Raw genomic sequence first — 56,988 nt, 5'->3', positions numbered from 1 at the left:
GGAGGACGTGGTGGACCCAGGCAGCCACTGCCAACGACGCCCACTGCGGTGTCAGGCCGCTGTCCAGGCACCGTGTGATGGTCTCGCCCAGGCGGGGGCCGATCTTCAAGGAACCGTCGGAGCCGACCTTGGCCGTCGTGTGGCCCAGCGACTCGTTCGCGAACCGGCGGAGCACCTCCTCGCCGTAGGCCTCTCCGTCGACGCCCTGCGGGAGCTCCAGTGTGGGCAGGACCTCCAGCCGATACATCTCGCGGCAGGCACGAGCGAAGGCCTCTTCCTGAACGGCATCGTTGATCGTCGGCGCCCCGACGCACAGCCCCAGGGAGGCCAGCAGGGTATGGCCGGCATTGAGCATCCGCAGCTTGATGTCCTCCCACTGCCTCACCTGATCACTGAACGTGGCTCCGGCGAGCTCCCACTGCGGCCTCCCACCGGGGAAGTCGTCCTCGATGACCCATTGGGTGAAATGCTCACCGGGCACGGCACCTTCATCGGTGAAGCCGAGGGCCCGAGCCGCCTGCTCCACGGTCTCGGCCGTCGGCTGAGGCACCATCCGGTCCACCATCGTGTTGGGGAAGCTCACCGAATCCTGGACCCAGGCCAAGAGCTCCTCAGTCCCGTCCTCGGGCAGGGCCCGGATGAACGAACGCACGGCCTCACGCGTCAGCTCCCCATTCCCAGGGAGATTGTCGCAGGACAGCACAGCCAGTGGCCCGGCATCGCGCCGGTGGCGCAGCTGCAGCCCCCGGACGATCTGCCCGACGGCGGTCCCAGGGGCGCGACCAGCCAGGTCAGCCTGGATCTCCGGGTCGGCGCGGTCGATCCCGTGCCCCGCGGCGTCGAGGCGATAGCCCTTCTCCGTGATCGTCAGGCTCACGATCCGCGTCTGCGGATCGGCGATCAGAGCGACCACCGCATCGGACTCGTCCGGGCCGGAGAGCACCTCGTCGACGCAGGTCACCAGCTGGACTCCGGCGGCGCCGGGGCCGACGTCGACCACGCTGTAGAGCCCGTCCTGCGGGTTCAGCTGCTCGGCGACGGTGTTGGACCGCTGGGTGACTCCGACGATCCGCCACTGCTGACTCGGGTCCTGCGAGCGCAGCTCGGCCAGTTCGGTGTACAGGGCAGTGTGGGCACGGGCGAACGCCCCGAACCCGAGATGGACGATCCGCAGGCTCTGCTGCTCCTGGACGCCTGCGGCATCAGGTGTGAAGGGCAGGAGACCTTCCTCCCGGGCGGCGGAACGACTGAGCCGCGGCATCATGGGGCTCCTTCCTCAGTGATCGGCGCAGTGCGGAGGTGCTCCCGGGTCTGAGCGGCCGTGGGGACGAATCCGGTCCCGCCTCGGCCACCCACCACCAGGGACGCGACGGCGGCACCCCAGCGAACCGCGTCGGGGAGGGCGTCCCCCAGCACAGCACGTGCCGTGGTGGACCCGAGGAACGCATCACCGGCTCCTGTCTGATCGATGACGTGAGGAGCCGGAACAGAGGAGATCCACCGCGTTTCTCCGTCATGGAGCAGGTGGATTCCGTCGGCACCACAGGTGACCGCGACGTTGCTCGCACCCATCGAGGTCAGGGCGCGTGCCGCGTCGTCGGGGGACTCGGCGTCGAGCAGATCCGAGGTCTCACCTGGAGAGGAGGGGGTGACCAGCCAGCTGAGCGGGGCGAGCTCCCGGAGCCGTCGCCGCGCATCCTCCAAGCTGCTCAGCCGGGGACGGTGGTTCGGGTCGTAGACGAATCGCCGGGCGGCGGCAGCCGCGACGTCGACGGCCTGCGCCGCCGTGTCGGAGATCGCTGCTGTGATGCCGCTGGCGATCACCGCCCCCGCGTTCCGAAGGACCTCCAGGTCGAGGTCTTCGGGCGAGAGCGTCGACCCGACGCTGTGCGAGCGGGCGTAGGAGAACTCTCGATTCCCTTCAGGATCGCTGTGGACGAAGTATGCCCCCTGCTGTCCCGGCCGCTGGCACAGCAGGTCTGTGGAGACGCCGAGCTCTTCGATCCTGCGCCGCACGGCCTGCCCGAGCTCATCCTCACTCAGGACTGAGATGAGCCCGACCTCAGCACCGGCCGCCGCCGCAGCGGCCGCCACGTTCAGGGCGTCGCCGGAGACGCCCAGGCGGGCCTCCACGCCGTCGTCGAAGGCAGCCTCCGTGGCCACCTCCACCAGGACCTCGCCGAGGACGACGACGTCATAATGCCTCCGGCCGCCGGGCGCAGCTGCTGTCATGTCGCTCACCAGTCGTGCACCGTCCCGTCCAGTCGACGATTGATCGGCAGATACTTCGGGTCGTAGGGATGCCGCGCGGCGGCCTCCTCGTCGAAGGTGACCCCGATGCCCGGCACGTCCCCGGGGTGCGCGTGCCCCTCGGAGATCGAGTAGGAGACCGAGAAGACCTCATCCGCCGGGGGCCGATGCCCCATATATTCCTGGACACCGAAGTTCGGGATGCTCATGTCGACGTGCAATGCGGCTGCGAACGAGGCCGGGGAGAGGTCTCCGGCTCCGTGGGAGCCGGATCTGACCCCGTAGAGGTCGGCCAGGGCGAAGATCCTGCGCAGGTGGGTGATGCCTCCGGCGTGTGAGACGGAGGCCCGGATGTAGTCGATGAGGCGCTCGGTGATCAGCTGCTGGCAGTCCCAGATGGAGTTGAAGACCTCTCCCACGGCCAGCGGCGTCGTCGTGTGCTGCCGGATGGTGCGGAAGGCGCTCTGGTCCTCTGCCGGTGTAGGGTCCTCGATCCAGAGCATCCGGTGGGGCTCCAGCGCCTTGCCCAGACGAGCCGCCTCGATGGGACTCAGCCGGTGGTGGACATCGTGGAGCAGGTGGGTCCCGTAGCCGAACTCCTCACGGATGGAGGCCACCATCTGCGGCGCGAAGTCCAGATAGGGAGCCGTGTCCCAACGATCCTCCTGAGGGCGGCTTCCGCTCGCCGGCTCATAGACCTCTCCGCCCGGAGCAGGGATGCCGTAGGTCTTCTCCAGCCCGGGGATCGCCGACTGGACGCGGATGGCTTTGAAGCCCTGGTCCAGATGGGCTTGGAAGTCTTCGTGGAGGTCGGCCAGAGTCTCCCCGCTGGCGTGGGTGTAGAGCATGACGCCGTCCCGTGCCGCACCCCCGAGCAGCTGGTAGACGGGCATGTCGGCGGCCTTGCCCTTAATGTCCCACAGGGCCACGTCGACGGCGGCGACGGCGGTCATCGTCACCGGGCCACGCCGCCAATAGGCCCCTCGGTACAGGTACTGCCAGGTGTCCTCGATGCGGCGCGCGTCCCGCCCGATCAGCAGCGGGCACACGTGGTCCCTCAGGTAGGAGGCGACCGCGAGCTCCCGGCCGTTGAGCGTGGCGTCACCGATGCCGGTCAGCCCGTCCTCGGTCTCCACGATCAGCGTGACGTAGTTCCGACCGGGGGAACTGACCGCCACCCTGGCGTCGATGATTCTCATGCTTCAACTCCTCATAGGGGCAGGGGATCGTCGGCGAGAGGCCGCCGATGCCTTGTATGTCAGCACTTGTATACCAGGCGTGTCAAGGCGATCCCTCCCGGGGAGGAAGGCAGGAATCAGTCCTGGGGAGACTCCCAGACGTACGCGGGACGCCGCACCGGACGGGCTGTGCTGTCCCCGACGAAGAGCTCCGGAGACTTCGCGCGGATCGTCTCAATGTCGTCGAACACCACGCGCAGATGAGCAGCCAGTCGTCGCCCCGCCTCCTCGAACCGGCCGGCCACCACTGCATCGAATATCGACCGGTGCTCCTCGACGAAGGAGTCGACCCGTGGCATCTCCTGGATCCCCAGCATGCGGGCCCGATCCAGGTGCCCCTTGGCGCTCGCCACGGTGGACCAGGAGCCTTCATGGCCGGCCAGAGCCATGAGTCCGCGGTGAAACTCCTCATCCAGCACGAAGAAGCGCCGCACATCTCCTCCGACGTCCGACTGGTCCGCAAGGTTCTGCCGCAGGCGCTCCAGCACGCTGTCGTCGAAAGGCTCGACGAGAGTCCGGAGGGAGGCCAACTCCACGGCCTCTCTCAGGAACTGGGCCTCCGCCACTCGGCGCGGATCGACCCGAGAGACGAAGGTCCCGACCTTCGGGAAGACCTCGACGAGGCTCTCCTTGGTCAGCAGGAGGAGCGCCTCGCGGATCGGGGTGCGGGAGACCCCCAGCGCACGGGCCAGCTCATTCTCGGAGATCGCCGTCCCTGGAAGCAGCTCCAGATCGATGATCCTGCCGCGGATCTGGTCGTACACGTGATGTCGCTCAGACCGACTCATACCCTGCTTCACCATTGCCACAGTCTACGACTCACCAGCACTCGCCCATGTCCTCCCAGCCGACTTGACATCCCGATGACTCACGTCACATCATTCTTCCATACTAGTGCTTGAATACAAGTTCGAAGATGAGTCTCGCAGCCATGCAGAGCGGCACGAGACGACCCCACCCGCATCAAAGCACAGAGGAGCCACGTGAAAGCAGCAGTCGTACACGGCACCCAGGACCTGCGCATCGACGAGCGTCCCTCTCCCACTCCGGGCCCCGGAGACGTGCTGATCGCTGTGGAGTGGGGCGGGATCTGCGGATCTGACCTGTCCTACTTCTCTCGGGGCGCCTCAGGTACAGCCGTCCTGCGGCACCCCCTGGTGCTGGGCCATGAAGTCGCCGGGCGCGTGGTGGCTCGAGGGCAGGACGTGCCGCCCTCGCTGGATGGCCAGTGCGTGGCCGTGATGCCGGCGTCCCTGCCGCACGGGGTCGAGCTCGATGACGTGTGGGCGCACCGCAGCAACCTGCACCCCGAACTCCGCTACCTGGGCTCGGCGGCCCATGATCCCCACACCGACGGAGGCTTCCGTCAGCTGCTGAGCGTGCCCGCCGATCAGGCGCTGCCGCTCCCGCACTCGGTCGACACCCGGCGAGGCGCTCTGGCAGAGCCGCTGGCCGTGGCCCTGCACGCAATCAATCGGGCGCGCGAGGCCTCCGGAGCCCTCTTTGAATCGGCCGACGTGGTCGTCAACGGCTGTGGCCCGATCGGCCTGCTCCTCATCGCGGCGTTGACCAGACAAGGAGCTGGGCGCGTCGTCGCCGCGGACATCTCCTCCTCGAGTCTCGCCCTGGCATCACAGATGGGTGCCGACGAGCTCATCGACCTCTCCCAGGGGCTCTCGGCGCCAGAGGCTCCGGTCGTCTTCGAGGCCTCCGGCGCACCTGCGGCGCTCGAAGGCGCCCTCGCAGGCACCTCACGAGGAGGAACCCTGGTCCAGGTGGGCAACCTCCCCAAGAACCCCGCCCCCGCAGTGCTCGGCGATCTGATCTCCCGGGAGATCACCTGGATCGGTTCCTTCCGCTTCCGCGACGAGATGCCAGACGCGATCGAGCTGTTGGGTGACGGCCTCGATGTGGACCCGCTCATGACCCATGAATTCGACCTCTCGGAGGCGCATCGGGCTTTCGAAACCGCGCTGGATCCCGCAGTGGCCTCCAGCAAAGTCATGCTTCGGATCCAGTGACAGCCCCGGCCCGTCAGACATAGAGGAGCCACCATGAAGAAGTCAGCATCCGCGATGGCTGTGCTGGCGATCGTCGTACCCCTCGCAGCCTGCGGCGGAGGGGACGACGAGACCACCACCATCACCCTCGCCAATGTGTGGGACATCGACCACCCGATGTCCCAGGCGGTGGACGAGGTGTTCGCCGCCCAGGTGGAGGAACGCTCGGGAGGCGCACTCCAGGTCGACACCTTCCACGGGGGAACGCTGGGCAGCGAGGATGAGCTGTGGGACAGCGTCCGGAACGGCTCCATCGACGCGGCCATCATCGGCTCCGGGATGAACCAGGAGTATCCCACCATGCTGATCTCCGACTGGCCCTTCCTCTACCGGGATCTCGAGCACGCCCAGACCGTCTGGACGACGTCGGACGTGGCGACAGACCTCGCGGAGGACTTTCACGACCAGTTCTCCTCCACTCAGGTCCTGGCCTGGGGGCCGAACAGCGCCAGGACGTTCTCCTCGAACCGGCCGCTGGAGTCCGTCGAGGACTTCGCCGGTCAACGGATCCGCATGCCCGGGAACCCGATCCACCTCGAGATCGCTGAGCTCTTCGGGGCCAACCCTCAGGTCATCCCGTTGGGGGACCTCTTTACGGCCTTGGAGACCGGTGTGGTCGACGGGCAGGACAACGGAATGGTCACTCTCATCGGCGAGGCACTCTACGAGGTCCAGGACTACGTCTACGAGACGAACCACATCACCGCGGTGCTGCCCTTCGTCACGAACGACCATTTCCTGGAGGAGCTCTCGCCCGATCACCGGGAGATCGTGAGGGAGGGCGCCGCCGACACGGCCGCGGCCGCGTGGCAGAACTATCTCGACGGCATCGAGGACGAGGTCGAGTTCCTGGAGGAGAACGGCGTCACCGTCACCCAACCCACCGAGGAGGAACGGGAGCAGATGATCGACAGACTCGCACCTCTCTACGAGGACCTCTACGACGAGCACGAGTGGGCCGAGGACCTGGTCCACGAGATCGAGGCGGTGGAGTGAGCCCATGACCTTCAGAGCCGCCACAGAACGCGCGATGAGCACCCTCTTCCGCGCGATCGAGATCATGATGGTGATCTTCCTGATCTCTATGGTCCTCTTCGTCTTCCTGAACATGGCACTGCGGTATCTCTTCGATTCCGGACTGGTCTGGTCAGAAGAGATCGCCCGGCTGTGCTTCATCTATCTGGTCTATCTCGGCGCCGTGGGGGCGTTCAGAGAGAACCGGCATCTGGGCATGCACACCCTGTTGGAACGCGTGCCCCTCCCCGCACAGAAGACCCTGTACACCATCGTGCAGCTGATCATCATCTGGGTCATGGTGCTCCTGGTCAGCGGCAGCTGGGACCTGGTGGTGCAGAGCATGGGCGATCGCTGGGTCGCGACCCAGTATCCCCGGCCGCTGATCTACGCCATCGGGCTCATCACAGGTCTTGCCATCTCCCTGATGGCGCTGATGAACATCCTCAGACTGTTCGCCTTCAAGCTGACCGTCGCTGAGCTTCTGGCCATCCCCGATGACGACACCGACCTGCTCCGGCAGGCGGCGAACTAGGACAAGGAGTTCCATGCCTGCTCTGGCACAGATGTTCGGGTACCTCTTCGGTGCCATCGCCATCGGAGTCCCCATCGCCTTCGCCCTGCTCTTCTGCGCGATGGTCACCGGCATGCAGCTGGGCAGCGCCGCAGACTCGCAAGTCATGGCGGCCCAGCTCATGCGAGGCACCGACTCCATCGCCATGATGGCTCTGCCGTTCTTCATCCTGACCGGCGAGCTCATGAATCGCGGCGGACTCACCCACCGCATCATCGACCTCTGCAAGGCCACGGTGGGCCGGGTCCGCGGCGGGCTCGGCTACGTCACGATCATCGCCTGTCTCCTGTTCGGAAGCCTGGTGGGTTCAGCCGTCGCCAGCACCGCGGCGCTCGGTGCCATCCTCATCCCCATGATGGCCAAGGCTGGATACGACCGGGCGAGGTCGACAGCCCTGACGGCGAGTGCGAACCTCGTCACCCCCGTCATGCCGCCCTCGGTCCCGCTCATCGTCTATGGCGCCACTGCGGGGGTGTCGATCCAATCGCTGTTCCTCGGCGGTCTCGCCCCCGCGCTGTACCTGACGCTGACCATGTGCGCAGTGTGGTTCGTCATCTCCCGCACGAAGGAGAACGTGCAGGAGGCGCCGACGGAGCCGCCCACCTTCACCGAACTGTCCAAACTCGCCTTGGGGGCGTTCTGGGCGCTCCTGCTCCCGGTGATCATCCTCGTGGGGCTCCGCGGAGGCGTGTTCACCGCCACCGAGGCCGGCGTGGTCGCCGTCGTCTACGCGACGATCGTGGGTGGAGTGATCTACCGCGAGCTCTCCATCAGGACCCTGTTCGAAGCCCTGCGCTCCACAGCCAAGATGTCCGCGGTCGTGATGTTTCTCGCCGCCGCCGCGCAGGTGCTCGCCTACTACATGACGATCTCCGGCCTGCCCGACATCATCACAGACACCTTCAGCGGGCTGGCCGACAACCCGACGCTGCTGGTCATCAGCCTGATGCTGTTCGTCATCCTCATCGGCACCGTGCTGGACGTCATTCCGACGATCCTCATCGTCACCCCGATCGTGGTGCCGCTGCTGGAGGCCGCCGACGTCGATCTGGTCTACTTCGGCATCATCTTCACCCTCGCCAACGTCATCGGGCTCATCACCCCGCCGGTGGGACCCTCACTCAATGTGGCCTGCGCGGTGGGGAAGGTGAAGATCGACCAGGTGATCAGACCGGTGCTGCCCTATCTGCTGGCGCAGACCTCGCTGGTGCTCCTCATGGGGCTCTTCCCCGAGATGATCATGGTCCCGCTGGAGTGGCTGAGCCCGTAGTGAGACCGCCGCCGGCGCCGCCATCGCCGATCTCATCACGCCTCAGGACTACCCGCCCCTCCCCAAGGCCTGACCAGCAGGCTAGCGGTCTGGCACGAGAAAGGGGTCGAGGAGCCCCGGGGCCGCCTGCACTGCGAACTCCAGGCTCTGCCGCCGTTCGATGTCCGGGGTGTCGTAGCCGCCCTGTCCCGCCGCGGTCATCGTGGAGACCGTGCGCAGATTCAGCCGCCGCTGAAGCAGTGATTCCCGGATCACTATGGTGCTCACCGATGAGCGCTGGAGGACGGTGGTCGCTCGGCTCAGCAGTCCTGAGCGAGTGATGACATAGCGGTCTGTGATCGTGTGCCCCAGTGCTCGGTAGGCGATGACCGCCGCCAGCAGGCTCGCCGGACCGAAGGCCGCCGTCGCCCAGATCACCTCGTAGGGGAGCACGTCGCTGACCGCGAGCCAGATCAGCAGCGCACCGAGGCCGACGGTGAGCCCGCCAGCCCACCACAGTCGACGTCGCAGCGCTCTCCAGGGATGGGGCCTCAGGTGCGCGTGGAAGGGGTTCTCCGGGTCGCCGAGCACCTGTCCAGCGACTTCTCTGGTGCGGGAGATCGGACCGCGGGGCAGAATCGCCGCGGGTTCTGACATCGACCACACATCGAGCCCGGTGGTGAGCACACTGGTGTCGCTCACGCCCATCCAGCGCCACAGCACCGGTTCCGAGATCTGGGCGCCGCGAATCCGATTCTCATCACGGTTGACCTCCCGAGTGGTGAACAGGCCTTTTCGGGTCCGCAGCATGGTGCCGTCTCTGCTGCGGATCCGAGCCAGTTCGAAGTTCCAGTTCTCGGCGAAGTAGTTGATGCCGAGACCAACGGCCCCGAGCGCTCCGACGACGACCACGGCGATGAGTGCTGTGCCGACCCAGCCGATCGACTCCCAGTCGAGCAGCCCGACGACGAAGCCGTAGAGGTCCACACCGACAGTGCTCAGCAGCCAGAGGGCACCCCAGCCCAGCCCCAGAGCCAGGACGTAGGCCCAGATGGTGAACATGTTGTAGATGCACCAGCTCGGTTCGAACCGAGCGAAGATTCTCAGCGGCTCATCTGCTTCGGGAGCAGCTCCCGGGCTCTCATGACCGACCCCGTCCCGCGGCGTCGTCCGGCGGTGCTGTGAGGAGAGTTCCGAGTCCACTGACGTTTCAAGGACTTCTGTGGGTCTTTCACCCTCGCTCAGCAGACTGTGCTGAAGCCTTCGCGCATCCTCAGCGCTGAGGGCGTCCAAAGACAGCGCGGACTCCCCCGCTGAGGCTTGCTGGCCGGCCCCGATGTTGACCACCCGCATCCTCGCCAGCCGGTGACGCAGCTTCGCTTCGACATCCACGCTGCGGATGCGGTCTCGTTGGATCGAGCGATGCCGCCGCAGGAAGACTCCGGTCTTGAGCTCGACGTAGGTCGGCGTCACCCGAAAGCGTGTGAAGACCCACCGCAGCCCATCGGAGACGGCACCCAGGACCCCGAACGCCGCCAGAGCTATCAGCGGCCAGATCTGCCCGGCGGAGGCATCGATCCCGAAGCCCCAGATCGCCACCATCGGCGGCACGATCGACACGATGCTGATGACCAGGTCGACCCAGATGATGCGGACACTGAGCCGATGCCAGGTCGTCGCTGGAGCATCGCGGGAGGCCTGGACTTCGGCTGGGTGAGGCGGCGACAGGCTCATGTGCCGTCCCCGGGGATCTGCTGAGTGGCCTCGGTCAGCTCTTCCGCCAGACGGGCCGCTGTCCTCTGATCAAGGCCGCCGATGTCTATGGCCCCGTAGGACGAGGCTGTGGTGACTCGCAGCGTGGACAGTCCCAACAGCTGCTCGAGCGGTCCGCGCAGGGCGTCCACGGTCTGCACGCGGGCCAGCGGCGCGGCTCGCCATTCCCTCACCAACCAGCCGCTTCGAGCATAGACCGCATCCTGGGTGGTCTCCCAACGGTGGACCCGGTACCGCCAGAATGGCTCCACTGCCACTCCGACGATGAGCAGGAGAGCTGCGGCCAGGACCACCAGGATCAGCCAGGGACGGGCGGCATCCCACCACACGTAGGCCACGATGGCGGCGGCGAGGATCGGCACGGCCAGCACCAGAGACTGCAGCATCCACCACCCGATGGCGCGCTTCTCCACCTGATTCTCCGGCGGGCGCAGGGACAACGCGCTGGGGCCGGCCGCTGATCCCTCCACAGAGGGTGGGTCGTCGATCGTCGAAGTCCGGGGAGCCCCGTCACGGGCGTAGCTGTTCACTCCTTCACCCTAGGACGCGCCTCTGCTCGGGCGCCCCTGCCGATGGTCATGACTTCGGTGCGCCCGCCCGAGGGAGTGTCTCTATGAGGCTTCTCTATCTGCCGACTGCCTCCTCGCGTCGAGGCAGAGGCGATGTCGACCTGTGGGGCCGGAAGACGTGGGGATGGGGCTGACTCCGCTCCGCTGAATGAAGGCCGGCACACCCCCGCCGTCGCCGGTCTCCGGGAGGATCGGAGACTCTTGGCAGGCACAGACGGATCGCGCCATGCCGCCGCCTGCGTTCATCTGGCCGACGAATCGCACCTCGTGCATCACCCAGGACGTCGATCCCCATTGGGCCGGTATCGCGGGCGGACAGAGGGCCATCGACTCGCTACTGACCGAACCACGTCTCGACGCTGTTCAGGTCGAGGCGAATCAAGAGATGCCCTTCTACCACTAGCGGCGCCCAGAATGGCAGTCAGCAGCTCTATACAGTAGGAGCGGAGACGTTGTGATCGGCGAGTCCGAGGTTCACCAAATCCGACGGCAGGAGGAGCCTGAATGAAGCAGTTCACACTGAACCCTCACGGCCTGAACTTAGTGGTGGAGGTCGACCAGGGAGCACTGTTCTGGTACCGAGTACGGCTCATCATAGACAACGATGTCGCCGACGAACGCAACCTCTTCTGGGGAACCACACGGCTCCGGGCGAACCACGCTCAACCTGTGACTGTAGATGTGACGGCAGGTTTTTTCGGAGCCAGGAGAGTCGTTCTCCGCGACGGCACCCAGTCAGTCGCCTTCACCAAGGACCGGTGAGACGACCGCCCCACGTCTATGAAGTCGGTGCGGCCTGATCAGAAACGACCCGGCACAACCGACATCGAGGGCCAGGTGCGCGAGATGCGCATCACGCGCGGGCCCTGAATCAGATCACGCGCCACGTCCTCTCGCGCGAGAGACGGCCACGGATGCGAAAGCAGCGGCAGCTCCGAGAGCCGCTCCCGCCACGAAGGATCGTCCGTCGATGCGGCCGATCTCATCGCTTGCGTAGTCCTTCATCCAGATCCAGTCCAGCATCATCGGATGAGCCACGTACCACTCGGGCCGTTCCTGGACGACATCGCGCAGATAGGCGACCGAGACCTTCCAAGCGAAGGCGATGTCGTGATCGCCAGGAGGAAGGAGACTCAAGGCTTGCTCGTCCGGATCGAAGTGGATGGTGAACGCCTCGACGACCTCGGATGGGTCGTCACCATAGACGACCGTGCGGAAGTTGGACCCGCCCCATAGGAGCCGGTTCAACCGTTTCGCCTGCCGATACGAGAACGAGTGCCAGTTCTCGTTCATCGCTCGATTGCACAGCGCGATGTAGTCCTCGACCAGACTCTCGAGATGTTCGCCCTGACCAACGTGTCGTTCAGACATCCTCGCCTCCTGTGAATGCACCGGCACGCCCCAGTCATGAGCGGCCGATAGCGGTCGGCATCTCATGGCACTCGCCTCACCGGAGGCCTTCTCAGGCCTCGTGGGGGATCGATTGTTCTGGGTCCCCTGTCGGGAGGCAGAAGCCCTGTGCTCGGCCGTTCCGCAGGTCCGACACCCAGCCCTCGATCGCTTGAGATGTCTCGCGGCGGAGACGGGCGATGTGGAAGGCATCGACGGAGTCCGTGAAGGGACCGCCGGATGGGATATCAACATGTCCCATGCCGAGACGCTAACAGACTGTCTCGCGTCGAGGCAGTGTCCCCTTCGCTCCACACTCCGTGGGGCCGCCCATGCTGTCGACTTCACGATGTCGGTCGATGACGGCCGTTCGCGGCCGCGTCTGGTGGCCACCCGCGACACGCCCTCGTCTCACCGGCTGATCGGGATCCAGCGGCGCAGATCCGAGCACTCGAGGAAGCGGGCTGTCACCGAGTGTTCACGGACTATGCCTCAGGCACTGGGGGATCTTCCGACTGATGCTGGTCAGGCTGGCCAGTGCCCTCCCTGGTGGACGGCGTGCTGGGGTGGTCATTGGCGGCTGTTCGGTGGGGCAGACCGGGCTTCCCCTCTCAGTAGTACACCGCCAGCGGTCCGTTCGGCCCCTCGATCACCTGCACGTCGGTGTTGAAGACCCGGCTGAGGACCTCGTCGCGCATGATCTCGGCTGGGGCGCCGTGCTCCACGACCTGACCGTTCTTCATGGCCAGGATCCGGTCCGAATAGTGCGCGGCGAAATTGATGTCATGCAGCACGATCACCACGGTGCGGCCCAGCTCGTCGGCGGCACGCCGGAGCTGCTTCATCATCGCCACCGCGTGCTGCATGTCCAGGTTGTTCAGCGGTTCGTCCAGCAGCACGTACTCAGTGTTCTGCGCCAGCACCATCGCCACATAGGCACGCTGCCGCTGCCCGCCGGAGAGCTGGTCCAGGTAGCGGTCCTCCAGGTCGGTCAGGTCCAGGAAGTCGATCGCCTCGGAGATGTACTTCTCGTCCCCCAGGGTGAGCCGCCCCTTCGAATAGGGGAAGCGCCCGAAGCTGACCAGCTGACGCACGGTGAGCCGGGTGACGAAGTGATTCTCCTGGCGCAGGATCGAGATGATCTTCGCGATGGCCTTGGAGGGCGTGTTCACGACGTCGTGCCCGGCCACTTCGATGCTGCCCGCATCCAGGCTCAGCAGGCGGCCGATCATGGTGAGGATCGTGGACTTCCCCGCCCCGTTCGGGCCCACCAGTGCGGTGACGCCGCCGGAGTCGATGTCGACGCTGACCGGTCCGATCGACACGGTCGAGGAGTAGTCCTTGCTGACGTCGGTCAGGGTGATCACAGGCGGCCCTTTCGCAGGAGGAAGAACAGGAACACGAGCCCGCCGACGAGCTCCACGATGACGGTCACCGCTCCCCCGGCGTCCCAGACGTGGCGCAGCACGAAGTAGCTGGCTGAGAGGACGGCGTAGCCGAAGAGGAATCCCATGGGGAACAGCAGCCGGTGGGAGTAGGTGTCGCCGAACTGATAGGCCAGCGCCGCGGTGAGGAAGCCCAGGAACATCATGGGTCCCACCAGCGCGGTGGCCATGGAGACCAGGATCGAGACCAGCAGCAGGATCTTGATGACCTCCCGCTTGTGGTCCAGCCCGAGGTTGGTGGCGTTGTCCCGCCCCAGGGCGATGACGTTGAGCTTCGGTGCCCAGAGCCAGAGCACGACGGCGACGGCCAGCGCGATCGGGATGGCATAGGGCAGGTACTCGGCCCGGGCGTTGGAGATGTTGCCGAAGAGCCGGGCGGTGAGCACGTCGAACTCGGAGGGGGTGAGCATGCGTTGCATGAAGGCGGACAGCGAGCCCAGCGTGCCGCCGAGCACCACACCGACCAGCAGCATGATGTGGATGTTGGAGAACCTGCCGGACAGCAGCCAGGTGTACAGCACAGTAGCCAGCAGCATCATGACCGCCATCTGGAGGAAGAACTGCGGGACGCCCACCAGCATGGTCACTCCGGCGATGCCGAAGAGGTAGACGAATCCGGTCTGGATGGCGGTGTAGAGGGACCCGAAACCCATGATGCCCGGGGTGATGATGCGGTTGTTGACCGCGGTCTGGAAGGCGATGGTGGACATCGCGTGGCACAGGGCGACGACGGCGATGGTCAGCAGGGAGTCCCGCCGCATGCCGGCGATGAGCCACCAGCCGTCGCTGCCGAAGGGGACCGGGTTGTTGTAGAAGAGGATCCCCGCGGTGGAGCCGAGGGAGATCAGGCCCAGCAGGATCATGACCAGCACATAGATGCGCCGGTGCCGCCGGTCGATGATGGCCCCGGAGCGGCGCGTCTGCGCCGAGGGCTCAGCAGGTTTGAACATCAGGTGACCAGTCCTCCCTTGCGGCGCTGACGCAGCAGCAGCCCGATGAACACCACGCCGCCGACCAGGCCCAGCACCATGGACACGGGGATCTCGAAGGGGGCGATGATCAGCCGGCCGACCAGGTCGCAGACCGTGACGGTGGAGATCCCGACCAGGCAGACCCAGGGCAGGTTGCTGCGCAGGTCGTCACCGCGGAACAGCGCCACGATGTTGGGCACCACCAGCCCCAGGAACGGCAGCGTGCCCACCACAGTGGCGGTCACCCCGGTGGCGACCGCGACCATCGCGGTGCCCATGAAGAGCACCAGGGCATAGTTGAGCCCGACGTTGGTGGCCATGTCCTTCCCGAGGCCGGCTGCGGTGAACTGGTCGGCGACGAGGAAGACGAGCACGGTCACGCCCAGCACGATCCACATCAGCTCGTAGCGACCCTGGATCACCCCGGTGAAGGAGCCCTGGAACCAGATGGCCAGGGTCTGGAGGCTGTCGGTCATCAGCGCCAGATACGTGGAGAAGGAGCTGACCACCGCCCCGAGCATGATGCCGATGATCGGCACGATCAGGCTGGACTTCAGCGAGACCCGGCGCAGGAACAGGAAGAACACCATGGTGCCGAGGAAGGCCATGCCCACGGCGGCGCTCATCCGTACGAACAGCGAGGCGGTGGGCGCCAGCCACATGACCAGGATGAGGCCGAGACCGGCCCATTCGGTGGTGCCGGTGGTGGTGGGCTCCACGAAGCGGTTCTGGGTGAGCAGCTGCATGATCACTCCGCACATGGCCATCGAGGCCCCTGCGAGCACGAGCGCGACGGTGCGCGGGATGCGGGTGATGCCGAACATCCAGAAGTTTCCGTCGGCGAACACGTCGAACTGTCCGACCAGCAGGGACAGGACGAGCAGCCCGAGCGTGACGACGACGGCGAGCGAAAACGCCGGGGTCCAGAGCGGGCGACGACGGGAGCGCTCGGCGTCGACGAGGATGTCACGGCTGGTGTGGGCGATGTCCTGCCGCAGCGTGGTGGTCATGGTGGCTTCCAGATCGATGGGGGTGCAGGGGCCGATGCACGGACCGGGGGCGGTGGCGCGGCCGAGCCCCGCCGGCCTGTGGGCCTGCGGGGCTCGGCCGGCTCAGCGGCCGGTTCCCTCCGGAGGGAGGGTCACTCGGCGCTCTCCAGGGCGTCGGCGAAGTCCTCGAGGAACTCGGTGTAGGCCTGGATGTCCTCGGTGAGGTACATGTTCTGCGGCATGTAGACGATCTGATCCTCCTGGACCGCGGTGACCTCCTGCAGCGCCGGGGAGTCAGCGATGAGCTCCTGGGCGGGGGTGTACTCGGGGTCTTCAGGGGCCATGCCGTCACGGTCGAGGACGATGATCCAGTCCGGGTTCGACTGGGCGATGGCCTCCACGGAGATGTCGTCGCCCTCGTGGTCGCTGGACTGGTCGTCGACCTCCAGGGCGGGGACGAGGTCGAACCGCTGGAAGATCGGCGCCACTCCGCGGCCCTCGTTCGGCCCCGCGTAGTTGATGTCTCCGCCGGAGGTGAGCAGTCCCATCACGGTCGACTCGCCGTCGTAGGCGGTCTCGACTCGCTCGATGGCGGCGTCGAGCTCCTCGACCAGCCCGGCCGCGGCGTCCTCGGACTGGAAGACCTGTCCGAGCTTCTCGGTCTGCTCGGTGAGCCCCTCGAAGTAGGTGGACGCGTCGGTGGTGGCCTCGTCGAACTCGAGGATCACGCCGTCCTCGGGCAGCAGGGCTGCGATGTCATCGTAGTACTGGGAGTACCGCTGACCGTTGATGACCAGGTCCGGCTCCGCCGCGACGATGAGCTCCAAGTTGGGCTCACGGTGATTGCCGGTGTCCAGGATGCCCTCGTCCTCGGCGTAGTCCGTGATGCCGGTGCCCATCAGGGAGCGAGCGGCCACCGTGAGCTCCACGCCGAAGTGCTCCAGGGTGCGGAAGGTGTGGTTGTCGAAAGCGCCGACGGAGTCGATGGTCTCGACGTCGATCTCATGGGTCCCGTGGTCGTCCTCGATGGTGATGACGCTCGACTCGGAGGCGACCTCGTCCTCTGCACCGTCCCCCTCGGTGGAACCGGCGTCGGCGTCGGAGCAGGCGGTCAGGGCCAGGGTGGCCACGGCGAGCGCAGAGAGGCCGACGGCGGCACGGTTCCGACGGGGCGCCTGCGCGCGACGACGGCGGCGGCGCGGCACAGTGGTGTCGGTGGCGTCGATGACATCTCCGCCAGCCGGGGCCGGGAGCGTCTCAGGGCTGGTGTTCTCAGCAGCGGTCATGGAACCTTCCTCAAGGTCATGGGCCGGCACCCGGTGCGGGGGCGTCCGGTGGGTGAGTGTGCGATGAGCTCGGAGTGCGACGAGCTGAAAGACGGGAGCCCGAGCACCGCCGGAGATGACATACCCCGGAGCGAATGAACTTAGCCTCGCCTAAGCAAATAAGAACCTATCGAGCTGGCTAATACGCTGCAACTCTGTGACGAGGGGATGACACAGTCCGGCGCCGGCCCGCCTGGCGCTAGGCTGGCGGGGATGCCTGAGACCTCCGCGCTCGCACCGCTGCTCACTCCCCAGGGATGGGAGCTGGTGAACTCGCTGCCGCCCTACGATCCCGACGATGCCGCCCGGCTCAACCAGGAGCTGCGCCGAGCGGGCCATCCGCCCGAGCTCGTGGCCGCCGCCCTGACCCAGTCCCGGCTGCGCCGTGACGCCGCGCAGAAGTTCGGTGACTTCGCCGCCAGGATGCTGTTCACTCCGGACGGACTGCAGCAGGCCACCAGGCTCCCCGTGGCGGCCGCCCACGCCCGTCGGTTCCGCGACGCCGGTCTGACCCATGTGGCCGATCTCGGCTGCGGGCTGGGCGGAGACTCCCTGGCACTGGCCTCGCTGGGCCTGCAGGTCATCGCCGTCGACGCCGATGAGGACACCGCTGCGGCCGCGACCATGAACCTCACCCCCTTCCCTGAGGCGCAGGTGCGGCACACCACGGCCGAGGCGTTCGTCGCAGAGCTGGGCGAGCCGCAGGGCTGGGGCCTGTGGCTCGATCCGGCGCGGCGGGACGCCGCCCGAGGTCACGGGGCCGACGGCGGCGCCCGACGCATCTGGGACCCCGAGTCCTTCTCCCCGCCGCTGAGCTTCGTCACCGCCCTGGCGGCCACCGGCCTCCCCCTGGGCGTGAAGCTCGGTCCGGGCATACCGCATGACCTCATCCCCGCCGATTGCGAGGCGGAATGGATCAGCGTGGACGGCCAGGTGGTGGAGGTCGTGCTGTGGTTCAACGCCCTGGCCCGCCCCGGGGTCCGCCGAGCCGCCACGGTGATGAGTCCCAGCTCCGTGGAGGAGCTGACCTCCGGAGCCGACTTCGAGCAGCATCGCTCCCCCGACGGGACGCTCGGCCCCGAGGGCCTCGCCGGCCTGCTCTGCGAGCCAGACGGCGCGGTGATCCGCGCGGGGCTGGTCGCCGACCTGGCCGAGCGGCTGGGCGGGCGGATGCTCGATGAGCACATCGCCTACTTCGTGCTGCCCGCCGACTCTGCCCCGCCGGCTACGGCCGCGGTGCGCTGCCACCGCGTGCTGGAGACCTTCCCCTACAGCGTGAAGCGGCTGCGCAGCTGGGTCCAGGAGCAGGGGGTGACCTCGGTGGAGATCAAGAAGCGCGGGGTCGACGTCGTCCCGGAGACCCTGCGTCGGCAGATCCTCCCCGGGAAGAAGGGGAGGAAAGCCGGCTCGATGAAGGCCGACTCCCCGACGACCGACGGACCGCAGCACCGGACCCTGGTGATCACTCGGCTGGGCGATCAGCGGATCGTCGCCGTCGTCGAGCCGCTCTGACCCCTTCCCAGCGGCGCCGGAGCGCAGGTGGTCAACAAGCCGAGTGGCCCGCCTCCAGCTCTCCGACCTGCACGGGCAGGGCGCCCGGCGCGGGGGCACCGTCGAGCACGTCCACCAGGGCCTCGAAGCTCTCCGGCGTGCGCCCGTAGAGGGCCACCTGGGTCTCCGCCGGGGCCAGCGCCAGCGGCTCGGGCCGATCCAGGGTCACCACGACGTCGCCGTCGCTGCCCCACGCTCCGGGGGCGATCAGCCGGATGGTCGTCCCACCGTCACCGAGGGTGTGCCCGGAGTCTTCCAACGCCGTGGCGAGCCGGGTACGGTCAGCCTCCTGGCCGCCGTCGATCGAGATGGGGTCCTCCAGGGCGCCGGCTTCGCATCGGCCGGAGACCAGGGTGATGGAGCGCTCGGCCACCGCACGGGCGACCTCCCCGCTCTGGAGGGCGCCGTCGGCCGACGGTTCGGGCAGCTCCGCGTAGGTGGCCTCACCACCGGGGTCCGCCTCTTCCAGCGCCTCCGGCAGCACCACACCGGGGCCGGCGTCGAGTTCTCCTGCCGCCAGGTCCTGCTGCCAGAGCATCAGGGCGATGACTCGCTCAGCGGCCTCGGTGAGCCGGTCCTGGTCCACCCGGCCGGATTCGACGCCGTCGACGATCGCCTGATGGGCGGTGCGCACGTCCGAGGGCATGAGCAGCAGATCCGCCCCGGCCTCCAGCGCCTGCACCGGGGCCTCGGCGGGCCCGGCATGCTGCACTACGGCGGCCATGTTCAGCGCATCGGTGACGATCACGCCCTCGTGCCCCATCTCCCGAAGCTCCGAGTACGAGGCCGCCGACAGCGAGGACGGCACCCCCGGCTCCAGAGCGGGCACGTCCAGGTGGCCCATCATGATCATCGGAGCACCGGCGTCGATGACGTGTTGGAAGGGCGCCCAGTCCCGGGCGGTCAGCTCCTCCCGGTCCGCCGGCTGCTCAGGCAGGGTGTGATGCGAATCCTCGGTGACCCCGCCGTGACCGGGGAAATGCTTGGCGGAACCGGCGACGCCGCCCGCCGCGAGTCCGCGCAGCCCGGCCAGGGCCAGATCGGACACCTGTTCGGGGCCGTCGCCGAAGGAGCGTGAGCCGATGGCGGCATCCTGGTCGCCGATGGTGACGTCCGCGTTCGGCGCGAAGTCCACCGTGAATCCCAGCTGCGCGAGATCGGCTCCCATGGCCTCGTGCCCCAGGGCGGCGAGCTCGTCATAGCCGGCCAGGGCGTCCTCCTCGCCGGTCTCCCCGTCACCCTCCTCGGCGAGGGCTCCCAGGTGCGCGGCCCCGTAGGCCATCGGCGAGGGCCATTCGGTGAGCGGGTCCCCCACGCGGGTCACCAGCCCGCCCTCCTGGTCCACCGCGACGACGGCGGGCCACTCGCGCGCCGACGCCGCGTCCTGCAGGCTCTCCAGCTGCCCGGAGAGCGCCTCGAGATCAGCCTCGGAACCGCTGCGGGGCACATTGTCACCCATGACGATGGCCCCGGCCAGATGAAGCTCCTCGATCGCGGAGGCCATCGAGGAGGCATCGGTGCTCCCGTACTCGCCCACCAGCACCTGCCCGGCCTGCTCCTCGGTGCTGAGCTCGGCCGCAGCCAGAGAAGCGGCCTCGCGGTGCCGCTCCCCCGGCCCGGCCAGCGCCGCCTGTCGAGCCTCGTGGGCTTCCTGGCGCTCGCGGGCGAGCCGGTCCTGCTCGTCCTGCTCCCCACCGGTCTCCGCGCCACCCTCGGTGTCCCCGGCGCCGGGCCCGTCGCCGTCGGTGCCGCCGTCGTCGGTCCCTGCCGGTCCGCAGGCGCTCAGCAGCACCGCCGGGACGAGCAGCAGCGGCAGGACGCCGCGCAGGGAGACGATCTGGTGCCGGGGAAGGGTCCGGCGCCGTCGGGCGGAGAGGACCGTGGAGGAGGGTGTGGCCATGGTCCCAGGGTATCCAGCCTCGGAGGGTGCCGTCAGACCGGGGCCTCACGGGTATCCTGAAGCTCCGCATCCGTCGACCCGAGATCCGAGGAGCCCCGTATGGATCTGCCTTTCGCCCCCTCGGCGCGCTCGTCCCTCGGCCTCGAATGGGAGCTCGCCCTGGTGGACCGCCAGACCGGCGATCTGCGCTCCGTGGCGGAACGGCTGCTCAACGCCTGCCAGGAGGACGCGGCCGCGGACCCTGACATGGGGCTGGAGCCCGACGGTCAGCACCCCTTCGTGAAGCAGGAGCTGCTGACCAACACCGTGGAGCTCATCACCGAGGTCTGCGACGACGTCGCCCAGGGCGTGGGATCCCTACGGCAGACCGCCCAGCACGTGATGCGCTACTGCGACCCCCTCGACGTCGACCTCTACTCCCAGGGCTCCCACCCCTTCGCCCCGCCTACCGAACAGCCGGTCACCGATAAGGAACGCTATGCGGAGCTGATCCGCCGCACCCAGTGGTGGGGACGCCAGATGGTGATCTACGGGGTGCACGTGCACGTCGGCCTGGACGACCGTCGCCAGGCCATGCCGGTGGTCGACGGCCTGCTGAACTTCTACCCCCACTTCCAGGCGCTCTCGGCGTCGTCGCCGTACTGGTCCGGGGAGGACACCGGGTACGCCTCCCAGCGGGCGCTGATGTTCCAACAGCTGCCCACTGCGGGGCTGCCCTTTCAGTTCGAGGAGTGGTCCGGCTTCGAGCAGTGCGTGGCGGACCTCGCGCACACCGGAGTGATCGACGACGTCAGCGAGGTCCGCTGGGACGTGCGCGCAGTGCCGCGCTTCGGGACCGTGGAGATGCGGATCTGTGACGGCTTGGCCACGCTGGAGGAGATCGCCGGGATCGCCGCCCTCACCCAGTGCCTGGTGCACTCCCTGGTGGAACGGATCGAGGACGGGGAGAAGATCCCCACCATGCCTCCTTGGTACACCCAGGAGAACAAGTGGCGCGCCGCCCGATACGGCCTGGACGCGATCATCATCCTCAACGCGGAAGGCGACGAGGAGCTCGTCACCGACCACCTGACCCGCGAGCTGGAACGTCTGGAGCCGGTGGCGAAGCGGCTGGGCTGCGCAGCGGAGCTGAGCCTGGTGGAGGACATGATGCGCGAGGGCCCGGGCTACCTGCGGCAGCGCCAGGTGGCTGAGGCCCACGACGGCGATCTGCGGCAGATCGTGCTGGACTCTGCGGCCCGGACCCGGATGTCGATCAACGGAGGACGCTCGGTCTGAGGGGCTCAGGGCACCCAGCGGTAGCGGTGCTCCGGCCGGCCGGCCTGCCCGTAGCGCAGGGTCAGCTCCGCCCGCCCCTCCGAGCAGAGGTGCTCCAGGTAGCGGCGGGCGGTGACCCGGGCGATGCCGGTGGCCTCGGAGAGCTCGGTGGCGGAGGTGTCCTCCTCCACCGCGCGCAGCGCCTCGGCGACCCGTTCGGCGGTGGCCGAGGTCAGCCCCTTGGGCATCGAGCGGGAGGCCCGTGGGCGCATCGTGGCGAACAGCGCGTCGACGTCGTTCTGGGTGACGGTGGACATCGTCTGCATCCGCTTGCGGGCGGCCGCATAGCGTTCGAGCTGATCCCGCAGCCGACGCAGCGGGAACGGTTTGATCAGGTAATGCAGCGCGCCCAGGGCCATGGCGGTGCGCACATGCTCCATGTCGCGCAGAGCGGTGATGATGACGGCGTCGACCACACCGACCTCCCGCCTCCACACCGGGGCGCGCAGCTCCTCCAGAACCTGGAGCCCGGTCCTGTCCGGCAGGAAGAGGTCCAGCAGCAGGAGGTCCGGTCGATGATGCCGCACCGCCTGGAGCGCCTCGGCACCGGTATGGACCACGCCCACCACGGTGAACCCGGGAAGCGACTCCACCAGCTCCCGGTGGTTGTGCGCCACGCGGACGTCGTCGTCGACGATCAGCACCGAGCACGTCACAGTCGTTCCCCCCCTCTGGGGCCGGGGACGATCCGACGCCGCCGTGCCGACGAGCTGCGGACGCACCGGCAGATAGGCGCAGAACGTGGTCTCGTCCCCGTCCTCCACGGTGACGGATCCTCCGCGGCGCAGGCAGGCCTGATGCACCAGGGCCAGGCCCATCCCGTGGCGGCCGCCCTCGCCCTTGGTGCTGCGCCCGACCCGGAAGATGTCCTCGGCGATCTCTGGGTCCACCCCTGGCCCGGAGTCGATCACTCGGACCTCGACGACGCCGCCCGCCGTCTCCCCCGTCTCGCGTGCCTCGTCCGGCTTCCCTGCGCTCTCGTCCGTGACGTCCCCATGCCGGCGGACCAGCAGCTCCACCCAGCCTTGGGGCCCTGCGGCGTCCATGGCGTTGTCCACCAGGTTGCCCACCACCAGGAGCACATCGTCGCGCAGCTCCTCCGGCTGGCCCTCGGGCAGATGCGAGAGCTCGGAAAGGCTGAACCGGACACCCCGCTCGGCGGCCTGGACCGATTTGGCCAGCACCAGGGCCGCCAGCGTCATGTCTCCGATCCGGGCGGCGATCTCGGCGTCGGCGCCGGAGGTGGCCAGGGACAGCTCGGAGAGGTAGTCCCGGGCCTCATCCACCGCTCCCAGCTCCAGCATCCCGGAGACCGTGTGGATCCGGTTGGCGAACTCATGACGCTGGGCGCGCAGGCCCTGAGTGACTGTGCGGGCGCCGTCGAGCTGGTCGCTGAGCCGGGTGAGCTCCGTCCGATCGCGCAGGGTGACGACGACGCCGCCGTCGGCCTCCCGGACCCGCACCGGACGCCGGTTGCACACCAGGATCCGCCCATGCACGCCCAGGAGCAGATCCTCTCCGGCCTCTGGCCCGCTGAGCACCGCCTCGGCCTCGGCGCTGAGCCCGAGCTGCGCCGGGGTCCGACCCAGATGCGCGGCAGGCAGGCGGAGCAGCTGCCGGGCCGGAGTGTTGGCCAGCACCACACGGCGCTCCCGGTCTAGACCGATGACTCCTTCGCCGATGGCGTGCAGCAGCGCCTCGCGCCCGTCGAGCAGCGCGGTGATCTCCCGCGGCTCCAGCCCATGGGTGTCGGCACGGAGCCGACGAGCGAGCAGGCGGGCCCCGACGGCGCCGGCCCCGACGGCGACCAGCGCCACGGACAGGATCAGCGGGATGGTCTGCATCGAGGCCAGCCGGACCTCGGAGGCAAGGGTCCCCACCGAGACATAGCCGATGACGTCCTCGGCCTCGTCGAGGATCGGCACACGGGCACGAAGGGTGAGCCCGGCATGGCCGTGCTCGACCCCGGTCCAGGTCTCCCCGGCCAGCACCGGCGCCGGGTCCAGGCTGGGCCGCTGACCGATGGCCTCCGGATCCGGGTGGGACTGCCGGATTCCGTGGCGGTCGGCGATCATGATGTATTCGAAGCCGGTCGCCGCGCGCAGCCGCTCCGCCCACGGCGCCAGGACCTCAGCGGGCTCCTCGGTCTGCAGGGCCTCTCTGACCGTGGGCATCACCGCCACCGACTCCGCCATCGTCAGCACCCGCTCCTCGTACTGCTGGCGGGCCTCGATGTACTGGACCACGCCCCAGAGCAGGCTGACCACCGTCACCGCACCGATGAGCAGCGCCATGTTCCACCGGAACAGACGCCGACCCACGGAGACCTCACGCCGAGGGACATGGCGTCGCGTCCCGACAGGCGGGGTCTCAGCTTCCGGCAGCTTCGCGAGCATCGGAGGTTCTCCTCTCGGACCGCAGACAGCGTCATCGTCGACCCTGCGTCGGTGACCAATACGACCACTATGACGCCGGCATGCACAAAACTGTGGCGGGGGTCACATGGGCTCCATGCTGTCACAGAGATCACAGGCGCGACCACGCTCACGCCGCACCCTCGTACACCAGGAGAATCCCATGCTCAGCCTCATCGGTCTGGCGGTGATCGTCACCATGACGACGCTGCTGATCCTCGGGCGCATCGCGCCCATCGTCGGTCTGACCGTCATCCCCGTCACCGGGGCACTGGTCGCCGGCTTCACCTTCACCGAGATCGGCGACTTCTTCGGCGAAGGTCTCAGCTCCGTGCTCGACGTCGCGGTGATGTTGGTCTTCGCCATCCTGTTCTTCGCGATCATGAATCAGGCCGGCCTCTTCGACCCCCTGGTGCGACTCACGGTGAAGCTCACCCGCGGCAACGTGGTCGCGATCTGTGTGGGCACCGTGCTGCTCGCCGCCGTCTGCCACCTCGACGGCGCCGGCGCCTCCACCTTCCTCATCGTCATCCCTGCCCTGCTGCCGCTCTACCGCCACCTGGGCATGAGCCCCTACCTGCTCCTGCTGCTGGCGGCCATGAGCATGGGTGTGCTGAACATGCTGCCCTGGGGCGGGCCGGTGGGTCGGGCCGCCGCCGTCAGCGGCATCGACCCGGTGGAGCTGTGGCGCGGCCTCATCCCGGTGCAGATCCTCTCACTGGTGCTGCTGGTGGTCGCCGCCGTGCTGCTCGGCCTGCGTGAGCAGCGTCGTATCGCCGCGCGCGGCGGCGCCCCGGCCATCCAGGACGACGTCCAGGAGGAGAACTCCTCTGAGACCACCGCGGAGACCCGCGTCGAAGAGCGGGAGCTGGCCGCGGTCGGTGCCGGCTCGGCCGGGACCACCAGCACCGCCGACGCCGCCGTCGGCACCTCGACCGGAGGCCCGTCGGACAGCATAGGCAACGGCACCGGCTCCGCCCGGAACACTCAGGGCTTCGCCGGAGACAACGACGACGTATGGGGCGCCCACGACGACGCCCCGGCCACGCCCCGCTGGCGGATGCTCACCAACGCCGTGCTGGTGCTGGCCATGCTGGCCCTGCTGATCTCGGACATCCTGCCTGCCCCCCTGGCCTTCATGCTGGGCCTCAGCGCTGCGCTGATGGTCAACCACCCGCGGGTCAAGGACCAGATGGAGGCGATCAAGGCCCACGGGGGCAGCGCCGTCGCCACCGGCGCCATCGTGCTGGCCGCCGGCTGCTTCCTGGGCATCATGGACCAGTCCGGGATGCTGGACTCCCTGGCCACCGACGCCGTCGCGATCCTGCCCAGCGCCCTGGTCCCCTATCTGCACCTGATCGTCGGATTCTTCGGACTGCCCCTGGAGCTGCTGCTGAGCACCGACGCGCACTACTTCGCCCTGCTCCCGGTGGTGGAAGGCATCGCCGGTGAGGCCGGCGTCGGCACCCTCGCCGTGGTCTACGCCGTCCTGGTGGGCAACATCATCGGCACCTTCATCAGCCCGTTCGCCGCCGCCCTGTGGCTGGCGCTGGGGCTGGCCGGCTGCGACATCGGCAAGCACATCCGTTACTCCTTCGTGCCGATGTGGATCTTCTCGGTGGTGGTTCTGGTGCTCGCCCTGGCCCTGGGATTCATCCCCTGGAGCTGAGCATCACGCCGACGCCACACTGACGCTGCCCGCTGTCAGGTGAGATGGTCTGGAGCTCCGGGAACTCGAGTCGATGGAGTCAGGTTCCCGGAACTCCAGACCACCTCGCGTCTCGGGCCGCCTCTGCGGCGTCATGGATCATCAGCGCGGCGTGCAGGGAGCTGCGGGACTCACCGTCCTCCAAGGACACCCCGAGGATCTCCTGGATCCGCTCGAGGTGCGTGTACAGGGCCGGGCGGCTCATATGGAGGGCCTGCGCCACCGCGGACTTGTTCCCGGCCAGCCGCAGGTGGGCGCGCAGGACCTCCATGGACCTCCCGCCCCGTCGGATGTCGTCCAGCACCAAGGGCCCCAGCTCGGCCTCGGCGAACCGCTGGACCCGCGGATCATCCCGCAGCAGCGTGGCCAGACCCCGGAAACGCAGGTCGGTGAACGAACGGCACACCTCCGCCGACGCCGGCAGCGCAAGTCCGGCCAGGGCCGCCTGCCCGGCATGCGGCGTGGCGAGGATCGCCTCGACCAGGTCCTCGGCGGGCTCCCCCAGCCCGACCACGAGCCCCGGGGCCGCGGAGGTCTGCTCCACGTGACGGCGCATCTCGCGCCCCAGCACCTGCATCTCCTGCTGCATGCTTCGCCCCGGCCGGGGCCGCAGCGCCAGCACCATGTGCACTGAGTTATCGTCGGCTGTTGAGAGTAGCCCAGTGTGTCCCTGGGAGCGGATCGTGGAGGAGAGCGTGTCATGGAGGCGCCGCGCCCGCGTCCGCCTGGACTCAGCGGCCTGACCGCGTCCTGCGGGGCCGGGCTCGGGCAGACGGGCCACCGCCGCCAGGTAGCCCGGGCCCCGATCCAGGCCCATCGCCGTCGCGCGGGCCTCCGCCTGCAGCGGCCCCACCCGGCCCTCCAGGACCTCCTGGAAGAGATCCCGATGAGCCTGTTGGTGGAGATCCGCTCCACGGTGATCCTGCATGCGTTGCAGGTGCATCGACTGGGCGGCCCGCTCCAGCACCATCTCCACCCGCGCACGGCGCATCTGCGGCTCCACGGCGATCAGCTTCCCCCAGGGGTTCTGCGGATCACCGACGTCCACAGTGCTCCAGGTGGACTCCCGTTCCTGGTCGACGCGCCGGGACTCTTCGGACCATCTGCCCAGCAGCCCGCTGAGCTCTCGCCCGGCCTCCGCCAGCGCCACCACCCGGTGCATGAGGTCCTCCAGCACCACCGGGGCGTCCAGCAGCTCGGCCGTGGTCAGGACGATCCCCTGGGGCGAGGTACGGTGCATGGCCAGCTCGGTGAAGGTCTCGTAGATTCGGCGGGCGAACTTCACCTCGTCGTACTGCTCGGCCACCAACCGGCGGTGGACCTGCTCGGTGATCTCGACGAAGCGGACCTGCCGGCGCAGCACCACCAGAGTGAGCCCCAGCCTGCGGGCCAGGGCGACGAATCCTGCGGGCAGAACCTCCTCCGCCGGCATCTGCGGGTCCTCGAGCAGCTCCACCATGACGCCGACGGCGCCGGCATCGGCCAGGCCACGCAGATAGCGCTCGGGCGCGCTGGAGAGCGCCGGCCCGGTGGTGAGCACCAGTTCTCCGCCGGGCAGCAGGTGCGAGAGATCCTCATTGCCGCTGCTGTGGACCCAGCGGACGGCCCGTTCGAGGCCGTGGGCGCTCAGCACCTCCGGGGCACCGGCGCGCACCACGTCCAGCTCCATGATCTCCGCCAGGGTGACAGCCATTGACACAGTGTAAACAGCACCCGCTCAAGTGCATACAGCATGCGCATCGGCGCCCTCCTTGTGCCCTGCCAGGCTGGACCCAGCAGATCAGCCCCCGGACCCGCTGTCCCGACAGCAGCAAGGAGCACCACGATGGCGAAGACGATCACCCATTGGCTCAACGGCGAGCCCTTCAGCGGCGCCTCGGAGCGCCGGGCTCCCGTGACCGACCCGGCCACCGGGCAGGTCACCGCCGAAGTAGCCCTGGCCGGGGCCGAGGACGCCCGCGCGGTGATCGAGGCCGCCCACTCCGCCTTCCCCGGCTGGCGTGACACCTCGCTGGCCCGCCGCACCTCAGTGCTCTTCGCCTTCCGTGAGCTGCTGAACTCCCGGAAGGGAGAGCTCGCCGAGATCATCAGCGCCGAACATGGCAAGACGGTCTCCGACGCGCTGGGCGAGGTCGGGCGCGGCCAGGAGGTGGTGGAGTTCGCCTGCGGCATCGCCCACCTGCTCAAGGGCGGCCACACCGAGAACGCCTCCACCCAGGTGGACGCCTATTCGATCCACCAGCCCTTGGGCCCGGTCGGCGTCATCAGTCCTTTCAACTTCCCGGCCATGGTGCCGATGTGGTTCTTCCCCCTGGCCGTCGCCGCCGGCAACACCGTGGTGCTCAAGCCTTCCGAGAAGGACCCCTCAGCATCCCTGTGGATGGCCCGCCTGTGGAAAGAGGCCGGCCTGCCCGACGGTGTGTTCAACGTCCTGCAGGGTGACAAGGCCGCCGTCGACGAGCTGCTGACCCATCCGGCCATCCGAGCGATCAGCTTCGTGGGGTCCACCCCGATCGCCGAGTACGTGTATCGCACCGGCACCGCGGCGGGCAAACGGGTCCAGGCCCTCGGTGGGGCGAAGAACCACGCCATCGTGCTCCCCGACGCCGATCTCGACCTGGCCGCGGACGCCATGGTCTCCGCAGGGTTCGGCTCCGCCGGCGAGCGCTGCATGGCGATCTCCGCCTGTGTGGCCGTGGGCCCGATCGCCGACGAGCTGGTCGACAGGATCGCCGACCGCACACGCGGCCTCACCCTCGGTCGGGGCAGTGCCGAACCGGACATGGGCCCGCTGGTCACCCGCGAGCACCGGAACAAGGTCTCCGGCTACATCGACGCCGGCGTGGCGGCCGGAGCCGAACTCGTCGTCGACGGTCGGGGCAGACAGGCAGAAGGCCTCCCCGAGGGACACTGGCTGGGGCCGACGCTCTTCGACCGTGTCACCGAGGACATGTCCATCTACACGGACGAGATCTTCGGCCCAGTGCTCTCCGTGGTGCGTGCCGAGTCCTATGACGAGGCGCTGGCACTGGTCAACCGCAACCGGTACGGCAACGGCACAGCGATCTTCACCCACGACGGCGGCGCGGCGCGCCGGTTCCAGAACGAGGTGGAGGTCGGTATGGTCGGGATCAACGTCCCCATCCCCGTTCCCATGGCGTACTACAGCTTCGGAGGGTGGAAGGCCTCGCTGTTCGGGGACTCCCACGCCCATGGGATGCACGGAGTCCATTTCTTCACCCGTGCGAAGGCCGTGACCAGCCGCTGGCAGGACCCGAGCCACGGCGGCCTGCAGCTCGGTTTCCCGCAGAACGCCTGATCACCGCTTCGCCGACGAGGAAGGACCTCCTGACATGACACCTCGCACCCCCGCCGTGGACACCCATCCGGCCGACGCCCCGCAGCGCGACGTCAGGGCAGACGTCCTCGAGGACGCCCGGACGACTTACGAGCTGGACCGCCGCCATGTCTTCCACTCCTGGTCAGCCCAAGCGGAGCTGGATCCGATGACCATCGTCGGCGCAGAGGGTAGCTACATCTGGGACGGCACCGGCCGTCGTCTGCTGGACTTCTCCTCCCAGCTGGTCTACACGAACATCGGCCACCAGCACCCCGCCGTCGTCGAGGCCATCCAGCGGCAGGCCGCGGACCTGTGCACCGTCGCCCCGCAGCATGCCAACGCCGCCCGGTCACGCGCCGCCCAGCTGATCGCCGAGCGGACTCCCGGGGATCTGGACCAGATCTTCTTCACCAACGGAGGGGCCGACGCGGTGGAGCATGCGGTGCGCATGGCGCGGCTGCACACCGGCCGGTACAAGGTGCTCAGCCGGTATCGCTCGTATCACGGCGGCACAGACACCGCGATCAACCTCACCGGCGACCCACGCCGCTGGCCCAACGACTACGGCTCCTCCGGGGCCGTGCACTTCTTCGGCCCGTTCCTCTACCGCTCGGCATTCCACTCCACCTCGGAGGAGGAGGAGTCAGCGCGCGCCCTGGAGCATCTGGAGCAGACCGTCCGTCTGGAGGGCCCGGAGACGATCGCCGCCATCGTGCTGGAATCCATCCCCGGCACCGCCGGAATCATGATCCCCCCGGTGAGCTACATGCAGGGAGTCCGGGAGCTGTGCGACCGCCACGGGATCATGTTCATCGCCGATGAGGTCATGGCAGGCTTCGGGCGCACCGGCCGGTGGTTCGCCATCGAGCACTTCGACGTGGTCCCGGACCTGCTGACCTTCGCGAAGGGGGTGACCTCCGGGTACGTGCCGCTGGGCGGCGTGGCGATCAGCCGGCGCATCGGCGAAACCTTCGACCACCGTCCCTACCCGGGGGGCCTGACCTATTCGGGCCACCCGCTGGCCGCCGCCGCGGCAGTGGCCACGATCGAGGCCATGGAGGCCGAAGGGATCGTGGAGAACGCCCGGCGGATCGGCGAGGAGGTCATCGGGCCGCGGCTGCGTGAGATGCAGCAGCGGCACCCGTCGATCGGAGAGGTCAGAGGCGCGGGAGTGTTCTGGGCCGTGGAGCTGGTCAAGGACCCCGTCACCCGTGAGCCGCTGGCCCCCTACGGGGGCAGCAGCCCTGACATGGCGGCGGTGCTGGCCGAGTGCAAGGCGCTCGGGCTGCTGCCGTTCGCGAACTTCAACCGCATCCACGTGGTGCCGCCCTGCACCATCACCGAGGCTGAGGCGCGCGCGGGGCTGGACATCCTGGACCGTGCCCTGGAGACCGCCGACGCCGCCGTCGCCGGCTGACACGGGGCCGAGCGCCTGCCTCCGGGCGCCCCGGCAGGGAGCTCAGACGCTGATGCGCTCCACCGGCTGGGAGGAGTCGGCCGGGATGTCCAACGACGACGGCGCCACCCCTGCCGCCACCAGCTGAGCTCCGAGTGCGGCCACCATCGCGCCGTTGTCGGTGCACAGGGCCACCGGCGGGATGCGCAGCTCGATGCCGGCCGCTGCGCAGCGTGCGGCCAGCAGCTCGCGCAGTCGGCGGTTGGCGGCCACTCCTCCGCCCAGCAGCAGCGTGGTGATGCCGTGCTCCCGGGCCGCCCGGACGGCCTTGGACGTGAGCACGTCCACCACCGCCTCCTGGAAGCTGGCGGCGATGTCCGCGGTGGGCACAGGCCTCCCGGCGGCCTCGAACTGCTCCACGGCACGGGCCACGGCGGTCTTCAGCCCGGAGAACGACCAGTCGTGCCGGTGTCTGCCGGGCTGCTCGGCGGTGCCGATGAACTTCGGAAGGGTCAGCCCGCGCGGGAAGCGGAAGGCCTCCGGATCGCCCTGCGCGGCGAGACGGTCGATCGTCGGGCCTCCCGGATACCCCAGACCCAGCAGCCGGGCGACCTTGTCATAGGCCTCCCCGGCGGCGTCGTCGATGGTGGAACCGAGCAGCTCGACCTCGCGGGTCAGTGAACGCACCCGCAGGATCTCGGTGTGCCCGCCGGAGACCAGCAGGGCCCCGGTCCCCGCGGGAAGCTGAGTCACCCCGGTGTGCCGGTCCGATGTCAGGGACCCCTCCAGCAGCGCACCCTCGACCGGTCCGCCCTCCAGCAGCCCCACTCCCACGTGGGCGACCAGGTGGTTGACCCCGTAGAGCGGCTTGCCCGCTGCTAGGGCGAGCCCTTTGGCGGCGGACAGGCCCACCATCAGGGCGCCCGCCAGGCCGGGGCCGGAGGTCACAGCGATCGCGTCGACGTCGTCGAGGGTGACCTCGGCGGTCTCCAGGGCCTGGCGCAGCGTGGGCACGAAGGCCTCGAGGTGGGCGCGGGCGGCGATCTCGGGGATCACCCCGCCGAAGCGTGCATGCTCCTCGATAGAGCTGGACACCGTGTTGGCCAGCAGTCGGGTGCCGCGGACGATGCCCACGCCGGTCTCGTCGCAGGAGGTCTCGATGCCCAGCACCAGCGGTGCGGCCGGGTCGGCAGCGGGGGTCTGCTCAGTCATCATGTCCCTCTCCTCCAGGTTGAGATGGTGTGTTTCCGCCCGAAAGAGCGCCGAGAAGCGTGTGTTCGGGCGGAAACACACCATCTCACCTGAGCACTCAGCGCAGCCGCGAGGCCGAGGTCGGGGCGTCCAGGTCTGTCAGCGGCTTCTGCATGATCAACGCGTCGGCGCCGTCCGGGTAGTACCGGCGGCGGGTATGGATGTGGGTGAAGCCCTCGCGGCGGTAGAGGCCCTGGGCGCCGTCGTTGTCGGACCGGACCTCCAGCAGCACCTGCTCCGCTCCGAGGTCGCGGGCGCTGTCCACCACCAGGTGCAGCATCGTAGTGCCCAACCCTCGGCCCTGGGCCTCGGGCGCCACCGCGATGGTCTGCACATCCGCCAGCGGCAGCACACACATCATCCCCACGAAGCCGATGATCCGCTCGTCGGTGAGCGGATCGTCCTCCACCGGTTCGGTGCAGACCCAGTAGCGGCGGGTCGCCCGCTCCCCCTGCGTGTGGGCGAGCTCCTCGTGGAAGAACTGCTCCGGCCAGGCGTCATGCGGGAAGAGCCGCTGCTCCAGGGCGAGGACCTCCGGGATGTCCTCGGCGACCATGCTCCGCAGCGAGACCGCGGGCCCGGCGCTCATGCCCTCGTCTCCGTCATGCGGTGGCCCTCTTGCGGCGGACCGGCACCTTGGCATCGGATTCCCGCAGGTAGAGCGGCCGGGGCTCGCGGCGGGCCTGGGGCCTGGATTCGGCGAGCAGCGCGAGCTCGGCGGCGTCGGCCGTCCACTGCCCGGCCTCATCAGGAGCTCCCGGGGGCAGGCCGAGCTGCTCGGGATAGAGCGTGACGCCGACCCCGACAGCACCGAGTGCGGGCAGCTCCGCGGCGGGGCCCACATGCGGACCGTCGATCAGCTCGGCGGCCGCCCCCCTGGATCCGCCTGCGTCGGCATCAGGCGCCGCGGCCCGGTACCGGCCCCAGTAGACCTCACGACGGCGCGCGTCGACGGCGACGAGGAACTCGGCATCGGCTCCCAGCCCGTGGGAGATCGCACGCCGGGCCGGCGAGTCGAGGCTGCAGATGCCGTGCAGAGGCATGTCCCAGACCTCGGCCAGGCTGTGGGCGAGCACCAGGCCCACCCGCAGCCCGGTGAAGGGCCCCGGCCCCACCCCGACCACCACGGCGTCCAGCCGGGCTCCGGTGACACCGGCCCGGTCCATCACCTCGCCGACTGCGGAGGCCAGGACCTCGGCATGGGTGGTGGTGGCGTCGGTGCGCCAGCTTGCCAGCACCTCGCCGTCGTGCACGACGGCGGCGGAGGCACCGGCGGAGGAGTCGATCGCGAGAAGCACCCCTCCATGGTAGTGGGTCCGCCGATCGTCGGCCGCCGTCACGCGGCGGAGCCGCGCTCCCTCGGAGGGAATGGCCCGATGCCCGACCATGTTGATGTGGCCATGACCGAGATCTTCCGCATGACGGCGTTCAGCGATCACCCCGACGGGGGCAACCCCGCCGGCGTCGTGCTGGAGGGGGCTGGTCTCACCAATGCCGAGATGCTGGACCTGGCAGCCGAGGTCGGCTTCTCCGAGACCGCTTTCGTCCTCTCCGGTCCGGACAGCGACGGCGCCGCACGGCTGCGCTTCTTCTCGCCGCTGGCCGAAGTCCCCTTCTGCGGGCATGCCACGGTGGCCACGGCGGTGCTGCTGGCGGAACGCACCGGTCAGGATCGTTTCTCCTTCGACACTCCGGCAGGGGAGATCAGTCTCCGCACCAGGACGGCAGACGGGGTCACCCATGCCTCGTTCACGAGCGTGGAGCCGTGGGTGCGGGAGCTGGAGAACCAGACCCTCATCGACCTCCTGACTCTGCTGGGCATCCACCGCGAGGATCTCGACCCGCGGCTGCCTCCGCGGGAGTCCTTCGCGGGCAACCCGCACCCGGTGCTGGCGGTCCGTGACGCCGAGGTCTTTGACAGCTTCGACGTCGACCCCCAGGCGGTGAGGCGTCTCATGGACGCCCAGGGTTGGACCGGGACCGTGACGGTGGTCCACAGGATGGCCCCCACCCCGGGGTCCGAGCCGCCCGGCCCGTTGACCTTCGAGGCACGGAACATCTTCCCGGTCGGAGAGATCACCGAGGATCCGGCCACCGGTTCGGCAGCGGCCTCCGTGGGCGCCTGGCTGCGGTCACTCGGAGCGGTGAGCCCACCGGAGCAGGTGGTGATCCACCAGGGCCGCCATGTGGGCCGGCCGAGCGTGCTGCTCGGGCACGTGCCGGAGGCCGGCGGCATCACGGTCACCGGTACCGCGACGCTGATCCGCTGATCCGCTGAACTGCTGAACCCGAAGAGCGCGAAGGACGCAGCGGGAGCCAGGCTCAGCGGCGGAGGTCCGGCGGGGTCGACCACCGCGGGCCGTACCCGCGCAGCACCGCGTGGCGGGCGGCGCCTCGCGCGTCCTCCTCGGTCTCTGAGAAGTCGGTGATGATCTCCGCGTCGCCTTCCCCTGAGCCCTCGGACTCCGGGGCCACCAGCTCCAGATCCAGCCAGGAGCCGGACTCACTCACCAGCGCGGGCTCGGCCAGGTTCCGCCCCCACTCGACCACGGTGACCGACTCTCGCAGGGTGGCGGCGATGTCGAGGTCCTCGAAGCCGGCGGCGTCGGTGCGGTAGGCGTCCACGTGGACGAGATTGAGGTCGGCAGGCCCTGCCCCGCGGTGGATCCGGCTCAGCACGAACGTCGGCGAGCTGATCTGCCCCTCCACTCCGAGTCCGGCGGCCAATGATTGGGTGAAGGTCGTCTTGCCCGCGCCGAGTCCGCCGGTGAGGATCAGCAGATCCCCGGCTCGCAGGCTCTTCGCGAGGACTCGTCCCAGCGCGGCGGTGTCGTCCAGGTCCTGCAGCTCGAGCCGACTTGTCCAGGCCTCTCCCGGAACCGGCGCGGGAACCCCATCCGCACCCCCGGGCGCGGCGCCGCTCATGGACTGTCCTCCTCCAGGCTCCCGGCACCGGGAAGCCCGACGACGGCGTCAGCCGTCCTGCCGGCCTTGGCCTGACCCGGTTCCGCCGCGGAGGCGGGCCCGGAAGAGTCGGCCACCAGTCGGGGCACCCGCCCGCCGATGCGGGTGATGATCTCGTAGTTGATGGTCTGCGCCGCCCGCCCCCAGTCGGCGGCGGAGATCCCGGAGTCCCCGCCGAAGAGGACCACCTCGTCGCCCACCTGGACCTCGGTGTCCGGATCCTCCAGGTCCACCACGAACTGGTCCATGGCCACCCGCCCCACCGATTGATAGGTCCGCCCGGAGATCTGCACCGGGGCGTGCACCGCGATCCTCGGCACTCCGTCGCCGTAGCCCAGCGGGATCAGTGCCAAGGCGGTCGGGCGGTCCACCCGGTGGGTCAGCCCGTAGCTGATGCCCTGCCCGGAGGGCACACGTTTGACGTTGGCGACCCTGGTGCGCAGCTCCATGGCCGGGCGCAGTCCCAGGTCCTCGGCGGTGCGGTCCGCGAAAGGACTCTGCCCGTAGACGCCGACGCCCACCCGCACCATGTCGAAGTGCGCGTCCGGGCGGGAGAACGCGGCCGGGGTGTTGGCCACGTGGCGCAGCGAGACGCTCAGGCCCGCCTCCTCCGCGACCTTCAGCGCCGCCTGGTAGGCCTCCAGCTGCTCGTCAGTCTCCCGACGGTCGGGCTCATCGGCCACCGCCAGGTGGGTGAAGATCCCCACTACGGACATCAGCCCGCGATCCTGATGCTCGGCGGCGCGGACCACCAGCTCCGGCCACTCGGCCACGGTGCACCCGTTGCGCCCGAGCCCGGTGTCGATCTTCAGGTGCACATGGGCCGGGGTCTGCAGCGCCGACGCCGCGGCGGCGACCTCCTCGAGCTCCCAGCCGGAGATGCCGATGTCGATGTTCTGGGTGATCGCCTCGGCGAAATCGGTCTGCGAGGTGTGCAGCCAGGCCAGCACCGGAGCCTCGATCCCAGCCTCACGCAGCGCCAGCGCCTCGGTGACATGCGCGACGCCGATCCAGTCGGCGCCGGCCTCGACGGCGGCCCGCGCCGCGGTCACCGCGCCGTGGCCGTAACCGTCGGCCTTGACTGCCACCATGAGTTTGGCGGGGCTGACATAGGAGGCGATGGTCTCCACATTGTGACGGATGGCGGCGGGATCGATGATCGCCGCGCGTTCGAAGCCGTCGGGAAGACCCCGCAGCGGTGCGGGCACGCGACCATGCGTGCCGGGGGTGGACATCATGACATCCACTCTACGCGGAGCCGGTGACCTGACCGGGGCGCTCAGCGCATCTTGTCGGACAGCCAGCTTCCCCAGCCGACGGCGGCACCCAGCAGCAGGATCCAGGCCACCTGCAGCACCGGGCTCAGCGGCGCCCAGAGCAGGGCGAAGGTCACCACCGCACCCACTCCGGCCGCGGCGACGCCGGCGGTGACGGCGGTGCCCATCGGAGTGGTCGCCGACATCCACCGGGAGAGCATCCCGAGTCCGGCCCCGAGGAGCCCCGCGACCAGGCTGATCGGGGTCAGCAGCCGCAGATAGGCGGCCATCGCCAGCAGCGTCTCGTCGCCGGCGATGAACCCGGTCATCAGGTCCACGGGCACGGCCACGATGACGATGAGCGCGACGGCGGTCAGCGAGCCGAGGACGCAGAAGATCAGACGGGCGATCGGACGCACGGGCGGGACGGTGGAAGTCATGGCAGGTTCATCCTCGCAGATAGTGGCCCGCGTCAGCGGGTCGGTCCGACCGCGGAAAGCAGCTCCCCGGCGCCGAAGGCCCCACAGGCGTAGGGGTCGAGTCGTTTGGCCGCCTCGGCGTGCAGCCGCACGCCCAGCGCCGCAGTGCGCCACATCGGGGCCGTGGGATCCACTGCGGCGAGGGCACCGATGATGCCGGTGAGCACGTCGCCGGAGCCGGCGGTGGCCAGGCCCGGGGCGTGGACCCGATGCACCACGGTCGGTCCACCGGGCGCGGCGATCACCGTGGAGGGCCCCTTCAGCAGCACGGTCACGTTGAGCCGGGAGGCCAGCTGCTCCACCGCGCTGGCCGGGTCCCGGTCCAGCACCTCGACGAGCTCCTCGTGGCCGGTGTTGACCATGACCCGGCGGAGCTCCCCGGCGTGCGGGGTCAGCAGCACGTTGGGACCCAGGTCCTCGTCGGCGAAGTACTCCTCGTCCAGGTTCGCCAGGGCCGAGGCGTCGATCACGCAGGGGTGCTCCTTGCCCGCCCATTCCACCGCGCGGCCCATCGCCGCGATCTGGAAGACGTCCCGGGAGATGCCCGGGCCGATCGCCGTCGCGGAGGCACGCTCCAGCACCGCAGCGGACTTCCCGGAGGTGGTGACCACCTCCGGCATCATGATGCTCAGCCGTTCGCGGACCTCTTCGGGCGCCTGCAGGGTGACCATGCCGACCCCCGAGGTCACCGCCGCCGTGGCGGTCAGCTGCGCCGCTCCGGGGTACTGCACGGAGCCGGCGATCACATGCAGCACGCCGCGGGAGTACTTGTGGTCCCGCGGGGAGACCCGGGGCCGGGAGAGCGGCTCGGGGGCGTCCGGGGCGTCGGGGGTGGTGGCGCGCAGCCGTTCGTCGCCCACCAGCCAGCGGGCAGGGGTGGGCAGGTGCTCGCCCAGGCCGATGTCGACGGCGCGGATCTGTCCGGCGGCATGGGAGCCCTCCCCCAGCGCAAGCCCTGACTTGATCCCGCCGAAGGTGACGGTCATGTCCGCATCGATCACGTCACCGGCCACCGCGCCGGTCTCCACGTCCACTCCGGAGGGGATGTCGCAGGCGATCACCTGGGTGGACTCGTCGGCGAGGACCTCCCCGAGCCCGGGGATGTGCGGCATCTCGAAGCCCACCCGGGAGCCGGTGCCGATGATCGCGTCGATCAGCGCATCGGTCCCAGTGTCGACGACGTCCACGAGCTTCCCGCCGGCGGCCAGGAACGTCGCCAGTCCGGCCTCATGGGCACGGTCGCGCATCAGCACCGCATGCGTCTCCACCCCGCGGCGCCGCAGCATCGCCAGGGCGTAGAGGCCGTCACCGCCGTTGTTGCCGGAGCCGATGAGCCCGGTGACCTTGGCCCCGTACACGGAGCCGCGGACGGAGCGCAGACGCTCCAGCACGACCTGGGCGAGCCCGTAGGCGGCTCGGCGCATCAACGTCTCGCGGTGTCCTGCCTCCAGCAGCGGAGCCTCCGCCTCGCGGATCTGTCGTCCGGAGTAGAGCGGGATCAGCGGAATCCGTGCGGGTGCACCCATGGGTCAGCCCTTCCCCTCGGCCACGACCATGGCGGTGGCGACGTCGCCGTCGTGGGACAGCGAGAGGTGCCAGCGCACGACGCCGCGCGCCCGCGCGACCTCAGCGACTGTTCCAGTGACCTCCACCTGGGGGGCGCCGCGGGAGTCGAGCACCACCTGGCAGTCCTGCCAGTTCATCCCGGCCGGGGCGCCCAGGGCCTTGGCCACCGCCTCCTTGGCGGCGAAGCGGGCCGCCAGCGAGCGCACCGTCAGCGGGCGCTCCGCCGGGACGAAGAGCCGCTCCCGCAGGGCGGGAGCCTTCTTCAGCTGCTGGGTGAAGCGCGTGACGAGCACGACGTCCACACCGATCCCGACGATCACGGCAGGTCCTCCTTCAGCGGGTGTTCGAGGCGAGGACCGCCGCGCCCGGCTCGCACCGGACGCAGCGGCTCATTCGACGGTGACGGACTTGGCGAGGTTGCGCGGCTGGTCGACGTCGAACCCCTTCTCCGAGGCCAGCGCGCAGGCGAAGATCTGCAGCGGGACGGTGGTCAGCAGCGGCATCAGCAGCGGCTGCGTCTCCGGGACGCGGAACACCGACTCGGAGAACTGCCGCACCGAGTCGTCGCCCTCTTCGGCCACGGTGATGGTCTTCGCACCCCGGGCGCGGACCTCCTGGATGTTGGAGACCACCTTGGAGTGCAGCGAGTCGCGGCCGCGCGGGGACGGGACCACCACGAAGACCGGCTGGCCCTCGTCGATCAGCGCGATGGGGCCGTGCTTGAGCTCACCGGCGGCGAAGCCCTCGGCGTGGATGTAGGCGAGCTCCTTGAGCTTGAGCGCACCCTCCATGGCCACGGGATAGCCGACGTGGCGTCCCAGGAAGAGCACCGAGGGGGTGTCCTTCATGTCCCGGGCGAGCTGCTTGATCTGCTCGGAGCCGTCCAGGATCGTCTGGATCTTGCCGGGGATCTTGTGCAGGTCGGCCAGGATGTCGGAGATCTGGCCCTGGAACAGCTGACCGCGCAGCTGGGCGAGGTAGAGGCCCAGCAGGTAGGCCGCGGCGATCATCGCCAGGAAGGCCTTGGTGGAGGCCACCGCGATCTCCGGGCCGGCATGCAGGTAGAGCACGGCGTCGGACTCGCGGGGGATGGTCGCCCCGTTGGTGTTGCAGATGGACAGCGTGCGGGCGCCCTGCTCCTTGGCATAGCGGACCGCCATCAGGGTGTCCATGGTCTCCCCGGACTGGGAGATGGAGACCACCAGCGTGGTCTCGTCGATGATCGGGTCCCGGTAGCGGAACTCGTGGGCCAGCTCCACCTCCACGGGGATGCGGCACCAGTGCTCGATCGCGTACTTGGCCACGGTGCCGGCGTAGGCGGCCGTGCCGCAGGCCAGCACGATGATCTTCTGGACGTCCTTGAGCTCCTGCGGATCGATGCGCAGCTCGTCCAGGGTGAGACGGCCCTCGGCGTCGGTGCGGCCCAGCAGGGTATCCTCGACCGCCTTGGGCTGCTCGTTGATCTCCTTCTCCATGAAGGTGTCGTAGCCGCCCTTCTCCGCGGCGGCGGCGTCCCAGTCCACGCGGAACCGTTTGCCCTCGGCCGGTGTGCCGTCGAAGCCGATGATGGCGACCGCGTCGGAGGTGATGGTGACGATCTGGTCCTGCTCGAGCTCCACGGCGTCGCGGGTGAAGTCGATGAAGCCGGAGACGTCGGAGCCCAGGAAGTTCTCTCCCTCGCCCAGGCCGACCACCAGCGGCGAGTTGCGGCGGGCGGCGACCACCCGGTCCGGCTGGTCGGCGTGCACCGCCAGCAGGGTGAAGGCGCCGTCGAGCTCCTGGCAGGCCAGGCGCATGGCCTCGGTGAGGTCACCGGCGGCGTCGCCTGCGAAGTGCCGGCCGATCAGCTGGGCGGCCACCTCGGTGTCGGTCTGCGAGTCGAAGGTGCTTCCGTCGGCGAGGAGGCGCTCCTTGAGCTCGGCGAAGTTCTCGATGATGCCGTTGTGGATGACGGCGAGCCTGCCCTCGTCGCCCAGGTGCGGGTGGGCGTTCTGATCAGTGGGGCCGCCGTGGGTGGCCCAACGGGTGTGCCCGATGCCCAGGGTCGCAGGCGTGAGCGGCGCGGTCTCGATCTCCGTGACGAGGTTGGCCAGCTTGCCGGCCTTCTTGCGCGCCTCGACGACTCCCCCGGCGATGGTCGCGACGCCGGCGGAGTCGTACCCGCGGTACTCCAGGCGGCGAAGCCCCTCGAGGAGCACGTCGAGTGCGTTGTGTCCAGCAGTCTTCTCAGGCAGGCCGATGTAGCCGACGATTCCACACATGCGACATAGCGTATCGTGTTCACGTGTCACCGCACTCTGATGAGCATCCGCGCCCCGCGGCTCCGATCCCGACCGAGCCGCATCCCACAGGCCCTCTTCCGGCCGAGGTCGCGGGCACGGCTCCGTGGGCGGGATCACCCCCGATGGCTGCGGACTCCTCTGACCACTACTCGCCCTTCGTCGAGCTGGACCGCCGGGCATGGTCGCGGCTGGCCGACACGATCGAGCAGCCGCTGAACCAGGAGGACGTCGACCGGCTCCGCGGCATCGGCGAGCACCTCTCGCTGGACGAGGTGGCCCAGATCTATCTGCCGCTCTCCCGCCTGCTGTCCATCTATGTGGAGTCGGCCGCCCACCTGCGCGCGGCCACCAACGACTTCCTGGGAGGCAACGCCCGGCGCACCCCGTTCGTCATCGGCGTGGCCGGATCGGTGGCCGTCGGGAAGTCCACGACCGCCCGCGTGCTCCAGGAGATGCTGCGCCGCTGGCCCTCGACCCCGCGGGTGGAGCTGGTCACCACCGACGGCTTCCTCTATCCCAACGCGGAGCTGCGCCGCCGGGGCCTCATGGAGCGCAAGGGGTTCCCGGAGGCCTATGACCGGCGCAAGCTGCTGCGCATGGTCTCCGAGGTGAAGTCCGGCAAGCCCGAGGTGCGCGCCCCGTGGTACTCGCACCTCTACTACGACATCGTCCCGGACAGGGAGGTCGTGATCCGGCGCCCCGACGTGCTGATCGTGGAGGGACTGAACGTGCTGCAGCCCGCCCGGGTCCGCGCCGACGGCACCACCGGGCTCGCGCTGAGCGACTTCTTCGACTTCTCCATCTACGTGGATGCCAAGCCGCGCCACATCGAGCAGTGGTATGTGGACCGGTTCATGCGCTGGCGCACCGGCGCCTTCGCGAACCCGGAGAGCTTCTTCCACCAGTACTCCTTCCTCTCCGACGAGGAGGCGGTGCAGCGCGCCACCGACATCTGGCACCGGATCAACGGCCCGAACCTGCGGGAGAACATCCAGCCCACCCGGTCCCGTGCCCGGCTGGTGATGAGCAAGGACAGCGACCATTCCGTCTCCCGCGTCCTGCTGAGAAAGGTGTGACTCGGTCCCCGTGAGCCCCAGCTCTCCGACATCTCCGCCATCCGCCCGGCAGCCCTCCGGCCTCTCCGCAGGTTCCGGACGCCGACGTCGCCCCTCCCCCGCGGTGATCCGCCGACGTCGACTCCTGGTGGTCGCGCTGCTGCTGGTGCTGCTCGCCGGGCTCGGCTGGGCCGGCGCACGGCTGGTCGGCACGTTCAGCGGGGCAGACGGGGAGCCGGCCTCCGAGCAGGCGGCCGAGCAGGATACCGACGACGGCGAGTCCGAGCCCGCCTCTGCCACTGACGCCGACACTGACGCCGACACTGATGCTGACGCCGACACGGACGCCTCGGGGGGCTCTGAGCCTTCCACTCGCCAGACCGATACCCAGTCTCCCGAGGAGTACTACCCCCGGGTCAGCGACGCGTCCTTCGATCCGGACTCCATCCACGTGCTGGTCAATCGTCTCAATCCGTTGGAGCCGCTGGACTATCAGCCTGATGATCTGGTCACCCCGCCGGTGCGCTCCGTACGGGACGGCATGCTGCTGCGTGAGGAGCCCACCGAGGCGCTGGTGGAGCTGTTCGAGGCCTCGGACGCCGAAGGGCTGCTGCTCACCCTGACCAGCGCCTACCGCTCCCACGGCTATCAGCAGACACTCTATGACGCGCGCGCCGCCGAGATGGGCGTGGAGGGCGCCGACGAGTACACCGCCCGCCCCGGCCATTCGGAGCACCAGACCGGGCTCGCCGCAGACGTGATCGCCTATGACAACCCCACGTGCGGGCTCGGCGCCTGCTTCGGCGACACCGCCGAGGGCATCTGGCTGGCAGAGAACGCCCACCGATTCGGGTTCATCATCCGCTACCAGGAGGGCAGCGAGGACATCACCGGCTACGCCTACGAGCCCTGGCATCTTCGTTACGTCGGAGTGGAGACTGCGGAGGCCGTCCACGAGGAGGCGGTCACCCTGGAGGAGTTCTGGGACGAGCCGGCGGCTCCGGAGTATCCCTCGGACTAGGCGGAGGGCTGAGCGCCCACCGCGACGCGGTCCAGCCGCTGTGCGCTGATGGTGTTCTGCGTCACACTCTGCGCGATCAGTTCCGCCACCGGGAGACAGTCCTGACCTGTCGTGCTTAGAATCAGGCCATGATCAAGGGATTCAAAGAGTTCATCTTGCAGGGCAACGTCGTGGACCTCGCCGTCGCCGTCGTCATCGGAACGGCCTTCGCCGCCGTCGTCAACGCGCTGGTGGAGCACGTACTCATGCCGCTGATCTCCGCGCTCGTGGGAGCGCCGGACTTCGACAGCTTCGCGGTGGTCTCGCTGAACGGGAACGACATCCTCTTCGGCGTGCTGCTGACCCAGCTGATCAACTTCCTGCTCATCGCCGCGGCCATCTACGTGGTGGTCGTGGTCCCGATGAACAAGATCATCGAGGCCCGCAAGCGCCGCCTGGGCCTCGATGACGCCGAGGACGTCGAGGCGGACGTGCAGCTGCTCACCGAGATCCGCGACCTGCTCCAGGCCCAGCAGGCGTCCCGCTGATCCTCGCAGCACCGCGGGGTGCCGGGAACTAGAGCGCCAGCTCGGAGCGGACGACGGCCGCCAGGGTCTCGGACTCCTCGCGGGCGATCTCCGCGGTGGAGGCCTCCACCATCACCCGCACCACCGGTTCGGTTCCGGAGGGACGCAGCAGCACGCGTCCCGCTTCCCCCAGGCGACCTTCGGTCTCCGCGACGGCGGCGAGGACGGCGTCATGGGTCTTCACCCGAGCCTTGTCCACCCCGAAGACGTTGACCAGCACCTGAGGGAGCCGCTCCATGGCTTCCTCCGTGAGCTGGTGGAGGGACTTGCCGGTGGCTGCCACCCGGGCGGCCAGCTGCAGTCCGGTGAGCACGCCGTCGCCCGTGGTGGCGAACTCGGAGAAGATCAGGTGGCCGGACTGCTCACCGCCCAGCGAGTATCCTCCGGCGCGCATGCCCTCCAGCACGTAGCGGTCGCCCACGGCCGTCTCCACCACGGTGATGCCCGCCTTCTGCATGCCGAGCTTCAGTCCCAGGTTGCTCATCACCGTCACCACGAGGGTGTCGTCCTTGAGCTGCCCGGAGGCGTGCAGCGACAGGGCCAGGACTCCCATGATCTGGTCGCCGTCGACGACGGCGCCTGTGTGGTCCACGGCCAGGCAACGGTCGGCGTCGCCGTCGTGCGCGATGCCCAGGTCCGCCCCCTGGGAGACCACGGCCTCCTGGAGCTGCTCCAGATGGGTGGAGCCGCAGCCGTCGTTGATGTTGAGCCCGTCGGGTTCCGCGCCGATGACCACGACCTCGGCCCCGGCGTCCACGAAGGCCTCCGGGGAGCACCCCGAGGCCGCTCCGTGGGCGCAGTCCAGCACGATCTTCAGGCCCTTCAACGAGGTTCCGCCCAGGGAGCGCAGCAGATGGACCACGTAGCGGTCCTCCGCGTCCGCGAAGCGCCGCACGCGGCCGACCTCTCCGCCCACCGGGCGAGGAGGCTCATGCCCGAGCTGCTCCTCGATCTCGTCCTCCAGGGCGTCATCGAGCTTGTGACCGCCGCGTCCGAGGAACTTGATGCCGTTGTCCGGTGCCGGGTTGTGCGAGGCGGAGATCATCACCCCGAAGTCCGCGTCGATGTCCGCCACGAGGAATGCCGCAGCCGGGGTGGGCAGGACACCGGCGTCGTGGACGTCCACGCCGGCGCTGGCCAGGCCGGCCTGCACGGCAGCGGAGATGAACTCTCCGCTGACGCGGGGGTCGCGAGCGACCACCGCCACCGGGCGGCGCCCTGGAGGGGTGCGGCGGTGGCCGAGCACCTCTGCGGCGGACTGGGAGAGGGTCAGTGCGAGCTCGGCGGTCAGCAGGCCATTGGCCACACCGCGGACTCCGTCGGTTCCGAAAAGTCGTGCCATGATGCGGACAAGTCTAGCCATAGCGGAGCTGTGCTCCTGCACCGGCACGCACCGGTCCAGGTCAGCAGGCGAGTCAGGCCGTGAAGTCTGCGGTGCGGGGCGCCCGGCCGAGCACCGCAGACACACGAGGACCCCGTCCGGCATGTGCCGGGCGGGGTCCTCGTGGTGCTCCGCACCGCTGGTTCAGCGGCGTGGGGCGACAGCGTCTGAGATCAGCGCTTCGAGTACTGCGGAGCCTTGCGGGCCTTCTTGAGACCGGCCTTCTTCCGCTCGACGGCGCGCGCGTCGCGGGTCAGGAACCCGGCCTTCTTCAGCGCCGGACGGTTGTGGTCGCGGTCGATCTCGTTGAGCGCGCGGGAGATGCCCAGGCGCAGGGCGCCGGACTGGCCGGAGGGGCCGCCGCCGTCGATGCGGGCGACGACGTCGTAGGCGCCCTTGAGGTCCAGCAGGGTGAAGGGGTCGTTGACCTCCTGCTGGTGCAGCTTGTTGGGGAAGTACTCCTCCAGGCTGCGGCCGTTGATGGTCCACTGGCCGGAGCCGGGCACGATGCGCACTCGCGCACGGGCCCGCTTGCGGCGGCCGATGGCGGCGCCGGGGACGGTCAGCGGGGCGCGCTCGGCCTCGCCGGTCTCCTGGACGGGGGCGGACTCCGAGGTGAAGCTGGTGGGCTCCTCGGAAGTGTTCAGCTCTTCAGTGTTCTGAGCCACGGTTCTCCTTGAAAATGTTCTCGTGTCGGGTGGCCAGGACTACTGAGCGACCTGGGAGATCTCGTACGGCTTGGGCTGCTGAGCCACGTGAGGGTGCTCCGGGCCCGCGTAGACGCGCAGCTTCTTGAGCTGTGCGGCGCCGAGCTTGTTGTGCGGCAGCATGCCCTTGACGGCGTTGTAGACCGCACGAGTCGGGTGACGCTGGATCATCTCGTCGAACGTCATGGACGAGATGCCGCCGGGGAAGCCCGAGTGGCGCCAGTAGCGCTTCTTCTGGCCCTTGTCGCCGGTGACGGCGACCTTCTCAGCGTTGATGATGATGACGAAGTCGCCCATGTCCTGGTGGGGAGCGAAGGTCGGCTTGTGCTTGCCGCGCAGCAGTGCGGCGGTCTGGCTTGCCAGACGACCCAGCACGACGTCGGTGGCGTCGATGATGTGCCACTGAGCGTCGGCGTCGCCAGGCTTCGGAGTGTACGTACGCACGGTGATGATGCCTTCGGTCGGTGTTCTACGGATCAGCGCACTGGACACATGGTGGTGTGAGAAGCACCGTACGTCAGTGGCTGTTTCTTCGCGAGTGCGCCGTCCGGCTTCCCAGGTGAGGGCTGGAAAGATGCCGGGCCCGTGAGTTCCCCTGCTGCTCGTGGAGGCATACGGCCATGCAACTGAACCGCCTCGACACGAGCCCACGCAGGAGTGGACACGCACAACAGCTGTTTACTATACCGGCTGGCATCGACTGCGGCAATGTGGCCGCCCCGGGCCTCGTCAGAGCGTGGAGCCCCGGACGGCCACAGCACCCCCACCGTGGACATCGACTGGGCGATATGGCTGCTTCCACAGCGCTCAGTGCACCCAAGAAGCGGTCATATCGCCCAGTCGATGTGGTGGAGCCAGACTCAGCCGCGGCGGCGGGCCACCAGCTGCTCCACCGGTCCGGCCAGCGCGTGCTCCGCCTCCAGCCCGGTGACCTGCTCCACGAACTCACGCGGGGGGAGGTCGGCCAGCAGGCCCTCCAGCTGGCGGGCCTGTTCATCCTCCGGATCCCGGAAGTCCAGGGCGGCGTCGACGACGGCGAGCAGCCCGTCCGCAGACAGACCCCGCTCCACCGCCTGGGCGGCGGGGCCGATCAGCCGCTCGTGACGGGAGAGCTTGCGCAGCGGCTGACGTCCCACCCGCTGGACGGTGTCCGGCAGGGCCGCATTGCGGAACCGACCCAGGATGGTCCTGCGGTACTCCGTCATGTCCTCGGGCGTGAAGCCGTGCTTGGCCACCAGAAGCGCCGAGGTCTCCTCCAGCGCGGCCGCCACCCCGGCGGCCACGGAGTCCTCGGCGAGGGCCTCGGCGATCCGCTCCTTCCCGGCACGGGCTCCCAGATACGCGGCCGCCGCATGTCCGGTGTTCACGGTGAACAGCTTCCGCTCGATGTACGGGCCGAGGTCGTCGACGAAATGCGCACCCGGGATCTGCGGCAGGGACTCCCCGAACGGTCCCCGCTCGATCGCCCACTCGTAGAAGGGCTCCACGGTGACGTCGATCCCCGCCCCCGCAGGCTGCCCCGGCACGATACGGTCCACCGCCGTATTGGCGAAGACCGCGCGGGTGGAGAGCTGCTCCCAGTCCGCACCCGCGTGCTCACGCATATGCCCACGCAGCGTGTCGGTGGCGCCGATGGCGTTCTCACAGGCCATCACCTGCAGCGGCGCCGCCGCGGGGTCACGACGCCGCAGCCCGGCGAGCACATGCGGAGCGATGAACTTCAGCACGGTGGGCCCGACGGCGGTGGTCACCACCTGAGCAGTGGCCACCTCCTCCGCCACCGCCTCCGGGGATTCGGCGGAGCTGACCGCCCGGAACCCCTCGACCACCCGATCCGTGCCGCCGTCGCCGACCTCATGGACCGTATAGCTCTCCGCGGCGTCCAAGGCCTCCACCAGGGGCGCGATGACGTCGGAGAAGACGACCTCGTAGCCCCCCTCGTGGAGCAGCAGCCCGACGAACCCGCGACCGATGTTGCCTGCCCCGAAATGCGCTGCCTTCATCGATGGTCCTCCTGTCGACTCCATGGTCAGCCCTCGTCCACCACGGAGAGGAGCTCGAGCAGCTCGTCCTCGGTGGCGGCATCCTTGAGCCGCTGGACGGCCTGCTTGTCGGCGAACAGGCGGGCGATGCGGGAGAGGATCTGCAGGTGCTCCTCCCCCACCCCGGCGATGCCGACGACGAAGGTGGCGCGCTGGCCGCCCCAGTCGACGCCATCGTCGTACCGGGCCACCGAGAGGGCGGATGCCCTGATGGCGTCCTTGGCCTCATGGGTGCCGTGCGGGATGGCCAGCTCGTTGCCCATGAAGGTGGAGACGGTCTCCTCACGCTGGTGCATGGCCGCCAGGTACTCCCCGGTGACCGCGCCGGCCGCCTCCAGAGCGGCGGCGGCCTCCGCCATGGCCTCATCGCGGGTGACCGAACCGGCGTGGATGCGGACTCGGTCCCTGCTCAGAATGCCGGAGGCTTCGGGCTGCGCGGACGCCGGCGCCGAGACCTCTTCGGCCGGCCCTGCGCCGACTGCGATGGGCTGGGCGCTGCCGACCTCGGCGCTGCGACGGACGAGTTCGACGACCTCCTCGTACTCCGGAGCGTCCATGAAGCTGTCCACCGAGACGTGGATCGCCTGCGGCTCCTGTCCGCGGGCTCGGTCAGTGAGCTGCTGCTGGGTGATCACCAGGTCGGTGTCACCGGGCAGCGAGGCGACGGCCTTGTTGGTCACGGTGACGCCTTCGATGCCGGCGTCGGCGATCTTTTTGCGGAGCACCGAGGCGCCCATCGCAGAGGACCCCATGCCGGCGTCGCAGGCGAAGATGATCGAGTTGATCCGGCCGGCGGCCTCACCGGAGGCGGCCTGGGCGGCCAGGCCGGCGAGAGCCGCCGAGGACTTGCCCTTGGCGGCCTCCGTGCGGGCCACGGCGTCGGAGAAGGAGTCCTCGCCCTGCAGGTCCCGCTTGCGGCTGGCGAGAAGGATAAACGCGGCGATGGTGAAGCTGACCGCCGCGGAGAGGATCACCGAGAGGGTGACACCGAGGTAGGAGTCCGAGGCGGTCTGGATCAGCACCGCGAAGATCGAACCCGGCGCGGCAGGTGCCCGCAGACCGGCGTCGAAGAGCACATTGGTGGCCACACCGGTGGCACCGCCACCGATGACGGCCAGCAGCAGGGCCGGCTTCATCAGCACATACGGGAAGTAGACCTCATGGATGCCTCCGGCGAACTGGATCAGCGCAGCCCCCGGGGCGGTGGCACGGGCGGCCCCGACGCCGAAGACGGTGAAGGCCATCAGCACGCCGAAGCCGGGGCCGGGGTTGGCCTCCAGCAGGAACAGGATGGACTTGCCCTCCACCGCGGCCTCGGCGATCCCCAGCGGAGTGAGCACCCCGTGGTTGATGGCGTTGTTGAGGAAGAAGACCTTTGCCGGCTCGATGATGATCGAGGTCAGCGGCAGCAGGCCGTTGTCCACCAGGAACCGCACGGCACCGCCGAGGACGTCCATGAGACCGTTGACGATCGGCGCGAGGGCGAAGAAGCCGACCACCGCCATCAGGAACGCCGTGATGCCGGCAGAGAACATGTTGACCAGCATCTCGAAGCCGGCCTTGATCTTGCCCTCCCACAGGGCGTCGAGACGCTTGATCACCCAGGCGGCCAGCGGCCCCATGATCATCGCGCCGATGAACATGTGGATCTCATTGATGTCGTCCACGCCCTCCGGCAGCGCCGCATTGGCCTGCGCGATGAGGAAGTCGGAACCGACGATTACGCCGAAGGTGGCCGTGGCCCCGACGACGGCGCCGCGGATGTCGTAGATCATCTTGCCGCCCTGGACCGCGATCAGGATGGGCAGCAGGTAGTGGATCATCGGGCCGATGATCTCGCCGAACGCATCCGTGGCCGCCGTACCCTCGGTGAACTCATCGACGTTCACGATCACGGCGGTGATGATCCCCCAGGCGATGAGCGCGGGGATGATGGGCATGATCATGCCCGAGAGGAAGGATCCGACCTTCTGGACTCCGACGCGCAGGCCGCCCGGGGACTTCTTCTCCGGGGACTGCGCGACGGGCGACGTCGACGTCGTCGTCATGGCGTGTGCCTTTCGTCAGGTGCCCCAGCGGGGCGAGTGAGATGCAACGGTGCGAGATGCAAGGATTCGAGGATCAGCTCGAGGGTGCGGGACCCGTCGAGGTCGCCGAAGACGTCCGGTGGGAGGAGCGCCACCTCAGCGCCGGTGATCCGGGTGCGGATGTCCTCCAGGGAGGCCTGCAGATGGGGCCCGACCAGGACCAGGCCGACATCGTCGAGGTCCCCGTCCAGTGCGGACTCCGCGCCCGCTCGAGCGGTGTGGGCGAGCCCGGCCCGCTGCAGGGCCCTCCGGACCCGCTGGACCACGAACGTGCTGGACGCTCCCGCGCCGCACACCACCAGGATCTCCATAGATCATCAGCCCCTTCAGCGCCGCCTGCTCCTGAGGACGATTCTCCGTGCGGAGAGAGCCCGGTCACAACCACTGATGTTTCCTCCCCTGCGGAAGCCCCCGGTCACCCGGGCCGGGATGCCGTCTGTGGCGATGCCGGCCGCGGGTAGGGTGGGCGGGGAGCCCAGCCCCGCCAGCACCCGGGAGCAGGGCCCGCTCATCATCCAACCCATGCGCAGGAGGGGGCATGCCATGACCCGGCAGCGCCAGGACCAGCTGGTCGCCCTGCTGCTGCGGGATCGCGGCTGGACCACCGCGGCCGCCTTGGCGGACCTGCTGGGGGTGACCCCGCGCAGCGTGCGTTCCTACATCGCCCAGATCAACGCCCGGACCCCGGACGGCGATGCCGTCGAGTCGGGCCCCTCGGGCTACCGCGCCCACCGCCCGGTGCTGGCCGGGCTGCGCGCGGACCACGCGCAGGAGACCCCGCGGGACCGTCTGCACCGCCTGGTGCGCGTGCTGCTGGAGGCTGAGGACGGCCTCGACATCTTCGCGACGGCCGAGCGGCTGTTCGTCAGCGAGGCCACCGTGGAGGCCGACCTCGCGCGGGTGCGCGGGCTGCTCGACGGCACCGAGCTGCACCTGGCACGCAGCGGCCCCCGAGTGCGGCTGCTGGGCGACGAGCTCGCCCAGCGCCGCCTGGTCTCTCGGCTCGCCCATGAGGAGATGGAGGAGGGCACCTTCGACGTCGAGGCGCTGCGTCGTGCCGCAGGTCTGGGCACGGTGGACAGCGCCGCCTTCGGGGCCTTCACCCGCGAGCTCACCGCGGAACTGGCCTCACTGGGCTGGTACGTCAACGAGTTCGCCGCCGCCGACGTCGCCCTGCACTCCGCCATCGCCGCCGACCGGGTGCTGCGAGGCCATGCCCTGCAGAGCACCCACGGGGATCCGAGCCCGGACCAGCGCCGGCTGACCGCCACCATCGACTCGCTCAGTCGCCGCCACTTCGAGGTCTCCCTGGGCCCCGGGGACCTGCAGCACCTCTCCTCCCTGGTGCTGACCCGCGTGGTCGCCCCGGGCGGAGCCACCCGGGAGCAGGTCCGGCTGGACCCGCAGATCGAGGCCACGGTGCGCGAGGCCGTGACCCATGCCGCTCACGGCTATCTGGTGGACATCGTGGAGGAGGAGTTCATCCGGCGGCTCAGCCTGCACGTGCAGAACCTCGTGCTGCGCTCCCGAGAGCACGCCACGGTCAGGAACCCGCTGACCCGCTCGCTGAAGTCCGCCTACCCGATGATCTTCCAGGTGGCCGTCTCGATCGCCAGCCACGTGGCGCAGCGGCTGGACGTGGAGATCCACGACGATGAGATCGCCTATATCGCCATGCACGTGGGAGGCAGGCTGGAACGCAGCCGCATGGCGGAGTCGGTGCTCACCGCCACGATCGTCTGCCCCGGCTACTACGAGCTGCATGAGCTGCTGCGTTCACGGATCGCCGGGGCCCTGGGGCCCAGCATCGAGGTCATCGGGGTGGAGACCCAGGCGGACCCGGACTGGGCAGCTCTGGACACCGATCTGGTGCTGACCACCATCGAGCCGCCCCAGCGCGACGAGCGGACCGTCACCCTCCCGCCCTTCCTCACGCAGGCGGACCTGGAGCGGATCACCCTGGCCGCGTCTCGGCTGCGCCGGGGACGTCGACTGGCGCGGCTGCGAGAGGAGCTGGAGCGCTACCTCAGCGCGGATGCGTTCATCCGGCCCCTGGACACCACCGACGAGGAGCAGGCCATCCGCCGGCTCGCGGCGCCCTTGGCCGCCCGAGGCATCATCGACCAGAGCTACATCGACCGCACTGTGGAGCGGGAACAGCTCTCCTCCACGGCGTTCACCGAGGCGCTGGCGGTGCCGCACGCGCTGCAGATGACCGCCAGCCGGACCGCCATCGCCCTGGGCATCGCCGAAGGCTCCGTGCCCTGGGGCGACGCCCGGGTGCAGGTGGTGGCCCTGGTGGCGTTCAGCGAGGAGGAGCGTGAGGCCTTCCAGACGATCTTCGAGCAGCTGGTGGAGGTCTTCAGCGAACGTGCCTCGGTGCAGCGCATCCTGCGCCGCGGACAGGACTTCGAGTCCTTCCTCGACGAGCTCGTCGCCGTCATCGACGGCTGATCCGGTCGGCCGCGCCGGCCGGACTCAGCCCTGCTTCGAGTAGGCCCCCTCGGCCATGTCCTCGAGCTCACGCCCCTTGGTCTCCGGGACCCACTTCAGCACGAAGACCAGCGACAGCAGCGCGGAGACGGCGTAGAAGCCATAGGCGAAGACCAGCGACAGCTCCGCCATGGAGGGGAAGATCGTGGAGATCACGAAGTTGGCCGCCCAGTTCGCCGAGGCGGTCAGGCCCAGGGCGATCGCTCGGATGCGGTTGGGGAACATCTCTCCCAGCAGCAGCCACATGAACGGGCCCCAGGTGGCCCCGAAGAACAGCACGAACACGTTGGCCGAGATCAGCGCGACGATTCCCCAGGCTCCGGGCAGGCTGACGATCTCCTCCCCACCGGCGCCCTCGGCGACCGCGGCCTGGGAGAAGGCCACGGCCATCATGGCCAGACCTGCCGCCATGCCGGCCGAGCCGATCGCCAGCGGGATGCGGCGGCCCACTTTGTCCACGATCATGATGCCGACCACGGTGGCGATGATGTTCACCGTGGTGGTGATGACCTGGATGAGGAAGGACTGGTCCTCGGGGATCCCCACCGACTGCCAGAGGGTGTTCGAGTAGTAGAAGATCACGTTGATGCCCACGAACTGCTGGAAGACCGCCAGCCCCAGCCCGACCCACACAATGGGCATGACCTTCCCTGAGGCCAGCAGATCCCGGAGGCGCTGACGGGACTCCATATTGATGGTGCGGCTGATCTCGGAGATCTTCTCGCGCACCTCGGCCTCCCGAGTGAGCCCGACGACCTCGCGCAGCACCTTCGCGGCTCGGGTGTCGTCCCCACGCGAGACCAGATAGCGCGGAGATTCCGGGATGGAAGTGGCCAGCAGCCCGTAGATGAGCGCCGGGACGGACTCGATGATGAACATCCAGCGCCAGGCCTCCACGCCGAACCAGAGCTCGCCGGAGGCGCCGCCGGCCAGGCTGGAGATGAAGGCGTTGGAGACGGCGGCGGCGAAGATGCCGATGACGATGGCCAGCTGCCACAGCGAGCCCAGCCGACCGCGCAGATTGGTGGGCGCGACCTCAGCGATGTATGCGGGTGCGATGACCGAGGCCATGCCCACCCCGATGCCGCCGAGCACACGCCAGATGATCAGGTCCACGGTGTCCACCGCCAGGCCGGAGCCGAGCGCCGAGACGAAGAACGCGGCCGCCGCGATGAGCATGGCGCGCACGCGGCCGAGACGGTCGGAGAGGGCCCCGCCGATCCAGGCGCCGACCATGCAGCCGAGCAGCGCGGAGGAGACCGTGAAGCCGATCAGCACCTCCGAGAGGCCGAAGGTGTCCTGGATGGCGCCGACGGCGCCGTTGATCACGGCGGTGTCGAAGCCGAAGAGGAAGCCGCCGAACGCGGCGACCAGGACGACCCACGTCACGGCGGTGACCGCGGGATCCTGGGATCGGGTGGTGGTGCTCATCAGGAGGTGGTCCTTCGAGTCGACGGGGTCTGCGACCCATGATGCGCGGCCCATGAGCCACGTCGCAGACGGTGCGGAACTGTGGCACCCTACCGCACGCTCCAGAAAGCGCTTCCACTCCCCGCAGGAGCCTCGGATCCTGCCCACCCCGTCCTCCCGGCGGAAGCTGGGGCGACGTCGAGCCGTGACCCCGCCCACTGGGTGGGGAACATCACTTTGATGCACGCCCGGGGCTCGCTGCACGTCTCAGGTGCGGGCCGACCCTCAGGCCGGCGAGGTCGGACGGGTCGCCCGTGTCTGCTCCGCACGTGCGGCGAGCTGTTCCGCCTCCGGGTAAGCCACCGACTCCAGGACCAGTCCATGCGGTGCGGCCAGGCGGACCGCAGAGTCCCACTCAGGGGTACCTAGACGCCGCATCAGCCACCCCGGCTCCCGGCGCCCCTCCCCCACGTCCACGGCCGCGCCGATGAGCGCTCGGACCATGTGGTGGCAGAAGGCGTCGGCAGTGAGCCGAGCGGTGAGCACGCCGTCTTCGCCACGGGCGATGCTGAACTCCTGCAGTTCGCGGATGGTCGTGCCCCGCTCCCGGGGGCGGCAGAAGCTGCCGAAGTCATGGAGCCCGAGCAGCCCGGAGGTCTCCGCCGCCATCAGCGCGTCGTCGAGCCGGGCCCGGTGCCAGGCGGTGTCCCCGCGACGCAGCGGATCACGCCGGGCGCGCTCATCGGCGAGGCGGTACGTGTAGCTGCGGCTCAACGCCGAGAACCGCGCGTCGAAGGTCGGGGGAACCTCCGCGGCGGCACGGACGACGACGGCGCCCTCCTCAGGCGCGAGCACGCCGGCCAGTCGACGCAGGATCGCCGCCTGCGGGGGAATGTCCCGGCCTCGGGAGAGTCCCTCCCACTCGGCGCGCTGCAGGTCCAGGTGGACGACCTGGCCGCGAGCATGGACCCCGGCGTCGGTGCGGCCGGCGACGACGACCTTCACCGGGCGGCGGATCAGGGTGGCCAGCGCGTCGGTGAGCACTCCCTCCACAGTGCGCAGCCCGGGCTGGGCGGCCCAGCCGCGGTAGGCTCCGCCGTCGTAGGCCAGGTCGAGTCGGATCCTCACGTCTGTCATGGCCTCCAGGGTATCGGGCCGGACCGCCGTCACCGCAGACACGCAGGAGCCCCCGATCCCTGCAGGGATCGGGGGCTCCTGGCGCACCGGAGGCCGGTGGAGACGACTCACGAGGCCCTTAGGCCCCGGGGACTCACTTGTCCTCGGTCTCCTCGGAGGTCTCCTCCGTGGTCTCTTCGGCAGTGGGCTCCTCGGCGGCGGCCTCTTCGACCGGAGCCTCCTCGACCGGCTCCTCCTCGACCGGCGCCTCCTCGACCTGGGCGGCGGCGGCCTGCTCGGCCTCCTTCACCACAGCCTGCTTCGGGGAGACGGGCTCCATCACCAGTTCGATGACAGCCATCGGAGCGTTGTCGCCCTTGCGGTTGCCGATCTTGGTGATACGGGTGTAGCCACCCTCGCGCTCCGCCATGGCCGGGGCGATCACGGTGAACAGCTCGTGCACGATCGCCTGGTTGGTGGAGTTCTTGGCGCTCAGCTGCCCGACCACCTTGCGGCGAGCCGCGAGGTCGCCCTTCTTGGCGATGGTGATCAGGCGCTCGGCGTAGGGACGCAGGCGCTTGGCCTTGGTCACGGTGGTGGTGATCGAGCGGTGCTCGAACAGGCTGGCAGAGAGGTTCTGCAGCATCATCTTCTCGTGCGACGGGCTGCCGCCCAGGCGCGGTCCCTTGGTGGGAGTAGGCATGGTCTCGTTCTCCTTGGATGGTGCGCCGCCGGGTCACATCCCCTGCGACGCGCAGATGTTGTCGTGTGCGTCAGTCCCTCAGAACTGCTGCTCGCCCTCGAGGTACTCGCCCTCGCCCGCCTCCTGGAAGCGGGCCGCCGTCGGGTCGAAGCCCGCCGGGGAGTCCTTCAGGGACAGGCCGAGCTCCGTGAGCTTGTCCTTGACCTCGTCGATGGACTTCGCACCGAAGTTGCGGATGTCCATCAGGTCGGCCTCGGAGCGTGCCACGAGTTCACCCACGGTGTGGATGCCCTCGCGCTTGAGGCAGTTGTAGGAGCGCACGGTCAGCTCGAGGTCCTCGATGGGCAGAGCCATGTCGGCGGCGAGGGCGGCGTCGGTCGGCGACGGGCCGATCTCGATGCCCTCGGCGGCGACGTTGAGCTCACGAGCCAGTGAGAACAGCTCGACCAGCGTGGTGCCGGCCGAAGCCAGCGCGTCACGCGGCACGACGGACGGCTTGGTCTCGACGTCGACGATGAGCTTGTCAAAGTCGGTGCGCTGCTCGACACGGGTCGCCTCGACCTTGAAGCTGACCTTCAGGACCGGCGAGTAGATCGAGTCGACCGGGATGCGGCCGATCTCCGAGTCGCCGGCCTTGTTCTGCGAGGCCGAGACGTAGCCGCGGCCGCGCTCGACGGTCAGCTCCAGGTCCAACTTGCCGTCCTCGTTGAGGGTGGCCAGGTGGAGCTCCGGGTTGTGGATCTCCACACCTGCCGGCGGGGTGATGTCCGCGGCGGTCACCTCCCCCGGACCCTCCTTGCGCAGGTAGGCGACGACGGGCTCGTCGTGCTCCGAGGAGACGGAGAGCCGCTTGACGTTGAGGACGAGCTCAGTCACGTCCTCCTTGGCACCGGCGATGGTGGTGAACTCGTGGAGCACGCCGTCGATCCGGATGCTGGTCACCGCGGCGCCAGGGATGGAGGACAGCAGGGTGCGACGCAATGAGTTGCCCAGGGTGTAGCCGAAGCCCGGCTCCAGGGGCTCGATGATGAAGCGGGAACGGTTGTCTGCGACGACTTCTTCGGTCAGCGTGGGGCGCTGTGCAATGAGCACTGGTGGTTCCTTTCAGAGTGCATCCGCTATATGACGCAGTCTCAGCGATGATGATGCTCATCCCCGCCGCGACCAGGGAGGTCGCGGCGGGGATCATTGTCCTGGAGAAGGTCGCTCAGACGCGACGGCGCTTCGGCGGGCGGCAGCCGTTGTGCGCGCTCGGGGTGACGTCCGAGATGGAGCCGACCTCGAGACCGGCGGCCTGCAGGGAGCGGATGGCGGTCTCACGACCGGAACCCGGGCCCTTGACGAAGACGTCGACCTTGCGCATGCCGTGCTCCTGGGCACGCTTGGCAGCCTGCTCGGCGGCCATCTGCGCGGCGTACGGGGTGGACTTGCGGGAGCCCTTGTGGCCGACCTCGCCCGACGACGCCCACGAGATCACGGCGCCGGTGGGATCCGTGATGGAGACGATCGTGTTGTTGAAGGTCGACTTGATGTGGGCCTGGCCCTGGGTGATGTTTTTGCTGGCCTTGCGGCGCGGCTTGCGTGCCGCTGCGCGGGTCTTGGGGGGCATATTCTCTCCGTGACTCAGTTGATCTGATCTGCGTGTGCCGGCCGGTCCGACGGACTCAGGCCGAGGGCATCACGTCGAACTACTTCTTCTTGCCTGCGACGGTGCGCTTCGGACCCTTGCGGGTGCGGGCGTTGGTCTTGGTGCGCTGACCGCGGACCGGCAGACCACGACGGTGGCGCAGGCCCTGGTAGGAACCGATCTCGACCTTGCGGCGGATGTCTGCGGCGACCTCACGACGGAGGTCACCCTCGACGGTGAAGCTGCCTTCGATGTAGTCACGCAGAGCGACCAGCTGCTCGTCAGTCAGGTCCTTGACGCGGGTGTCCGGGGCGATCCCGGTGGCCTCGATGGCCAGGTTGGCGCGTGTCTTGCCGACGCCGTAGATGTAAGTGAGTGCGATCACCGTGCGCTTCTCGCGCGGGATGTCCACACCAGCCAGACGTGCCATATGGCAGTCCTCCTCTTTCTAGTCCGAAGGTCTCAAGCAGTGCGTTCCCTCTGGGACCCTCCCGATGCGGGCGTCGGGGG

Annotated in this window: 50 protein-coding genes (1 of these 50 cut by a window edge); 15 read left to right on the top strand and 35 right to left on the bottom strand. The window is 69.0% G+C overall.

The window, feature by feature from the left end:
• From ODE13_RS03465 to ODE13_RS03450, 4 genes are all read right to left on the bottom strand, one after another.
• Positions 1-1,264, bottom strand: the 5' portion of a protein-coding gene (locus ODE13_RS03465) for a mannitol dehydrogenase family protein (protein WP_322477988.1). 248 nt of this gene lie to the left of the window's left edge; the window shows 1,264 of its 1,512 coding nt (coding positions 1-1,264); the start codon lies at positions 1,262-1,264; its stop codon lies beyond the left edge, outside the window.
• Positions 1,261-2,232, bottom strand: coding sequence for a sugar kinase (locus ODE13_RS03460; RefSeq protein ID WP_322477987.1), 972 nt, complete (start codon positions 2,230-2,232; stop codon positions 1,261-1,263). Before ODE13_RS03460 ends, ODE13_RS03465 begins: the two co-directional genes overlap by 4 nt.
• A 5-nt stretch (positions 2,233-2,237) precedes the next feature.
• Positions 2,238-3,449, bottom strand: coding sequence for a D-mannonate dehydratase ManD (manD, locus tag ODE13_RS03455; RefSeq protein WP_322477986.1), 1,212 nt, complete (start codon positions 3,447-3,449; stop codon positions 2,238-2,240).
• A gap of 116 nt (positions 3,450-3,565) precedes the next feature.
• Positions 3,566-4,291 (bottom strand): GntR family transcriptional regulator, encoded by a 726-nt coding sequence (locus tag ODE13_RS03450; RefSeq protein ID WP_322477985.1) that lies wholly within the window; start codon positions 4,289-4,291, stop codon positions 3,566-3,568.
• A gap of 180 nt (positions 4,292-4,471) precedes the next feature.
• Here ODE13_RS03450 and ODE13_RS03445 point away from each other — a divergent pair, with 180 nt between their 5' ends.
• Genes ODE13_RS03445 through ODE13_RS03430 form a run of 4 tightly spaced genes read left to right on the top strand, consistent with a single transcriptional unit; the run spans position 4,472 to position 8,406 of the window.
• Complete coding sequence (locus tag ODE13_RS03445; protein ID WP_322477984.1) at positions 4,472-5,509, top strand: L-idonate 5-dehydrogenase; 1,038 nt, start codon at positions 4,472-4,474, stop codon at positions 5,507-5,509.
• Between the two features lie 33 nt (positions 5,510-5,542).
• Positions 5,543-6,544: a TRAP transporter substrate-binding protein gene (locus ODE13_RS03440; RefSeq protein ID WP_322477983.1), complete on the top strand. Its 1,002-nt coding sequence runs from the start codon at positions 5,543-5,545 to the stop codon at positions 6,542-6,544.
• 4 nt (positions 6,545-6,548) lie between these two features.
• Positions 6,549-7,097, top strand: coding sequence for a TRAP transporter small permease (locus ODE13_RS03435; RefSeq protein ID WP_179540825.1), 549 nt, complete (start codon positions 6,549-6,551; stop codon positions 7,095-7,097).
• Positions 7,098-7,110: 13 nt separating this feature from the next.
• Entirely contained in the window at positions 7,111-8,406 is a 1,296-nt protein-coding gene (locus ODE13_RS03430) for a TRAP transporter large permease (protein ID WP_322477982.1), read from the top strand.
• Between the two features lie 81 nt (positions 8,407-8,487).
• Here ODE13_RS03430 and ODE13_RS03425 read toward each other — a convergent pair whose 3' ends face one another.
• Together ODE13_RS03425 and ODE13_RS03420 are read right to left on the bottom strand one after the other, a co-directional pair.
• Positions 8,488-10,119, bottom strand: a complete 1,632-nt coding sequence (locus tag ODE13_RS03425; RefSeq protein ID WP_322477981.1) for a PH domain-containing protein — start codon at positions 10,117-10,119, stop codon at positions 8,488-8,490.
• Entirely contained in the window at positions 10,116-10,688 is a 573-nt protein-coding gene (locus ODE13_RS03420) for a PH domain-containing protein (protein ID WP_322477980.1), read from the bottom strand. Before ODE13_RS03420 ends, ODE13_RS03425 begins: the two co-directional genes overlap by 4 nt.
• A 543-nt stretch (positions 10,689-11,231) precedes the next feature.
• On the opposite strand from ODE13_RS03420, the gene ODE13_RS03415 reads away from it, so the two are divergent.
• Positions 11,232-11,489 (top strand): hypothetical protein, encoded by a 258-nt coding sequence (locus ODE13_RS03415; RefSeq protein WP_322477979.1) that lies wholly within the window; start codon positions 11,232-11,234, stop codon positions 11,487-11,489.
• Positions 11,490-11,603: 114 nt separating this feature from the next.
• Here ODE13_RS03415 and ODE13_RS03410 read toward each other — a convergent pair whose 3' ends face one another.
• The 5 genes from ODE13_RS03410 to ODE13_RS03390 all read right to left on the bottom strand — a co-directional run bounded on the left by ODE13_RS03410 (position 11,604) and on the right by ODE13_RS03390 (position 16,807).
• Positions 11,604-12,098: a hypothetical protein gene (locus ODE13_RS03410; protein ID WP_322477978.1), complete on the bottom strand. Its 495-nt coding sequence runs from the start codon at positions 12,096-12,098 to the stop codon at positions 11,604-11,606.
• Positions 12,099-12,727: 629 nt separating this feature from the next.
• Positions 12,728-13,483 carry an ABC transporter ATP-binding protein gene (locus tag ODE13_RS03405; RefSeq protein WP_322477977.1) on the bottom strand — a complete coding sequence of 252 codons (756 nt, stop codon included), beginning with the start codon at positions 13,481-13,483 and terminating at the stop codon, positions 12,728-12,730.
• Positions 13,480-14,511, bottom strand: a complete 1,032-nt coding sequence (locus tag ODE13_RS03400) for an iron chelate uptake ABC transporter family permease subunit (RefSeq protein ID WP_322477976.1) — start codon at positions 14,509-14,511, stop codon at positions 13,480-13,482. Before ODE13_RS03400 ends, ODE13_RS03405 begins: the two co-directional genes overlap by 4 nt.
• The gene (locus tag ODE13_RS03395; protein WP_179540832.1) at positions 14,511-15,542 is read right to left on the bottom strand and encodes an ABC transporter permease; all 1,032 of its coding nucleotides are present in this window, start codon (positions 15,540-15,542) and stop codon (positions 14,511-14,513) included. Before ODE13_RS03395 ends, ODE13_RS03400 begins: the two co-directional genes overlap by 1 nt.
• Before the next feature lie 131 nt (positions 15,543-15,673).
• On the bottom strand, positions 15,674-16,807 hold the full coding sequence (locus tag ODE13_RS03390) for a siderophore ABC transporter substrate-binding protein (RefSeq protein ID WP_322477975.1): 1,134 nt from the start codon (positions 16,805-16,807) through the stop codon (positions 15,674-15,676).
• Between the two features lie 252 nt (positions 16,808-17,059).
• On the opposite strand from ODE13_RS03390, the gene ODE13_RS03385 reads away from it, so the two are divergent.
• The gene (locus tag ODE13_RS03385) at positions 17,060-18,358 is read left to right on the top strand and encodes a THUMP-like domain-containing protein (protein WP_322477974.1); all 1,299 of its coding nucleotides are present in this window, start codon (positions 17,060-17,062) and stop codon (positions 18,356-18,358) included.
• Between the two features lie 31 nt (positions 18,359-18,389).
• Here the strand turns inward: ODE13_RS03385 and ODE13_RS03380 are convergent, their stop codons facing one another.
• A complete protein-coding gene (locus ODE13_RS03380; RefSeq protein WP_322477973.1) occupies positions 18,390-20,297 on the bottom strand; it encodes a glycoside hydrolase family 3 N-terminal domain-containing protein in 1,908 nt (635 codons plus the stop codon).
• Positions 20,298-20,396: 99 nt separating this feature from the next.
• Between ODE13_RS03380 and ODE13_RS03375 the strand changes: the two genes are divergently transcribed.
• Positions 20,397-21,575 carry a glutamate--cysteine ligase gene (locus tag ODE13_RS03375; protein ID WP_322477972.1) on the top strand — a complete coding sequence of 393 codons (1,179 nt, stop codon included), beginning with the start codon at positions 20,397-20,399 and terminating at the stop codon, positions 21,573-21,575.
• Positions 21,576-21,580: 5 nt separating this feature from the next.
• On the opposite strand, the gene ODE13_RS03370 is transcribed toward ODE13_RS03375, so the two are convergent.
• On the bottom strand, positions 21,581-24,010 hold the full coding sequence (locus ODE13_RS03370) for a response regulator (RefSeq protein ID WP_322477971.1): 2,430 nt from the start codon (positions 24,008-24,010) through the stop codon (positions 21,581-21,583).
• A 181-nt stretch (positions 24,011-24,191) separates the two neighbouring features.
• Between ODE13_RS03370 and ODE13_RS03365 the strand changes: the two genes are divergently transcribed.
• Complete coding sequence (locus ODE13_RS03365) at positions 24,192-25,697, top strand: CitMHS family transporter (protein ID WP_322477970.1); 1,506 nt, start codon at positions 24,192-24,194, stop codon at positions 25,695-25,697.
• 79 nt (positions 25,698-25,776) lie between these two features.
• Here ODE13_RS03365 and ODE13_RS03360 read toward each other — a convergent pair whose 3' ends face one another.
• A complete protein-coding gene (locus ODE13_RS03360) occupies positions 25,777-27,429 on the bottom strand; it encodes a PucR family transcriptional regulator (RefSeq protein WP_322477969.1) in 1,653 nt (550 codons plus the stop codon).
• Positions 27,430-27,561: 132 nt separating this feature from the next.
• Between ODE13_RS03360 and ODE13_RS03355 the strand changes: the two genes are divergently transcribed.
• The gene (locus ODE13_RS03355) at positions 27,562-29,055 is read left to right on the top strand and encodes a CoA-acylating methylmalonate-semialdehyde dehydrogenase (protein ID WP_322477968.1); all 1,494 of its coding nucleotides are present in this window, start codon (positions 27,562-27,564) and stop codon (positions 29,053-29,055) included.
• A 34-nt stretch (positions 29,056-29,089) separates the two neighbouring features.
• The gene (locus tag ODE13_RS03350) at positions 29,090-30,493 is read left to right on the top strand and encodes an aspartate aminotransferase family protein (RefSeq protein ID WP_322477967.1); all 1,404 of its coding nucleotides are present in this window, start codon (positions 29,090-29,092) and stop codon (positions 30,491-30,493) included.
• Between the two features lie 42 nt (positions 30,494-30,535).
• On the opposite strand, the gene tsaD is transcribed toward ODE13_RS03350, so the two are convergent.
• The 3 genes from tsaD to tsaB form a co-directional block, all read right to left on the bottom strand.
• Positions 30,536-31,687: a tRNA (adenosine(37)-N6)-threonylcarbamoyltransferase complex transferase subunit TsaD gene (gene tsaD, locus ODE13_RS03345; protein WP_322477966.1), complete on the bottom strand. Its 1,152-nt coding sequence runs from the start codon at positions 31,685-31,687 to the stop codon at positions 30,536-30,538.
• Between the two features lie 94 nt (positions 31,688-31,781).
• Entirely contained in the window at positions 31,782-32,312 is a 531-nt protein-coding gene (gene rimI, locus ODE13_RS03340; protein ID WP_322477965.1) for a ribosomal protein S18-alanine N-acetyltransferase, read from the bottom strand.
• 13 nt (positions 32,313-32,325) lie between these two features.
• Entirely contained in the window at positions 32,326-33,021 is a 696-nt protein-coding gene (gene tsaB, locus ODE13_RS03335) for a tRNA (adenosine(37)-N6)-threonylcarbamoyltransferase complex dimerization subunit type 1 TsaB (protein WP_322477964.1), read from the bottom strand.
• Positions 33,022-33,123: 102 nt separating this feature from the next.
• Here tsaB and ODE13_RS03330 point away from each other — a divergent pair, with 102 nt between their 5' ends.
• On the top strand, positions 33,124-33,993 hold the full coding sequence (locus tag ODE13_RS03330) for a PhzF family phenazine biosynthesis isomerase (protein WP_322477963.1): 870 nt from the start codon (positions 33,124-33,126) through the stop codon (positions 33,991-33,993).
• Between the two features lie 52 nt (positions 33,994-34,045).
• Here ODE13_RS03330 and tsaE read toward each other — a convergent pair whose 3' ends face one another.
• The 6 genes from tsaE to glmS form a co-directional block, all read right to left on the bottom strand.
• Positions 34,046-34,648 (bottom strand): tRNA (adenosine(37)-N6)-threonylcarbamoyltransferase complex ATPase subunit type 1 TsaE, encoded by a 603-nt coding sequence (gene tsaE / locus ODE13_RS03325; protein WP_322477962.1) that lies wholly within the window; start codon positions 34,646-34,648, stop codon positions 34,046-34,048.
• Positions 34,645-35,922 (bottom strand): alanine racemase, encoded by a 1,278-nt coding sequence (gene alr / locus ODE13_RS03320; RefSeq protein ID WP_322478350.1) that lies wholly within the window; start codon positions 35,920-35,922, stop codon positions 34,645-34,647. The genes tsaE and alr overlap by 4 nt, the downstream gene beginning before the upstream one ends.
• Positions 35,923-35,966: 44 nt before the next feature.
• The gene (locus ODE13_RS03315) at positions 35,967-36,383 is read right to left on the bottom strand and encodes a hypothetical protein (RefSeq protein ID WP_179540851.1); all 417 of its coding nucleotides are present in this window, start codon (positions 36,381-36,383) and stop codon (positions 35,967-35,969) included.
• Between the two features lie 32 nt (positions 36,384-36,415).
• Positions 36,416-37,948 carry an NAD(P)H-hydrate dehydratase gene (locus tag ODE13_RS03310; RefSeq protein ID WP_179540852.1) on the bottom strand — a complete coding sequence of 511 codons (1,533 nt, stop codon included), beginning with the start codon at positions 37,946-37,948 and terminating at the stop codon, positions 36,416-36,418.
• Positions 37,949-37,951: 3 nt separating this feature from the next.
• Entirely contained in the window at positions 37,952-38,308 is a 357-nt protein-coding gene (locus ODE13_RS03305) for a holo-ACP synthase (RefSeq protein WP_179540853.1), read from the bottom strand.
• Between the two features lie 69 nt (positions 38,309-38,377).
• The gene (glmS, locus tag ODE13_RS03300; RefSeq protein WP_322477961.1) at positions 38,378-40,249 is read right to left on the bottom strand and encodes a glutamine--fructose-6-phosphate transaminase (isomerizing); all 1,872 of its coding nucleotides are present in this window, start codon (positions 40,247-40,249) and stop codon (positions 38,378-38,380) included.
• 143 nt (positions 40,250-40,392) lie between these two features.
• Here glmS and coaA point away from each other — a divergent pair, with 143 nt between their 5' ends.
• From coaA to mscL, 3 genes are all read left to right on the top strand, one after another.
• Entirely contained in the window at positions 40,393-41,346 is a 954-nt protein-coding gene (gene coaA / locus ODE13_RS03295) for a type I pantothenate kinase (RefSeq protein WP_179540855.1), read from the top strand.
• Positions 41,347-41,356: 10 nt separating this feature from the next.
• Positions 41,357-42,346: a M15 family metallopeptidase gene (locus tag ODE13_RS03290; RefSeq protein WP_322477960.1), complete on the top strand. Its 990-nt coding sequence runs from the start codon at positions 41,357-41,359 to the stop codon at positions 42,344-42,346.
• Positions 42,347-42,474: 128 nt separating this feature from the next.
• Positions 42,475-42,873, top strand: coding sequence for a large conductance mechanosensitive channel protein MscL (mscL, locus tag ODE13_RS03285; protein ID WP_179540857.1), 399 nt, complete (start codon positions 42,475-42,477; stop codon positions 42,871-42,873).
• A 28-nt stretch (positions 42,874-42,901) separates the two neighbouring features.
• On the opposite strand, the gene glmM is transcribed toward mscL, so the two are convergent.
• The 6 genes from glmM to ODE13_RS03255 form a co-directional block, all read right to left on the bottom strand.
• Positions 42,902-44,254 carry a phosphoglucosamine mutase gene (gene glmM, locus ODE13_RS03280; RefSeq protein ID WP_322477959.1) on the bottom strand — a complete coding sequence of 451 codons (1,353 nt, stop codon included), beginning with the start codon at positions 44,252-44,254 and terminating at the stop codon, positions 42,902-42,904.
• Between the two features lie 212 nt (positions 44,255-44,466).
• Entirely contained in the window at positions 44,467-44,961 is a 495-nt protein-coding gene (rpsI, locus tag ODE13_RS03275; RefSeq protein WP_179540859.1) for a 30S ribosomal protein S9, read from the bottom strand.
• A 39-nt stretch (positions 44,962-45,000) separates the two neighbouring features.
• Entirely contained in the window at positions 45,001-45,444 is a 444-nt protein-coding gene (rplM, locus tag ODE13_RS03270) for a 50S ribosomal protein L13 (protein WP_179540860.1), read from the bottom strand.
• A 416-nt stretch (positions 45,445-45,860) separates the two neighbouring features.
• Complete coding sequence (locus ODE13_RS03265; protein WP_322477958.1) at positions 45,861-47,003, bottom strand: mannitol-1-phosphate 5-dehydrogenase; 1,143 nt, start codon at positions 47,001-47,003, stop codon at positions 45,861-45,863.
• Between the two features lie 26 nt (positions 47,004-47,029).
• Complete coding sequence (locus ODE13_RS03260; RefSeq protein ID WP_322477957.1) at positions 47,030-49,090, bottom strand: PTS mannitol transporter subunit IICBA; 2,061 nt, start codon at positions 49,088-49,090, stop codon at positions 47,030-47,032.
• Positions 49,087-49,440, bottom strand: a complete 354-nt coding sequence (locus ODE13_RS03255; protein ID WP_322477956.1) for a PTS sugar transporter — start codon at positions 49,438-49,440, stop codon at positions 49,087-49,089. The genes ODE13_RS03260 and ODE13_RS03255 overlap by 4 nt, the downstream gene beginning before the upstream one ends.
• 232 nt (positions 49,441-49,672) lie before the next feature.
• Here ODE13_RS03255 and ODE13_RS03250 point away from each other — a divergent pair, with 232 nt between their 5' ends.
• Positions 49,673-51,583 (top strand): BglG family transcription antiterminator, encoded by a 1,911-nt coding sequence (locus ODE13_RS03250; RefSeq protein WP_322477955.1) that lies wholly within the window; start codon positions 49,673-49,675, stop codon positions 51,581-51,583.
• A gap of 24 nt (positions 51,584-51,607) precedes the next feature.
• Here the strand turns inward: ODE13_RS03250 and ODE13_RS03245 are convergent, their stop codons facing one another.
• From ODE13_RS03245 to rpsM, 6 genes are all read right to left on the bottom strand, one after another.
• A complete protein-coding gene (locus ODE13_RS03245) occupies positions 51,608-53,107 on the bottom strand; it encodes a sugar porter family MFS transporter (protein ID WP_322477954.1) in 1,500 nt (499 codons plus the stop codon).
• Positions 53,108-53,317: 210 nt separating this feature from the next.
• Complete coding sequence (gene truA, locus ODE13_RS03240) at positions 53,318-54,169, bottom strand: tRNA pseudouridine(38-40) synthase TruA (protein ID WP_322477953.1); 852 nt, start codon at positions 54,167-54,169, stop codon at positions 53,318-53,320.
• Positions 54,170-54,302: 133 nt separating this feature from the next.
• Positions 54,303-54,851: a 50S ribosomal protein L17 gene (gene rplQ, locus ODE13_RS03235; RefSeq protein WP_322477952.1), complete on the bottom strand. Its 549-nt coding sequence runs from the start codon at positions 54,849-54,851 to the stop codon at positions 54,303-54,305.
• Between the two features lie 78 nt (positions 54,852-54,929).
• Positions 54,930-55,943: a DNA-directed RNA polymerase subunit alpha gene (locus ODE13_RS03230; protein WP_179540868.1), complete on the bottom strand. Its 1,014-nt coding sequence runs from the start codon at positions 55,941-55,943 to the stop codon at positions 54,930-54,932.
• A gap of 115 nt (positions 55,944-56,058) precedes the next feature.
• Entirely contained in the window at positions 56,059-56,460 is a 402-nt protein-coding gene (gene rpsK, locus ODE13_RS03225) for a 30S ribosomal protein S11 (RefSeq protein WP_179540869.1), read from the bottom strand.
• 79 nt (positions 56,461-56,539) lie between these two features.
• Entirely contained in the window at positions 56,540-56,908 is a 369-nt protein-coding gene (gene rpsM / locus ODE13_RS03220; RefSeq protein WP_179540870.1) for a 30S ribosomal protein S13, read from the bottom strand.
• Positions 56,909-56,988 lie beyond the last annotated feature (80 nt).

This window comes from Nesterenkonia sp. HG001 (assembly GCF_034438835.1).
Lineage (GTDB): Bacteria > Actinomycetota > Actinomycetes > Actinomycetales > Micrococcaceae > Nesterenkonia > Nesterenkonia xinjiangensis.
This window is presented reverse-complemented; position numbering and strand designations above follow the sequence as displayed.

Coding starts and splice junctions, on each gene's coding strand:
- ODE13_RS03245 (WP_322477954.1), bottom strand. CDS start 53,107: ATGGGCCGCGCATCATGGGTCGCAGACCCCGTCGACTCGAAGGACCAC.
- ODE13_RS03260 (WP_322477957.1), bottom strand. CDS start 49,090: ATGACGACGACGTCGACGTCGCCCGTCGCGCAGTCCCCGGAGAAGAAG.
- ODE13_RS03255 (WP_322477956.1), bottom strand. CDS start 49,440: ATGGAGATCCTGGTGGTGTGCGGCGCGGGAGCGTCCAGCACGTTCGTG.
- ODE13_RS03410 (WP_322477978.1), bottom strand. CDS start 12,098: ATGTCTGAACGACACGTTGGTCAGGGCGAACATCTCGAGAGTCTGGTC.
- truA (WP_322477953.1), bottom strand. CDS start 54,169: ATGACAGACGTGAGGATCCGACTCGACCTGGCCTACGACGGCGGAGCC.
- ODE13_RS03250 (WP_322477955.1), top strand. CDS start 49,673: ATGACCCGGCAGCGCCAGGACCAGCTGGTCGCCCTGCTGCTGCGGGAT.
- ODE13_RS03365 (WP_322477970.1), top strand. CDS start 24,192: ATGCTCAGCCTCATCGGTCTGGCGGTGATCGTCACCATGACGACGCTG.
- rimI (WP_322477965.1), bottom strand. CDS start 32,312: ATGAGCGCCGGGCCCGCGGTCTCGCTGCGGAGCATGGTCGCCGAGGAC.
- ODE13_RS03460 (WP_322477987.1), bottom strand. CDS start 2,232: ATGACAGCAGCTGCGCCCGGCGGCCGGAGGCATTATGACGTCGTCGTC.
- ODE13_RS03350 (WP_322477967.1), top strand. CDS start 29,090: ATGACACCTCGCACCCCCGCCGTGGACACCCATCCGGCCGACGCCCCG.
- ODE13_RS03425 (WP_322477981.1), bottom strand. CDS start 10,119: ATGAGCCTGTCGCCGCCTCACCCAGCCGAAGTCCAGGCCTCCCGCGAT.
- mscL (WP_179540857.1), top strand. CDS start 42,475: ATGATCAAGGGATTCAAAGAGTTCATCTTGCAGGGCAACGTCGTGGAC.
- ODE13_RS03395 (WP_179540832.1), bottom strand. CDS start 15,542: ATGACCACCACGCTGCGGCAGGACATCGCCCACACCAGCCGTGACATC.
- glmM (WP_322477959.1), bottom strand. CDS start 44,254: ATGGCACGACTTTTCGGAACCGACGGAGTCCGCGGTGTGGCCAATGGC.
- rpsK (WP_179540869.1), bottom strand. CDS start 56,460: ATGCCCCCCAAGACCCGCGCAGCGGCACGCAAGCCGCGCCGCAAGGCC.
- ODE13_RS03400 (WP_322477976.1), bottom strand. CDS start 14,511: ATGTTCAAACCTGCTGAGCCCTCGGCGCAGACGCGCCGCTCCGGGGCC.
- ODE13_RS03310 (WP_179540852.1), bottom strand. CDS start 37,948: ATGGGTGCACCCGCACGGATTCCGCTGATCCCGCTCTACTCCGGACGA.
- rpsM (WP_179540870.1), bottom strand. CDS start 56,908: ATGGCACGTCTGGCTGGTGTGGACATCCCGCGCGAGAAGCGCACGGTG.
- ODE13_RS03440 (WP_322477983.1), top strand. CDS start 5,543: ATGAAGAAGTCAGCATCCGCGATGGCTGTGCTGGCGATCGTCGTACCC.
- tsaE (WP_322477962.1), bottom strand. CDS start 34,648: ATGAGCGGCGCCGCGCCCGGGGGTGCGGATGGGGTTCCCGCGCCGGTT.
- rplQ (WP_322477952.1), bottom strand. CDS start 54,851: ATGCCTACTCCCACCAAGGGACCGCGCCTGGGCGGCAGCCCGTCGCAC.
- ODE13_RS03355 (WP_322477968.1), top strand. CDS start 27,562: ATGGCGAAGACGATCACCCATTGGCTCAACGGCGAGCCCTTCAGCGGC.
- ODE13_RS03380 (WP_322477973.1), bottom strand. CDS start 20,297: ATGGCCACACCCTCCTCCACGGTCCTCTCCGCCCGACGGCGCCGGACC.
- ODE13_RS03315 (WP_179540851.1), bottom strand. CDS start 36,383: ATGACTTCCACCGTCCCGCCCGTGCGTCCGATCGCCCGTCTGATCTTC.
- glmS (WP_322477961.1), bottom strand. CDS start 40,249: ATGTGTGGAATCGTCGGCTACATCGGCCTGCCTGAGAAGACTGCTGGA.
- tsaD (WP_322477966.1), bottom strand. CDS start 31,687: ATGATGACTGAGCAGACCCCCGCTGCCGACCCGGCCGCACCGCTGGTG.
- ODE13_RS03415 (WP_322477979.1), top strand. CDS start 11,232: ATGAAGCAGTTCACACTGAACCCTCACGGCCTGAACTTAGTGGTGGAG.
- ODE13_RS03265 (WP_322477958.1), bottom strand. CDS start 47,003: ATGAAGGCAGCGCATTTCGGGGCAGGCAACATCGGTCGCGGGTTCGTC.
- ODE13_RS03375 (WP_322477972.1), top strand. CDS start 20,397: ATGGATCTGCCTTTCGCCCCCTCGGCGCGCTCGTCCCTCGGCCTCGAA.
- ODE13_RS03330 (WP_322477963.1), top strand. CDS start 33,124: ATGACCGAGATCTTCCGCATGACGGCGTTCAGCGATCACCCCGACGGG.
- alr (WP_322478350.1), bottom strand. CDS start 35,922: ATGTCCACCCCCGGCACGCATGGTCGCGTGCCCGCACCGCTGCGGGGT.
- coaA (WP_179540855.1), top strand. CDS start 40,393: ATGGCTGCGGACTCCTCTGACCACTACTCGCCCTTCGTCGAGCTGGAC.
- manD (WP_322477986.1), bottom strand. CDS start 3,449: ATGAGAATCATCGACGCCAGGGTGGCGGTCAGTTCCCCCGGTCGGAAC.
- ODE13_RS03450 (WP_322477985.1), bottom strand. CDS start 4,291: ATGGTGAAGCAGGGTATGAGTCGGTCTGAGCGACATCACGTGTACGAC.
- ODE13_RS03370 (WP_322477971.1), bottom strand. CDS start 24,010: ATGCTCGCGAAGCTGCCGGAAGCTGAGACCCCGCCTGTCGGGACGCGA.
- ODE13_RS03435 (WP_179540825.1), top strand. CDS start 6,549: ATGACCTTCAGAGCCGCCACAGAACGCGCGATGAGCACCCTCTTCCGC.
- ODE13_RS03360 (WP_322477969.1), bottom strand. CDS start 27,429: ATGGCTGTCACCCTGGCGGAGATCATGGAGCTGGACGTGGTGCGCGCC.
- ODE13_RS03385 (WP_322477974.1), top strand. CDS start 17,060: ATGCCTGAGACCTCCGCGCTCGCACCGCTGCTCACTCCCCAGGGATGG.
- ODE13_RS03430 (WP_322477982.1), top strand. CDS start 7,111: ATGCCTGCTCTGGCACAGATGTTCGGGTACCTCTTCGGTGCCATCGCC.
- ODE13_RS03390 (WP_322477975.1), bottom strand. CDS start 16,807: ATGACCGCTGCTGAGAACACCAGCCCTGAGACGCTCCCGGCCCCGGCT.